At 41.2% G+C, this 50,436-nt stretch carries 43 protein-coding genes, 5 tRNA genes and 1 rRNA gene (1 of these 49 cut by a window edge); 13 read left to right on the top strand and 36 right to left on the bottom strand.

All coding sequences use genetic code 11. The features are described 5' to 3' along the window. The 5 genes from T344_RS0103930 to dapF all read right to left on the bottom strand — a co-directional run. Positions 1-120, bottom strand: a 16S ribosomal RNA gene (locus T344_RS0103930); the annotation flags it as partial. A gap of 520 nt (positions 121-640) precedes the next feature. Further along, on the bottom strand, positions 641-1,246 hold the full coding sequence (locus T344_RS0103925) for a uracil-DNA glycosylase (protein ID WP_027627626.1): 606 nt from the start codon (positions 1,244-1,246) through the stop codon (positions 641-643). A 2-nt stretch (positions 1,247-1,248) separates the two neighbouring features. Next, a complete protein-coding gene (locus tag T344_RS0103920) occupies positions 1,249-1,818 on the bottom strand; it encodes a uracil-DNA glycosylase (protein ID WP_027627625.1) in 570 nt (189 codons plus the stop codon). A gap of 221 nt (positions 1,819-2,039) precedes the next feature. Continuing rightward, on the bottom strand, positions 2,040-3,272 hold the full coding sequence (locus T344_RS0103915; RefSeq protein ID WP_027627624.1) for an LL-diaminopimelate aminotransferase: 1,233 nt from the start codon (positions 3,270-3,272) through the stop codon (positions 2,040-2,042). A gap of 24 nt (positions 3,273-3,296) precedes the next feature. After that, a complete protein-coding gene (dapF, locus tag T344_RS0103910) occupies positions 3,297-4,130 on the bottom strand; it encodes a diaminopimelate epimerase (protein WP_027627623.1) in 834 nt (277 codons plus the stop codon). A gap of 367 nt (positions 4,131-4,497) precedes the next feature. Here dapF and T344_RS0103905 point away from each other — a divergent pair, with 367 nt between their 5' ends. Continuing rightward, positions 4,498-6,489 carry a phospholipid carrier-dependent glycosyltransferase gene (locus T344_RS0103905; protein WP_027627622.1) on the top strand — a complete coding sequence of 664 codons (1,992 nt, stop codon included), beginning with the start codon at positions 4,498-4,500 and terminating at the stop codon, positions 6,487-6,489. A 167-nt stretch (positions 6,490-6,656) separates the two neighbouring features. Here T344_RS0103905 and T344_RS0103900 read toward each other — a convergent pair whose 3' ends face one another. The 12 genes from T344_RS0103900 to T344_RS0103825 form a co-directional block, all read right to left on the bottom strand. Next, complete coding sequence (locus T344_RS0103900) at positions 6,657-8,858, bottom strand: glycoside hydrolase family protein (RefSeq protein ID WP_027627621.1); 2,202 nt, start codon at positions 8,856-8,858, stop codon at positions 6,657-6,659. A 211-nt stretch (positions 8,859-9,069) separates the two neighbouring features. Continuing rightward, a tRNA-Tyr gene (locus tag T344_RS0103895) sits at positions 9,070-9,154 on the bottom strand. A 3-nt stretch (positions 9,155-9,157) separates the two neighbouring features. After that, positions 9,158-9,233, bottom strand: a tRNA-Thr gene (locus tag T344_RS0103890). 31 nt (positions 9,234-9,264) lie between these two features. After that, positions 9,265-9,341, bottom strand: a tRNA-Asp gene (locus T344_RS0103885). A 15-nt stretch (positions 9,342-9,356) separates the two neighbouring features. Beyond that, positions 9,357-9,431 (bottom strand) — tRNA-Glu (locus T344_RS0103880). Between the two features lie 460 nt (positions 9,432-9,891). Next, positions 9,892-10,191 (bottom strand): CD3324 family protein, encoded by a 300-nt coding sequence (locus T344_RS0103870; RefSeq protein WP_027627619.1) that lies wholly within the window; start codon positions 10,189-10,191, stop codon positions 9,892-9,894. Positions 10,192-10,641: 450 nt separating this feature from the next. Beyond that, positions 10,642-10,717: transfer RNA gene (locus T344_RS0103860), tRNA-Lys, on the bottom strand. Between the two features lie 368 nt (positions 10,718-11,085). Beyond that, positions 11,086-11,439: a helix-turn-helix domain-containing protein gene (locus tag T344_RS0103850; protein WP_027627617.1), complete on the bottom strand. Its 354-nt coding sequence runs from the start codon at positions 11,437-11,439 to the stop codon at positions 11,086-11,088. A gap of 447 nt (positions 11,440-11,886) precedes the next feature. Continuing rightward, positions 11,887-13,158: an adenylosuccinate synthase gene (locus T344_RS0103840; RefSeq protein WP_027627616.1), complete on the bottom strand. Its 1,272-nt coding sequence runs from the start codon at positions 13,156-13,158 to the stop codon at positions 11,887-11,889. 534 nt (positions 13,159-13,692) lie between these two features. Continuing rightward, positions 13,693-13,896 carry a DUF1858 domain-containing protein gene (locus T344_RS0103835; protein ID WP_004626148.1) on the bottom strand — a complete coding sequence of 68 codons (204 nt, stop codon included), beginning with the start codon at positions 13,894-13,896 and terminating at the stop codon, positions 13,693-13,695. Positions 13,897-14,003: 107 nt separating this feature from the next. Further along, positions 14,004-14,558 (bottom strand): Fe-S-containing hydro-lyase, encoded by a 555-nt coding sequence (locus tag T344_RS0103830; protein WP_027627615.1) that lies wholly within the window; start codon positions 14,556-14,558, stop codon positions 14,004-14,006. An 87-nt stretch (positions 14,559-14,645) separates the two neighbouring features. After that, on the bottom strand, positions 14,646-15,488 hold the full coding sequence (locus T344_RS0103825) for a fumarate hydratase (protein WP_027627614.1): 843 nt from the start codon (positions 15,486-15,488) through the stop codon (positions 14,646-14,648). A 230-nt stretch (positions 15,489-15,718) separates the two neighbouring features. Between T344_RS0103825 and T344_RS0103820 the strand changes: the two genes are divergently transcribed. After that, positions 15,719-16,102 carry a universal stress protein gene (locus T344_RS0103820; protein ID WP_004626001.1) on the top strand — a complete coding sequence of 128 codons (384 nt, stop codon included), beginning with the start codon at positions 15,719-15,721 and terminating at the stop codon, positions 16,100-16,102. 124 nt (positions 16,103-16,226) lie between these two features. Next, a complete protein-coding gene (locus T344_RS0103815; RefSeq protein WP_027627613.1) occupies positions 16,227-16,502 on the top strand; it encodes an HU family DNA-binding protein in 276 nt (91 codons plus the stop codon). A gap of 142 nt (positions 16,503-16,644) precedes the next feature. On the opposite strand, the gene T344_RS0103810 is transcribed toward T344_RS0103815, so the two are convergent. The 5 genes from T344_RS0103810 to T344_RS0103790 form a co-directional block, all read right to left on the bottom strand. Then, positions 16,645-17,394, bottom strand: coding sequence for a response regulator (locus tag T344_RS0103810; RefSeq protein WP_027627612.1), 750 nt, complete (start codon positions 17,392-17,394; stop codon positions 16,645-16,647). Positions 17,395-17,421: 27 nt separating this feature from the next. Further along, positions 17,422-17,952: a shikimate kinase gene (locus T344_RS0103805; RefSeq protein ID WP_027627611.1), complete on the bottom strand. Its 531-nt coding sequence runs from the start codon at positions 17,950-17,952 to the stop codon at positions 17,422-17,424. After that, on the bottom strand, positions 17,949-19,127 hold the full coding sequence (aroC, locus tag T344_RS0103800; RefSeq protein WP_027627610.1) for a chorismate synthase: 1,179 nt from the start codon (positions 19,125-19,127) through the stop codon (positions 17,949-17,951). Before aroC ends, T344_RS0103805 begins: the two co-directional genes overlap by 4 nt. 63 nt (positions 19,128-19,190) lie before the next feature. Next, complete coding sequence (gene aroA, locus T344_RS0103795) at positions 19,191-20,465, bottom strand: 3-phosphoshikimate 1-carboxyvinyltransferase (RefSeq protein WP_027627609.1); 1,275 nt, start codon at positions 20,463-20,465, stop codon at positions 19,191-19,193. Between the two features lie 160 nt (positions 20,466-20,625). Next, positions 20,626-21,777, bottom strand: a complete 1,152-nt coding sequence (locus tag T344_RS0103790; protein ID WP_027627608.1) for a THUMP domain-containing class I SAM-dependent RNA methyltransferase — start codon at positions 21,775-21,777, stop codon at positions 20,626-20,628. Positions 21,778-22,385: 608 nt separating this feature from the next. On the opposite strand from T344_RS0103790, the gene gdhA reads away from it, so the two are divergent. Then, positions 22,386-23,723: an NADP-specific glutamate dehydrogenase gene (gene gdhA / locus T344_RS0103785; protein WP_004625952.1), complete on the top strand. Its 1,338-nt coding sequence runs from the start codon at positions 22,386-22,388 to the stop codon at positions 23,721-23,723. An 87-nt stretch (positions 23,724-23,810) separates the two neighbouring features. Here the strand turns inward: gdhA and T344_RS0103780 are convergent, their stop codons facing one another. The 6 genes from T344_RS0103780 to T344_RS0103755 form a co-directional block, all read right to left on the bottom strand. Beyond that, a complete protein-coding gene (locus T344_RS0103780; RefSeq protein ID WP_004625983.1) occupies positions 23,811-24,668 on the bottom strand; it encodes a YitT family protein in 858 nt (285 codons plus the stop codon). A 31-nt stretch (positions 24,669-24,699) separates the two neighbouring features. Continuing rightward, positions 24,700-25,068, bottom strand: a complete 369-nt coding sequence (locus T344_RS0103775; protein WP_027627607.1) for a hypothetical protein — start codon at positions 25,066-25,068, stop codon at positions 24,700-24,702. A gap of 69 nt (positions 25,069-25,137) precedes the next feature. Further along, the gene (locus T344_RS0103770) at positions 25,138-25,809 is read right to left on the bottom strand and encodes an RluA family pseudouridine synthase (RefSeq protein ID WP_004625945.1); all 672 of its coding nucleotides are present in this window, start codon (positions 25,807-25,809) and stop codon (positions 25,138-25,140) included. Continuing rightward, positions 25,806-26,669, bottom strand: coding sequence for a class I SAM-dependent methyltransferase (locus tag T344_RS0103765; RefSeq protein WP_027627606.1), 864 nt, complete (start codon positions 26,667-26,669; stop codon positions 25,806-25,808). The genes T344_RS0103770 and T344_RS0103765 overlap by 4 nt, the downstream gene beginning before the upstream one ends. Before the next feature lie 20 nt (positions 26,670-26,689). Then, positions 26,690-27,322, bottom strand: a complete 633-nt coding sequence (locus T344_RS0103760; protein ID WP_027627605.1) for an HAD hydrolase-like protein — start codon at positions 27,320-27,322, stop codon at positions 26,690-26,692. Between the two features lie 46 nt (positions 27,323-27,368). Continuing rightward, positions 27,369-28,031, bottom strand: coding sequence for a beta/alpha barrel domain-containing protein (locus tag T344_RS0103755; protein WP_004625933.1), 663 nt, complete (start codon positions 28,029-28,031; stop codon positions 27,369-27,371). A 209-nt stretch (positions 28,032-28,240) separates the two neighbouring features. On the opposite strand from T344_RS0103755, the gene speB reads away from it, so the two are divergent. Together speB and T344_RS0103745 are read left to right on the top strand one after the other, a co-directional pair. After that, a complete protein-coding gene (gene speB / locus T344_RS0103750) occupies positions 28,241-29,098 on the top strand; it encodes an agmatinase (RefSeq protein ID WP_027627604.1) in 858 nt (285 codons plus the stop codon). Between the two features lie 263 nt (positions 29,099-29,361). Continuing rightward, positions 29,362-32,538, top strand: coding sequence for a DEAD/DEAH box helicase (locus T344_RS0103745; protein ID WP_027627603.1), 3,177 nt, complete (start codon positions 29,362-29,364; stop codon positions 32,536-32,538). Positions 32,539-32,614: 76 nt separating this feature from the next. On the opposite strand, the gene T344_RS27500 is transcribed toward T344_RS0103745, so the two are convergent. From T344_RS27500 to glnA, 3 genes are read right to left on the bottom strand one after another with little or no spacing between them, the layout of a single operon-like run. Further along, positions 32,615-33,652 (bottom strand): ATP-binding protein, encoded by a 1,038-nt coding sequence (locus T344_RS27500; protein ID WP_340140756.1) that lies wholly within the window; start codon positions 33,650-33,652, stop codon positions 32,615-32,617. A gap of 41 nt (positions 33,653-33,693) precedes the next feature. Beyond that, on the bottom strand, positions 33,694-34,263 hold the full coding sequence (locus T344_RS0103735; RefSeq protein ID WP_027627602.1) for an ANTAR domain-containing response regulator: 570 nt from the start codon (positions 34,261-34,263) through the stop codon (positions 33,694-33,696). Between the two features lie 53 nt (positions 34,264-34,316). Next, complete coding sequence (glnA, locus tag T344_RS0103730; RefSeq protein ID WP_004625942.1) at positions 34,317-35,642, bottom strand: type I glutamate--ammonia ligase; 1,326 nt, start codon at positions 35,640-35,642, stop codon at positions 34,317-34,319. Positions 35,643-36,241: 599 nt separating this feature from the next. Here glnA and gatC point away from each other — a divergent pair. The 7 genes from gatC to T344_RS0103695 all read left to right on the top strand — a co-directional run bounded on the left by gatC (position 36,242) and on the right by T344_RS0103695 (position 46,689). Then, complete coding sequence (gene gatC, locus T344_RS0103725; protein WP_004625956.1) at positions 36,242-36,529, top strand: Asp-tRNA(Asn)/Glu-tRNA(Gln) amidotransferase subunit GatC; 288 nt, start codon at positions 36,242-36,244, stop codon at positions 36,527-36,529. A gap of 9 nt (positions 36,530-36,538) precedes the next feature. Then, positions 36,539-38,008 (top strand): Asp-tRNA(Asn)/Glu-tRNA(Gln) amidotransferase subunit GatA, encoded by a 1,470-nt coding sequence (gatA, locus tag T344_RS0103720; RefSeq protein WP_027627601.1) that lies wholly within the window; start codon positions 36,539-36,541, stop codon positions 38,006-38,008. Positions 38,009-38,120: 112 nt separating this feature from the next. After that, positions 38,121-39,560, top strand: coding sequence for an Asp-tRNA(Asn)/Glu-tRNA(Gln) amidotransferase subunit GatB (gatB, locus tag T344_RS0103715; protein ID WP_027627600.1), 1,440 nt, complete (start codon positions 38,121-38,123; stop codon positions 39,558-39,560). Positions 39,561-39,692: 132 nt separating this feature from the next. Then, a complete protein-coding gene (locus tag T344_RS0103710; RefSeq protein ID WP_027627599.1) occupies positions 39,693-41,786 on the top strand; it encodes a glutamine synthetase III family protein in 2,094 nt (697 codons plus the stop codon). A 179-nt stretch (positions 41,787-41,965) separates the two neighbouring features. Then, positions 41,966-43,501 carry a methyl-accepting chemotaxis protein gene (locus T344_RS0103705; protein WP_027627598.1) on the top strand — a complete coding sequence of 512 codons (1,536 nt, stop codon included), beginning with the start codon at positions 41,966-41,968 and terminating at the stop codon, positions 43,499-43,501. A gap of 198 nt (positions 43,502-43,699) precedes the next feature. Continuing rightward, positions 43,700-45,529: an asparagine synthase (glutamine-hydrolyzing) gene (asnB, locus tag T344_RS0103700; protein WP_027627597.1), complete on the top strand. Its 1,830-nt coding sequence runs from the start codon at positions 43,700-43,702 to the stop codon at positions 45,527-45,529. Positions 45,530-45,813: 284 nt separating this feature from the next. Then, positions 45,814-46,689, top strand: coding sequence for a C40 family peptidase (locus T344_RS0103695; RefSeq protein WP_027627596.1), 876 nt, complete (start codon positions 45,814-45,816; stop codon positions 46,687-46,689). A 118-nt stretch (positions 46,690-46,807) separates the two neighbouring features. Here the strand turns inward: T344_RS0103695 and T344_RS0103690 are convergent, their stop codons facing one another. From T344_RS0103690 to T344_RS0103670, 5 genes are all read right to left on the bottom strand, one after another. Then, positions 46,808-47,374, bottom strand: a complete 567-nt coding sequence (locus T344_RS0103690) for a hypothetical protein (protein ID WP_027627595.1) — start codon at positions 47,372-47,374, stop codon at positions 46,808-46,810. A gap of 176 nt (positions 47,375-47,550) precedes the next feature. Beyond that, a complete protein-coding gene (gene dhaL / locus T344_RS0103685) occupies positions 47,551-48,189 on the bottom strand; it encodes a dihydroxyacetone kinase subunit DhaL (protein ID WP_027627594.1) in 639 nt (212 codons plus the stop codon). Positions 48,190-48,211: 22 nt separating this feature from the next. Continuing rightward, positions 48,212-49,213 carry a dihydroxyacetone kinase subunit DhaK gene (locus T344_RS0103680; RefSeq protein ID WP_027627593.1) on the bottom strand — a complete coding sequence of 334 codons (1,002 nt, stop codon included), beginning with the start codon at positions 49,211-49,213 and terminating at the stop codon, positions 48,212-48,214. Positions 49,214-49,250: 37 nt separating this feature from the next. Next, positions 49,251-49,706 carry a ribose 5-phosphate isomerase B gene (gene rpiB, locus T344_RS0103675; RefSeq protein WP_027627592.1) on the bottom strand — a complete coding sequence of 152 codons (456 nt, stop codon included), beginning with the start codon at positions 49,704-49,706 and terminating at the stop codon, positions 49,251-49,253. Positions 49,707-49,762: 56 nt separating this feature from the next. Beyond that, on the bottom strand, positions 49,763-50,436 hold the final stretch of the coding sequence (locus T344_RS0103670; protein ID WP_027627591.1) for a methyl-accepting chemotaxis protein. 1,033 nt of this gene lie beyond the right edge of the window; the window shows 674 of its 1,707 coding nt (coding positions 1,034-1,707); its start codon lies beyond the right edge, outside the window; the stop codon is at positions 49,763-49,765.

Genomic DNA, 50,436 nt, shown 5'->3' with positions numbered 1-50,436 from the left:
TTACTCACCCGTCCGCCGCTAAGACGACCCAAAGTAAACTTCAGATCATCTCCGCTCGACTTGCATGTGTTAGGCACGCCGCCAGCGTTCGTCCTGAGCCAGGATCAAACTCTCAAATTAAAATTTATATGTTTCGCAGAAAATCTGCTGCACAATTAACTTATTTGACAAGCTTGACTGCTGAATTTTATTCAGCATGCTCATTTAAAATTGCTGACTTTTTTTCTAGTTCTTGTTTCCAAAAACCAGGTTGTAAAGTTCGCAAGTTACTCAATTTGAAATCGCTATGCGATTTCGGAATTTTTCGAGTTCCTTTACATTACATTTGCATGTATTTGTCACTGTTTACTTTTCAAAGTCCATCTGGAAAGTGACTTTCCGGCATAAAATCGATATGCTGTATATTTGTCAAATTCCGGCACTCAGCAGTGCTGAGCGACTTTTATATATTACCACACTGACGCTTTTGTGTCAACACTTTTTGTAGATTTTTGTTTGTCACAATTTACTATTTAAAGTATTGTTTTGTTCCTGTCCGCGACAGCTTAGTTATAATAGCATGCCTATTATATCTTGTCAATATTATTTAATAAAAAATTATATTTTATTAAGTCAATTTATTCCATACCCTCAGATCAAATTAATTACTTGCATCCAATGAAGATAAAACCTCTTTTAACATCAATACATCATTATTATATGTATCCTTTAGGCTTCTGTTATATATGATACTTGCAGGATGATACAGAGGGAACAGCCGGTACGCCTTTTCACCGATATTACAGGTATGGATGCTCCCATGCATTTCACCAATCGAGGCATTGAAATCATCTGTGACAGCTTTTAAGGGGACGTTGCCCAAGGTTACAATTATCTTGGGGCACAACAGTGCAATTTCCTGGTGAAGCCAGTGTTGATTATTAACTATATCCTCCCTGGTTGCAGGACGGTTAATTACCCTTTTTGTTTTTTCATTTATCTTCCCAAGCCTGTACTTGATAACATTTGTTATAAACACTGATTCACGGGTTATCCCTATCAGGTCCATAAATTCTTTCAGATTTTTCCCCGCCGCTCCTACAAAAGGCTTTCCCTGTGATACCTCGTCTTTTCCCGGAGCTTCCCCTATTATTATCATAGGACCTGTCAAGCAGCCGTCACCAAGCACTATCTGTTCATTTTCAAAGGTTTTTGAATATTTATTATATAGCCCGTCAAGTTCCATTCTGATTTTGTTTGTTGTCATGTCTAATTTTCCTTTATTCCGGTTATTGTATGTAATTTGTTCCTCACTTCCCTGATATCCCTGAAAAGCAGGGTTTTCTTGCTCTGATCCCTGAGCAGCGCCGCGGGATGAAAAGTCGGCATGATCCAATAACCCTTGCGTTCAATCCACTGTCCCCTGATTTGTGTTATCCTAATATCCCTTGCAATAACATACTTTGCTGCAGTGCTGCCAAGACATACTAATATTTGAGGCCTGACCAGCGCAACCTGATTTCTGAGGTAGGGAAGACATTTTTCAGCCTCCTCATCACTTGGAACACGATTGTTGGGAGGCCTGCACTTAACAACATTTGCGATATAATATTCATCCGGCTTCAACATCAGTGCTTCAAGCAAAGTGTCCAGAAGCTGGCCTGCCGCTCCCACAAAAGGAAGCCCCTGCCTGTCCTCCTGTTCACCGGGTCCTTCCCCGACAAACATTACGGGGGCGTTTACATTTCCCCTGCCGACAACTATATTAGTCCTGGTCCTGCCGAGTTCACAGGCCTGACAATTACTGCAGGCTGAATTCAACTGTTCCCAATCCAACATACCTTTCCGCTCACCCCTTCGTTTTGAAAAACCTTCATATCACTTTTTGGGCCGACTAATCCTAGTCGGCCCAAATATCAAATCTATGCAAAATTAATCTTCTATTATATAGCAACCAACTTTTATTGCTATGGCTTTATCAATATTACAGCTGTAATTACATTATACCAGTAATATAATTATTAATATAATTAGTAATATATTAATAAAATATATCAAAACTATAGTTTAAGTCTTGTCTTAAATCTTTCAACAGCCGCCTGGGTATTCTCCCTGTTTCCAAAAGCAGTGAGTCTGAAATAACCCTGCCCGCTTGGCCCAAAGCCTACTCCCGGAGTTCCGACAATATTGGCTTCACTTAAAAGCTTGTCAAAAAACTCCCATGAATCCATCCCCTTTGGCGTCTTCATCCAGATGTAAGGAGCGTTAACGCCTCCGAATACGGTTATGCCCACACTCTCAAGACCGCTCTTTATTATAGAAGCATTTGTCAGATAGTATGCTATGGTCTCCCTGACCTGTTTTTGGCCTTCTTCGGTATATACAGCCTCTGCCCCGCGCTGCACTATATACGATACACCGTTGAACTTGGTTGCCTGTCTTCTGTACCACAATCTGTTCAGTCCGATCTCACTGCCGTCTGCCGCAGCTGCTTTCAACTCTTTCGGGATAACTACATAAGCGCATCTTGTTCCTGTAAAACCTGCAGTTTTTGAAAAACTCCTGAACTCAATGGCAACTTCTTTTGCCCCTTCGATTTCATAAATGCTGTGAGGAACATCGTCCTGTGTTATAAAAGCCTCATAGGCAGAATCAAATAAAATTATGGATTTATTTTTTGCCGCATAATCTACCCAAACCTTTAGCTGATCCTTTGTCAAAGTTGTACCTGTGGGATTATTGGGCAAACACAAGTAGATAAGATCAACTCTTTCTTTCGGCAACTCAGGAATAAAACCATTTGCTGATGTACAGGGAAGATACGTGACATTTGTCCATTTGCCGTCCACATATTCACCCGTCCTGCCGGCCATTACATTGCTGTCAACATATACGGGATAAACAGGGTCGGTAACAGCTATTCTGCAATTGGTTCCAAAAAGCTCCTGGATATTGGCCGTATCGCTTTTGGCCCCGTCACTGACAAAAACCTCATCAGTACCAATTGTAATGCCTCTTTTTTTGTAATCAAACTCAATGATACTGTTGATAAGGAAATCATATCCCTCATATTCAGGATATCCTTTAAAGGTCTCTACCCTGGACATATCGTCAACAGCTTTATGCATTGCCTGAATACAAGCCATCGGGAGCGGACGTGTAACATCTCCTATCCCAAGCCTGATAATATCGGCAGAAGGATTTTCACTTTTAAAGGTATTAACTCTTTTACCGATTTCAGCAAATAAATAATTGCCCGGTAGTTTTAAATGATTTTCATTTACAAATGCCATATATTAAATCCTCTCTATTATATATTAAATATTTATTTCACCATCAAACACCTTAACGGCCGGTCCTGTCATATATACATGATTGTCTTTTTCCGACCATTCTATAAACAAATCCCCTCCAAGCAGTTTGACTGCAGCAGCTCTTTCGGATACATTGTTTAAAACCGACGCAACCAGAACAGCACAGGCCCCGGTACCGCAGGCCAGGGTTTCCCCTGCTCCTCTTTCCCAGACCCTCATCTTGAGAGTGTTTCTATCTATTATTTGAACAAATTCCGCATTGACCTTTCTGGGAAATAATTTGTTTGTTTCCATCTTGGGTCCTATCTGAGACAGCGGAAAATCAGCTACATTATCAATATAGGAAACCGCATGAGGGTTTCCCATGGAAACAGCAGTTACTTTAAATTCATAATTATCTATACTGACCGGCTCTGAAATAAATCTGTCCTTGGCAGAATCAACAGGAATATCTTCAGGTACCAGTATGGGTTCCCCCATATCAACTCTGACAAGAACAACCTCTCCGTTCTCAATTGTCAGGGTTAATACCTTGATACCTGCCAGGGTTTCTATATTGACAACCTTCTTATCTGTCAGACCGTTGTCATATACATACTTTCCTACACACCGTATGGCATTTCCGCACATTTCCGATTCAGACCCGTCCGAGTTAAACATTCTCATCCTGAAATCAGCCTTTTGTGAAGGAAGTATAAGCACCAAACCATCGGAACCTATTCCGAAATGCCTGTCACTTACTTTTTTCGCAATATCGGATGGACCGTCCAGTGCTTCACGGGTACAGTCCACATATATATAATCATTTCCCAAACCTTGCATTTTAGTAAATTTCATTTTATACAGCCCCTTTCAGTTTACAAAGTTTATAAAGCTGATAAAACGGCGGCATGTTTATGTGTATTACCTTTTATCCAACTAAACTAATAAACTTGCTAACTTTTTCATATTATAGCATAGCACTGCCGGAGCCGCAAGGCGATATGCGGCACAATAATCCTCCTTAACCGCTGTTAAAGAAAAAAAATCCGGTGCCTTTTCAGCCTTTTTTGCAGTCGGATGTTTAAAATCGGGGCAAATAGGCTTAACCAGGTGTAATCCGGTCAATAATATGATATGGTTATTATTTACATTATCAATTGTATTGTAAATAATACTATATTATAATTATTGTAAAACTTTTCAGCAGGTATGGAGGATAACTTTGAAGGACTTTTTTATTAATATTTACAAACATGTTTCAGATTTCTTTATTAATATAAAAATGCCGGGATTTGCCACAATGATGCTGGGTGTCACCTGCATATCACTGTTGACAATAGGTATATGGTTTTTTATAAGAATCAGGAGTATTAAAAGCGGCACATTGATCCTGTCTGAAAGCGATCTGCTGGATACCGAGCAGGAATCAAAGCCCTTATTTAAGCTTACAAAAAAAGACATAATAATTATGCTGGCAATGACTATTTTTTATGCCCTTCCTGCCCTCTATAACCTTGGCTCTTTTAGTGTACCTGAGACCAGCTGGGCACCTTCTGCCAAGGACGACGGTTTTATTGTGGATTTGGGCAAAAGGGTCGAAGTATCAAAGGTAATGATATATCAGGGTTATAACCATGAAAAGTATGACAATGTCAAGTATGATATCCTGTATCTTAACGATTTTGATAATTATATGAGCTCCGAAGCTATTGACAAAACCGGTTTTTACTCCTGGAAAGTCTCAGCAAAAGAGTTTAAGACAAGTAAAATCAAATTTATGCCGAACGGCCCGGGAGCGGCCTTAAATGAGATCGCTGTGTTTGAGAAGGGTTCGACCATACCTTTAAGCATTAAAAGTATTACTTCTTCAAATTCCGGCTCAAATACGCCTGCAATAGAAAGCCCCGATCATAAGCCTTACAAATTGTCAAATCTTATTGATGAACAGGATAAAGTTGATTTTTATACTTTATCAAATACCAATACATATTTTGATGAAGTTTTCTACCCCAGGACAGCGCTTGATTTTATTTATGAAATTATACCTTTTGAAAGAACTCATCCTCCTTTGGGTAAATACTTTGTGATGATTGGAATGCTCATTTTCGGAGTGAATCCCTTTGGCTGGAGAATTGTCGGTACGCTGTTCGGCGTTGCAATGATACCTGTTATGTATCTTTTTGGTTTAAAGCTATTCAAAAAACGTTTCTTCGCTTTTTGCACCGCATTCCTTATGATGTTTGATTTTATGCATTTTGTTCAGACAAGGATTTCTACTATAGATGTATATGTTACTTTCTTTGTTATACTGATGTATTATTTCATATATGATTATTTTATCAGAAAGCCCTATAAGATTGGTTTGAAAAAATCACTGGTTCCGCTGTTTCTATGCGGTCTGATTCTTGGCATAGGTGCAGCTACAAAATGGATTGCAATGTACGGCGCAGTTGGCCTGATGTTGATTTTCATTATTGCAAAGCTCGATGAAATAGCCTGCTATGCTGCATATAGGCAGTATGGCTTATCCTCCGATTTATTTAATAAATTCTGGAGCAGGTACTTTGTAAAAACAGCCCTGGCATGCGTCCTTTTCTTTTTAATTATTCCGGGTATAATTTATTTTGCCTCCTATACATCTATAATGCTGGTTCCTGGTAATGGTGTGAAGGAGTTCATAAATAACCAGACTTATATGTATAACTTTCATAATGATCTGGATATCAAGCACTCCTATTCATCTCCCTGGTGGGCATGGCCTATTATGGTCAAACCCATATGGTTTTACGGGTCTAAAGCCCTGGCGGCCGAGAATCTTACTTCCAGTATAATATGCATGGGCAATCCTCTTATCTGGTGGTTTAGTATTCCTGCACTTATTACAGGAATTGTCCTGGCAATCAAAAGGAAGGACCGGTACATGATTGTTCCGATTTTCGGAGCTTTGTTCCAGTACATTCCCTGGATGGTAGTTCGCAGAATGGCCTTTATTTATCATTATTTCTCCGTTATGCCGTTCCTGATCATTATAATGGTTTACCTGATTAAAATCTTTTACGGGCACGGCAGGACAGCCAGAAAGCTCGTGTACATCTATCTCATACTGACCGCATTTATGTTTATAATGTTCTATCCGATACTTTCGGGAGTCATCGTGCCAAAATGGTATGCAAGCCTTCTCCAGTGGTTTCCGGGCTGGAGTTTCAGATATTGATCAAATGCACAGGTTTGCCTGGAAGACAAACGCAAATGAAGTCTTTCAAGCAAACGTTTAATAATTTAATGCGTTGTGCCAGTTAATTTAAACAATTACAAAAATTGTATCGTAACCAGTTGATTGGATTAAATCCATCTGTAAAGCAAAACAAAAGCAGCTTCACACTATTTTACAATTGCCATGATGCCCACCCCGCCCACGACAGCAGTTTTTCCTCCGGAGGATGCCGTCAGGTAATTATTCGGGGGCAATCCCTGCAATGTCTTCCAGTCCTTAAAGTTATTGGTGTAAAAAACTTTTCCCCCCAGGACAAAGAAGGTGTCTCCAATAACAAATGCCCGGTTATTGTCCCTGGCATCAAACGCATTTAATCCTGATTTGAAGAGATTGGGATCAGGTTCCGAAAGCGGAAACTTAAAGCTCTCAAATTTTTTAAAATCTTTGGTCAATGTAATTTTGTTGTCTCCGGTATTATTTGAAACAATCGCATAGTATTCCTTGTATTCTACAATGTTTGATACCGACTTGACAGGCAGAGCCACCTTTTTAAAATTTACCAGATCCCCGGATATATAAAGCATGTCATTAACTTTTTCAGCATACATGGATCTGCTGGAAAATAACCATTTTCCATTGATGCATACCGGTTTATTGAACCAGATTCCCTTTTCCCGGACATTTAGAACAGTATTAAAATTGATAAAGTCCTCCGCCGAAGCAACTATGGCAGTATCGGCGGACTGGTCGGCATAGACAAGAAGAGCCTTGTTTCCAGAAACAGTAATCACCGCGCCGTTCAGGCTGGAATTTGTATTTTCAATTCCTGATACATTTATCTTTCTTGCATCCCAATTCATTAAATCATTACTTATCCAGGCATACAATTCCCAACCATTCCCCCACTTAAGGCCATAAAGGATGTAGGTTCCGCCTGAGAACTCAATGCTCTGGAGTTCAACCTCCTGTGAAAACGGGTCTTTCCTGCTTCCGAAGTCCGCCTTTACTTCCCACTTTTCACCATCCCCGGAAGATAAGACTCTCTGTCTTGAGACGGCGATATATCTGCTCCCGTCAAACAAAGAAAAGACATATGACTCATTTTGTGCGCCAATGTTGCTCTTCCAATTGATCAGGTCTTTGGATACCGATGTTCCGCCGCTGGATAAAAAGTATCCTGAGGAATATATTGCTTCACCCGCAACATTCAACTGTGTAATATCGCCATTATAGCCGAGGCTTTCCCATCTCTTTCCGTCACTGCTTTGAGCAATGGCTATTTCACCCTGTCCGTTTGTTTTTGTACCGATAGCACAGTACTGTCCATTTCCATACCCCGCAAACTGCCAATTCACCTCAGAGTCCTCTTTGCTCCATTTGATGCCGTCAGGAGACGTCCCCAGAGTCTTATAACCGATTCCGAAGAATATTCCGTTACAGTAGGTTATTTTGCTGAAGCCTCCGGCTCCCGTATTAAATTCGATATTACATTTCGTGAATTTTTTACCGTCGGTGGTTATGTACATGGAGGTGGGATATTTTGCTCCGGAACCTCCCCCTAATGCACCAGAGTCGCTCAAGTAGGCAGACTCTGCATTGGAGCCGTAAACAATAAGCCTGTCTTTGCCCTGCACAATATTCGACATACATAAATCTGAGGTTGCGCCCACCTTCCACGTTTTTAAATCAGAAGAAGTGAGGATTATACCCTCAAGTTCATAGGGGGTGTGAGGTACATATCCCGAAACCACATAGCTTCCATTAAAGTATGTCATATTAATGGGCCAAAAAAAGGCTTCATCATTCATTAAATGATTTGAGTCCAGAGTCTCGGGTGCATATTTTTTAACCAGCGCCTTATCGGGAAATATAAGCTTGGTATAAGTCTTGAAATCCTTGGTCTTAAACATGCAATACTCCGATATATTGTTTCTTCCTGTTAGAAAAAATTCTCCATTGGTTTCACAAATAGTAAAAAATCTAAAATAATCAATTGTTTTCTCCGACCAATGAATGCCGTCTTTTGACTGCATTACAAGTGCGGCTCTTTTATCATCCAGTTCCCCAACTGCAATGAACTCATCGTTACTGACAATAATATCCCTCAGAACAATATCCTTTTCATTTGTTATAAACCTCCACGAAGCAGCTGAAAGATTATCGCAAACTGCTATTGCACCTGAATTGTTTATTGCTGCAGCAACGCCTTTTGAGTTCACCACCGTCTTTAATCCATTAAAGCCGGTAAGCCCGCTGATTGGAGCCGCCTCAAATTCACCGGCTTTTGAAAAAACCGTCATTGTATTGAATGAAAATGACTGTAAAACGAGCATTATTACTATAAAAGCCGATAATACTTTCTTTTTCATCGCAGAATTCCTCCCGATTTTCAAAATATGAATTACAAATTATGATTAACTTGAAGATATAATTTATAGGATGCCTGATCTTATACTGTCACTTTCAATATTAATCCAGTACAGACAGGCTTTCAAGAAGAATTTGCCATATGCCGGCAGTTTATTGTGAAAAAGTAAAAAACCCTGCGCACAGCGTTAATCGCGAATGCACAAGGCTTTGTGGTGGAGGGAGATGGATTCGAACCATCGAAGCTACAAGCAACAGATTTACAGTCTGCCCCCTTTGGCCACTCGGGAACCCCTCCATATGGAGCTGGCGGACGGAATTGAACCCCCGACCTGCTGATTACAAGTCAGCTGCTCTACCTGCTGAGCTACACCAGCACATATAGACTTCATTATTATAAATTTAAAATGGCGACCCGGAACGGGCTCGAACCGTCGACCTCCAGCGTGACAGGCTGGCATTCTAACCAACTGAACTACCGGGCCATTTTAAAATTACAATGGTGACCCATAGGGGACTCGAACCCCTGTTATCGCCGTGAAAGGGCGGTGTCTTAACCACTTGACCAATGGGCCGTACTCATTATCAGCGGCAGTCTTGCCGACCGACAAAGACTATTTTAACGGGGGATGTAGAAAAAGTCAAGCTATTTTTTTATCTTTTTTTCAAATATTATTTTTCAATGGCAAAACTCCTGAAAATGCCAGGTCTCATCCAGGCCCAATCAGCAAATTACAGGTTTGAATTTTTCTCCGTGTTGTACAAGTATAATATCCTTCAAATTAACAAGACTTATACCTTTGTAACGGTAATTCCATTATTTCACCGTCTTATGCTGGCATCGCTTGCATACCATAAGCTTGCCTCCGTCACATTTAAGAATTTCATACAGAATCTTTTTTAATGACATTGTTTTTGTTTCCTTTCGTTACCTCTATTGACAATGTACAATACGTTTTTGAGTGTTGTACATTGTCAATAGAGGGTATAATTATTTAAGTAAACTATAACCGCCTTAAAGCTCCCATATCAATTTTACAAACGGCTATGAATCGATTTCGAGCAGAGGCCCTTTTCCATTCTTATGATTCTTCTGATGCTCTGTTCGGAAAGATAATATTTACTTATAAGTGAATTTATTGGAACTCCTTTTATATACTCTGCATAAATCTGCCGATTCCGTTCTTTTAAACTGTTTCTGGCACCGCTCTTTTCACCCCAGGCTCTTTGCTGACCGTCTTTGCGGGGTATATATATAAATTCGCCGTCTATGAATTCCTGAATAATCGTAATTACCTCTTTGGGTAGTACATTCTGTGCCTTTAAATACTTCATTTCTTTGCTCCTCCATAAATATCATACTGTGAAGCAAAGACCACAAGCCCTTATTTAAACAAAAAACTGCCGCAGGAATTATGCCTGCTGCAGTGTCATATTGTTAAATCATTTTATGAGCCTGATATAATAAAATAACTTAATATTCTGTGAAATGAAATATCCCGGTTAGCAATCAGATAAATTACGGACGGTTAGCTATCTTATGAAATCAGGTGCCGGCAGAGCATCACTGATATAAGTTTTTGTGGTCTTTACGTTTGAATTGATTGTCTGCATCGTTTTCATAAGATCTCCTCCTAAAATTTATTGTGAACAGCACTTGTAAATAATACCATAAGAAGCCTTTTATTTCAATCTAGAAAACAAATATAATCATTCTTGATATATTTGAATTATTACAACAAAAAAGCACGTATTTCAGTTTTAGAAATACATGCTTTTTTGTTGTGGTGACCCATCGCAGATTCGAACTGCGGACACCTTGATTAAAAGTCAAGTGCTCTGCCAACTGAGCTAATGGGTCATTGTTCTGTTACATGACATTTGATTTGTCGGCAACAGTAGTCATTATAGCAGGCACGGAAAAGCTTGTCAACATGCTTGCTATAATTTTTTTTAACTTGGAAATGCTTGCCTTTTGCCTTATGCTGTATAAATTAGAAGGGGTGGCTAAATTATGACATAAAAAAAGAGAGAGATTTTTCATCCCCTCACACATACTTTCAAACTGCTTTCTTTCCATTTGCATCATATTTGCCTTACTTGGAAAGGGCAAATTCCTTAAGTTCCCCATCGGTTCATATGACTGCAGAGGGCTTTATAATGGCACTCATAATAAGTGCATTACCTATTGGAGACTTTTTACTTTAAAAGTAAGAAAAGCCCGACATTTCACTTGTCAGGCCTTCCCATTAATTTAAACAGAGCATTTAATATAATTAACACCAATTTTTGTTCTTTCTTGCTCAAGGTAGTAAGCTTATTCATTATTAGTGAAAGGTCCTTGTTATCATTTTCCTCTGCTGGTGGCAGTATGTATTTAAATAAATCTTCAAAAGTTATTCCAAGGGCATAAATCACCTTTTCTATCACAGCAAGGGAGGGATTTCTTTCTCCTCTTTCCAATCTCCCCAGATGAGATTGATCAATACCTGCTCTGTATGCTACTTCTTCTTGTGTAAGCCCTTGCTCTAACCTTATCAGCTTTATTCTATCCCCAACAATTTTACTAATATTATCACTCAATTTTTCACCCCCACCAAAAAATATATTATTATGCTTGTGGATAAATAGGAAGGACTATCAGTCATATTTCTATATATTTTATGACTATTTGCTTGACACAAATGTAAAAATTTTCTATACTATAGATATGGAACATGGGAGAAAACTTGTAGAAATATGGATAATATACACTAATCGTGACAGGTAAAATGGGGAAGATGGTGAATATGAACATGTGGCTTGGATTATGGTCTTTTACAGCTGACCCAAAGCAAAATATACTAAATTTTGCACTATTACTTTTAATCTTAAGTGCTGCAATAACAGCTGATCATTTTGCAGAAAGAAAAAACAGAAAAAGAAGATAGGCATTTAGCTAACCACGTTTTCATATATCAGGGTACAACAAAAACTGCTATGAAACAGCCTTTTGCAGATGTTTCATAACAGTTTCCATAACAAAGTCATTTATTTGACTATTACATGTTCCCTGTCTTTTCCTACACCGATAAGCCCGATTTTAACACCAACCAGCTCTTCAATCCTCTTAAGATATTTTTGAGCGTTTGCAGGCAGTTTATCAAAGCTTTTGACATTGGAGATATCTTCATTCCAGGGCTCAAAAACCTCATAAACCGGTTCACATTTCGCAAGCTCATTAAGGCTGGCAGGGAAGTAATTGATTATTTGCCCGTTATACCTATAACCAGTGCAGAGCTTGATTTCCCTGAGCTTGCCTATGGTATCCACGTGATTGATTGCAAGTGCTGTCAAACCATTTATTTTGGCAGCATACTTGATCATAACCGTATCGAGCCAGCCGCACCTTCTGGGACGGCCTGTTGTTGTTCCGTATTCCCAGCCAAGTTCCCTGATGGTATCGCCGACTTCATTGTTTTGCTCTGTTGGGAATGGCCCGGCTCCGACTCTCGAGGTGTAAGCCTTGAGGACTCCGTAAACTTCATTGATGTAAACAGGACCCAGGCCTGAACCCGTACACACTCCTCCGGCAATGGGATTTGACGAGGTAACATAAGGGTAAGTACCGAAATCAATATCCAGGAAATTTGCCTGAGCTCCTTCAAATAATATATTTTTACCGTTGTCTACAGCCTCTGCAAGGATTTTTGTAGTATCAGTAATGTATTTTTTAAGCTGTTCGGCATAGACCAAATACTCCTGTATTATGGCATCTGCCTCATACGGCTTTCCGCCGTACACTCTTTCAATTATGAGGTTCTTCAGCTCAAGGTTGGCTTTGACCTTCTTTATAAATTCCTCTTTATCAATGAGGTCACACATTCTTATGCCTGAGCGTTCGATCTTATCTGCATAACAAGGTCCGATACCTCTTTTTGTAGTACCAATGCTTTCGCTGCCTCTGAAATTTTCCTGCAGCTCATCAAGTCCAATGTGATAAGGCATGATTAAATGGGCTCTGTCGCTTATTAAAAGGTGATCTGTGGTAACTCCCCTTTCGTTCAGGTCTTTCATTTCCTTGAGTAACACAGCCGGATCTACCACCACTCCATTGCCTATAATGCAGGTCTTGCTTGTATGAAGTATACCCGATGGTATAAGGTGCAATGCGTAATTAGCTCCATTGGTCACAATGGTATGACCGGCATTGTTGCCGCCCGAAAACCTGACAATAATATCCGACTGTTCAGCCAGCATATCAATGTACTTGCCTTTTCCCTCGTCACCCCACTGAGTTCCTACTACTACTCTTACTGCCATAGATGCTCCTCCTGTCTATCGAATACAAGTACTGTTCCAGCTATAACTGCTAATGCCGCAATAGTTTGATAAAAGTACTTAGCCGTTATTTGGTAATTTACTGAATCAACCTATTAAATTATAACTTAGTAAGTGGTATTATTCAACTAAAACCGCAATATCTCGGCGTGAGGTCGGTGATTTTTGAGCGAGAGAATTTGGCTTGCGACAAGGCAAAGACATGCAGTAAGGCTTTGTGCCTTGCAAGCGGCTTCAACACAGCCGCAGGGCAAATTAACCACTCAAAAACGTATTGTACATTGTCAATAGAGGGTATAAACCATTTAACAAAACTAATTCTGCAGGGATTAGGTAATCGGAAATTCAACAGTCAATTTGAAATTCGAACCCCTGTACCATCTTTCATCACATAGGTCAACAGAAAATTATAGCATTTACACGGAAAGAAAGGCTTAAGTCAGGATATCCCCGTCTAAGCCCCTTTAAAATGATCAATTAATATGATTTTCAACCTGTTTTAACCTGTATTGAAAATTACTTTCCTTCAAAAAAGTTGTTGAGATCCTCAATAAGCTTGTCAGCATCTATTCCATGAATTGCGCAGGCATCCTCAATACTTTCCCCTGAAGAAGAAGGACAGCCCAGACAATGCATTCCGGCATTAAGAAAAATCGGCACGGTACCTCTATCCATATTTAAAACATCAGCTATAATCATATCTTTTGTTACTTTAGCCATTATAGTAAACCTCCTTGATTAATATTAAGCATTTTAGCGAGTGCATAAAACTATTATACACTAACGTATTTTAAAAATATACAAAAAATATATTGAAAAGTTCGGTTTTACTTGATCTTTCTATATTTCGCCTTTCCGGTCTCATATAAATTGCTGCCATTGCAGTCTATTATTACCGTCAATGGCAGACTTTCAACCTCCAGCCTTCTGACAGCCTCAGCACCCAGCTCGGGGAAAGCAATGATTTCCTGGCTTTTAATACACTCAGCCATCAGTGCTCCCGCTCCGCCTATTGCTCCAAAGTATACGGCACCGAACTGTTTCATTGCGGATATTACATTTTCTCCTCTCAGTCCCTTGCCTATCATTCCTGTTTGTCCAAGCTCTATCAGAGTCGGAGCATATGCATCCATTCTGTAACTGGTGGTTGGTCCTGCAGAACCGATTACTTCCCCCTCCCTTGAAGGGCATGGTCCCACATAATAAATTGTCTGGTTTTTGATATCAAAAGGTAATGGTTTGTTTTCCTTCAATAATTCAATCATCTTTTTATGTGCCGCATCTCTGGCAGTATAAATTGTTCCGCTGAGTGAAACTGTGTCCCCCGCATTAAAAGATTTAACAGTCTCTCTGTCAAAAGGAGCAGCTATATTGTGGTGCATATTGTATCCCCCTGTTCCTCCCGTCCGGAAGCCGGCCGGGAAAATTCTATCCGAAGTATAATGAAGCCCTATCCTGAAAGTCCCCGATTATAATGAAACCTCTGCATGCCGTGTTACATGGCAGTTTATGTTTACAGCAACCGGCAATCCGGCTATGTGCGTCGGATAAGTCTCAACATTCACCGCAAGAGCGGTATTGGTACCGCCAAGTCCGGCCGGCCCGATACCGAGAGTGTTTATTTTCTCAAGCATTTCGGCTTCCAGCTTTCTTACATATTCAATACCGCTTCTTTTGTCAATGGGCCTTAACAGGGCTCTCTTGGCCAGCAGGGATGCCTTTTCCATAGTTCCTCCTATTCCAACCCCAACAACAATGGGGGGACATGGATTTGGTCCCGCTTTATCCACCGTTTCCAGAATAAAGTCTTTTACTCCCTCTATACCGTCGGAGGGCTTGAGCATTTTTAAAGCGCTCATATTCTCACTTCCAAAACCCTTGGGTGCAAGCTCAAGCTTAAATACATCCCCCGGTACAATATCATAATGGATAACAGCAGGTGTATTGTCCCCGGTATTGATCCTCTCAATAGGATCTCCGACCACCGATTTTCTCAGGTAACCCTCTTTATACCCTCTTCTGACACCTTCATTAATGGCATCTGCCAGGGAACCGCCTGAAATATGCACCTCCTGGCCCATAGTAACAAATACCACAGCCATTCCGGTATCCTGGCATATTGCAACCTTTTTTTCAGCAGCCAGTGCGGCATTTAAAAGCAATTTTTCAAGCACTTCGGTGCCTATTGGAGATTGCTCGGCAGACAATCCCTTTTCCATTGCCTGTCTTATGTCCTTATTCAGGTAATAATTTGCATCCATACACAAATTTTTAACAGCTTCTATTATTTTATCAACTTCTATATCCCTCATCAATTCCTCCGTCAGTTGATCATCAATTGATCCTTAAGAATTAAAATGCCGTAAATCAGACAGTATAATGGGTGAAAAAAGATTATTCCCGCTGATATTATAATTATACATACAATTCAAGCAACAAAACAACCTTAAAATATTCATAAATTGTTCAAAAGGTTTGGGGAATATTCAAAGACAAAACAATAATATTCTAGTATAATTATATTGAGGAAGGAGGTTATTTATTGAATCCATCTGTACGTAACATATTAGTATGCGTCACTCAGCAGAAAACCTGTGAAAGGCTGATTAAAAAGGCTTTGGAGTTTTCAAATGCCGGCGATTCGATATATATAATTCACGTAGCAAAAGACAATTGGAGCTTTCTGGACAATGACAGGGAAGGTGAAGCTCTTGAATACCTTTTTGGTATAGCCAAATCCGTCGGTGCCAATCTCACTGTTCTTAGATCGGACGATATTGTCGATACAATTGTTGAATATGCCCGTGAGAATAAAATTGATATTTTGGTTATGGGTGATTCCAAAGGAGACCATAGTGAAAACTATTTTTATAAATCATTGAAATTAAGTTTAGATCACGTTGAAATACACGTTGTACCTAATTAAAACGTAAATTGATAAAAAGTTTCCTATTTTGCTGGTACAAATTAACTATTTTGCCTTCAAAGGCTTGACTTTAGCCAACTTTCATTATAAAATAATGTCGAATTCCATTTTTAGGAGGTTGTATATGAATAAGTCAGATTTAATCAACTCAATTGCATCAAAATCAGGTTTAAACAAGAAAAACAGTGAAGCTGCTTTGAATGCATTTATTTCTTCAGTTGAGGATACTCTCAAGGCTGGCGACAAAGTTACTTTGGTTGGTTTCGGAACCTTCGAAGTAAGAGAAAGAGCTGCTAGAAAGGGTAGAAACCCACAGACTAAGAAAGAAATTACTATTCCTGCATCAAAAGCTCCAGTATTCAAAGCTGGTAAGGTTTTGAAGGATAACGTTAACGCTTAAGTTAACGCTTAATATGGCCAATGCACCCGTATGGGTACACTACATAAAAGCCCTGAATCAACTTCAGGGCTTTTTGTATTGCATTTTTTTATTATGAAAGCTTACTTACCGTGCTTATTGTGAATTTTTTTATATATTGTTATTAATTGTTGATCCGTATTTTTTCTATCAGTTGACAAATCACCTGGGAATTTGTTGGCTTCTTTTGCTTATCCTCTTCGGATAGGACATTTTCTATACAGTTTCTGATAGCTCTCTCAACCTTTTGTATTGTAACATTGTTCTTTACAGCTATTTCCCTGTATATGCCCTTTGGAAGAGAACCACTCTGGCAGTAGCTGTCAAAAGCGCGGGTAACAATATCCCTTATGTATGCATAACCCGTCATATGGGCCTTCAGTCCATATTCCCGCATATATTTGGTTGCCAGCACTTTCAGCTCATCATCATATCTGTTTTTGGGATTTTGACCAAAAGTAGGAGTATAATTTTTCATAGTGTATTGTTTGATATTGGAATCCATATAGAGCTGCTTGATTCTCAAAGTCAGGACATTCTCGTCAAAAGGTTTGATTATGTAATAGTTCGCACCCAGATTCATTGCCCTGGAAACATAATTTTCATGACTCACAGCGGAATAAACTATGTAAACAGGTGTATTCCCCGCACTGTTGGCTTTGGCATGCTCAAGTACACCGATACCGTCCAATTTAGGCATTATAATATCCAGCAATACCACATCAGGTTTTTCCCTGTCAATCAGTTCAATTGCTTCGATACCGTCTTTGGCTATTTTCAGCATTTCAAATTCCTGGCACTCACTCAACTTTTCATATAATGCCTTTGCAGTTAATAAATTATCATCCACTATCAAAACCCTTATTTTACTCATTGTTTCTCTTTAACCCTTTTCATTAATTTATGGCTGAATAAACACATCAGCTGAATTTTCAAAAAATCCGATTATTTTCCGGCATATAACATCTGGTTCACTGCCGTCACACTCGATAACCCTGTCCGCATATTTGTTATACAAAGGTATCCGTTCATTGTATAAGTCTTTTAAGGTACCACCCGTTCTGACCAATTTTCTTGAGGCATCCATCCTGTCTTCAATAACCTGATAACTCGTGTTCAAAAATATAATTTCCCCTGTTTTTTTTAAATGACTCATTGCAATATCGCTGTGAACCAAACCACCTCCCGTGGAAATTACGCAATTGCCGGAGCGGATATCCAATACCACCTCGTCCTGAACCCGGATAAAATATTCCCGGCCATACTCTTCTACCAGCTGTTTCGGTGTTTTGCCGGTTTTATGGGTTACCAGCACATCGGTGTCGATAAAGCCGTATCCCAACATTTCACTCAACAGCTCTCCCACTGTGGTTTTGCCTGTTCCCGGCATACCTATGAGAATAATATTCCGGTCACTTTTATTGTTCCTCATAGGCCATCCCACCTGGAATCCATTTCTGTAATGCTTCTCATGCCTGACGACATTATGATGCTGTCAACCAGAGCTATCCTTACCATGGCTTCACAAATGGAATAAACTCTCGGTACCAGCGACGGATCGCTTCTGGATGCAAACTTGTGTGTTACAGGCTCAAGTGTCCGGACATTTACTGTAAGCTGATCCTGCAAAATGGTTGGAGTCGGCTTGACAGCCACACGGATGCGGATTTCCTCACCGTTGGATATTCCTCCAAGCATACCGCCGGCCCTGTTGGTTTTGAATCTTATTCTGCCCGTTTCCTTGTCGTAATAAGGGGTGTCATTCATTTCCGAACCCTTTTTGGAGGCCACTCCGAAACCTTCACCTATTTCTACACCCTTGACTCCTCCGACAGACATTAAGCCATGAGCAATAGTTGCACTAAGCTTGTCAAAAACAGGCTCTCCCAATCCTGCTGGAACTCCTTTGGCAATGATTTCAATCACGCCGCCGCAGGAATCGCCTTCCCTGATTACCTGTAACAAGTCTTCTATCATTAGTTTGGCAGCTTCAGGGTCAGGGCAGTTTATTTCATTTGTCCTGTAATTCTGTTTGGCCTGCTCATAAGTAAACGGGCCCGCTTTAATGCCGTGTGATTCGACGGTATATGCCATAACATCTATACCCATCCGGTCCAATACCTGCTTTGCAACTGCTCCTCCTGCCACTCTTGCGGCTGTTTCGCGGGCCGACGCTCTGCCGGCGCCAAGATAGTCGGCATGTTCGCCATACTTCTTGAAATAGGTATATGCTGCCTGCCCCGGTCTCAGGAGGTCCCTGTTGCCTCTGTGCTGCTCAATATGCCTGTCGCCTATGTCACTGCTTGGAATAAGCATGGCCACAGGGGCGCCGGTTGTGGTGTCATCCTGCATGACTCCCGAAAAAATATATACCTTATCGGCTTCCGTTCTGGGCGTTTGCAGCTTTGACTGCCCGGGCCTCCGCTTTTCCAGTTCCTCCTGTATGATTTCAGATGTTATTTTTATCCCGGCCGGGACACCATCCACTATGACTACCAGTCCACCCCAGAGTTCGGGAGGAACATTTTCGCTTTTTCTGAAAGCCCCTGAGTAAGATTCTCCGCTCGTTGTTACACGAAATACCCGTCCAAATGAATTACCAACCATTGCTGCCTCCATATATATAAAAAATTTATTATCGGTTAAATCATCACTTAACTATAATTGCACTTACTCCTCACAAAGCCGGATATCACCACCGCAATTTTTTATGCAGTCAACAAAACCAGGGAATGTAACATTCATCGCCTCGGCAGTTTCAATCACTGTTTCCCCTGCGGCCTTCAAACCTGCAACCGCAAGTGCCATGACCACCCTGTGGTCGTCATGTCCGTTCACCCTGCAGCCCTTCAGGCTGCTTTCCCGTATTATCAGCCCATCGGGCAACTCCTCAATGCCGGCACCCATTTTTGTGAGTTCCCTGCACATAACATTTATTCTATCGGTTTCCTTCAGTCTTGCCTGCGGAACATTGACAAGCCGTGTTTCCCCCTGTGCAAAACAACCTGCTACGGCCATGGCCGGCAAAGCATCGGGTATGGAGTTCATATCAATGGTTCTCCCCGTCAAATTTTGTCCTTTAACAGTCACACTGTTGGAATCGAAGGAAACCTTTGCACCCATATCTTCCAATATTGAAAGCACCAGCTTGTCACCCTGGGGATCTGTCATATCAAGGTTTGTAAGCCTGAATTCCTGTCCGGTTATTGCAGCCAATACCATAAAGAAGGTTGCCGAAGAGAAATCTCCCGGAATGGTACATTCAAATTGTGGGTATTTCTGCTGTCCCTGTATAATAAATTCCTTCATATTATTATGTTTGTACTTTATACCGAATTTATCAAGCCACCATAGAGTTATTTCAACATATGGCACTTCGTTGAGTCTTGTTACCTCTATATGCGTATCGTTTTCCAGAAGAGGAGCACTAAGCAGAATTGATGATAAGTATTGCGATGTAACAGCGTCTAGTGTTGTAAATCCACCTTTAGCCCTTCCTTTTACTACTACGGGAGCGGACTCATTTCCCCGTGTTGTGTAGGCCTCTCCGCCAAGATTATTAATAGCCTTGACCAGGGGCCCTATTTGTCTTTTTCGTATCTGATAATCACCTGTAAAAACAGTATACCCCGCAACAAGTGCAGCCGTCATCAGTCCCAGTCTTAAGCTGGTCCCCGAATTTCCAACATCTATTATGTCCTCGGGAACCTGGGGACTGCCGCCCATCCCGCCTACCGTATAACAGTTTCCATCAAATTCATACGATGCTCCAAAGGCTTTACACAAATTAACAGCCGAGACGGAATCGCTGGAAATCAACGGATTCCTGATAATACTCCGCCCCTCTGCAAGCCCTGCAAAAAACATCGACCTTATAGTATGAGATTTTGAGCCTGGAATATTAACTATTCCCGAAACCTCAGAAGGTTTTACTTTTAATATCATTTTTTCCACCTACCATATTACCTATTTTTTCAAAAAATTTCAATCCTTTTAATAAGACCAAATAAGACTATTTAATAAGACCATGCTGCAATATGCTACCAATACTATGTTATTATAACAGCAGGGTTTCGTCAATTTTTTTGCCTGTTTTATCCAAAAATCAGTTATCGCTGACTGTGATTTTTGGAGGTGGAGGTCCGAAATATTGAAAATAATTACAAAGCAGTTTTCCGTTATATAGTTTTCTTTTTTTATCGGCTCTCCTTCCAAAGAGCTTTTCAAACTCAAGGTTGGAGGTAATAACATAATATGACCATGAGTCCAGTCTGTTAAAAACCGTCCCCATCTCCCTGTAGAGCTTGTCGACATAGTCCTTTTCCCCCAAACGTTCTCCGTATGGCGGGTTACATATTATTATACCGTATTTATATCTGGAACTGATATCTGAAACCGGCAGCCTCTGAAGATGTATGGCATCCTCGACCCCAGCCTTTTTTGCGTGGTACCGGGCCAGGCTCATGGCTTCCTCATCTATATCCGAACCATGGATTCTAAGCTCCCTGTCCTCCACCATTAAATCATAAGCCTCATCTCTTGCCTGATCCCAAAATCCAGAGTCAATAATATTCCAGTTTTCGGCGTCAAATTCCCTTCCCAGACCGGGGGCGATATTCTTTCCAATAAGGGCCGCCTCTATGGGAATTGTACCGCTTCCGCAGAAAGGATCCAGCAAAACCCTGTCCTTATTCCAATGACTTATCAGTATCATGGCACTTGCCAGGGTCTCCTTCAAAGGTGCTCCGCCCACAAGTTTCCTATAGCCTCTTTTGTGCAGTCCGGCTCCGCTTGTATCAATTGTAAGAGTGGCAATATCTTTTAAAAGGGCGACCTCAATTCTATACCTGGGCCCGGTTTCCTCAAACCATTCACATTTGTGACGCAGTTTGAGCTTCTCCACTATGGCCTTTTTTACAATTGCCTGGCAGTCAGGAACGCTAAAAAGCTTGGAATCAATAGACTTTCCCTCTACAGGAAACTCTGCGTCGGCCGGTATGATTTCATCCCAGGGCAAAGCTTTTGTCTGTTCAAAAAGTTCTTCAAAGCTCAAGGCTTTAAATTCCCCCAGCTTTAAAAGCACCCTGTCGGCTGTTCTCAGCCAGAGATTGGACCTGCAAATGGCCATTTCATCTCCGCCGAAAGTAACCTTTCCGTTTTCCACCTTCTGGTCAAAGTAGCCCAGTTTTTTCAATTCTCTGGCTGTTACAGCCTCAATACCAAAAGCTGATGTTGCTATCAGTTCAAATTTACTCATTAATTTGCCTTTCAAATATATATTATAGGATCAATAGCCGATTATCATGTCCATTATCCGGTCATATCATGTCTATTATTTGGATAAGTACTACTATTATAACCTTGTAAACGGTTTATAACAACAAGTTATTGCCAATATGGCAAATAAAAACGTGACCGGCTAATGTACCAACATGTACTGAAATATTTTGGGAATAAAAAACATACTCATTTGAAGTGATTAACAAATATGTAAAATATAAATGACGCTGTAAAATTAATAGCTTGCAATTATTTTAAATATGTAATTCAATATGCTATCTTGCTAAATCAATTCTAAAAACGTTAAAACAATCCATATTACGGCAACTCAGAAGATTTATTTATGTTTTTTATTGTAAATTTAAAAAAATAAATGAAAGTTTTTATATTTCTGCTTGCAATTATTATGATGTAATAGTATAATTTAAAAGAAATTAAAAGTAAATATTGGCGTACAACGGGGTATGCTAAGGCTGTTCCAACAGCACCGGTAGAGTTTTATCAGGTTTAAAGTGTTTTTATATGACCCTTACGCCAAAATATTAATTGACTTAATTATATTTTAGTTGCAGGAGGGTTTTTTTAATGGGAAGTTTACAAAAAATTATGGATCAGGTTGTTAAAAGAAATCCCGGTGAACCGGAATTTCATCAGGCAGTCGCAGAAGTGCTTGAATCTCTCGAAGTAGTTGCCGAAAAGCATCCTGAATGGGTTAAAGCCGGAGTATTCGACAGAATAGTCGAACCGGAAAGACAGATCATTTTCAGAGTACCCTGGGTTGATGATAACGGCAATGTACATGTTAACCGCGGTTTCAGAATTCAGTTCAATAGTGCGATCGGTCCTTATAAGGGCGGATTGAGACTTCATCCTTCAGTTAATGCAAGTATCCTTAAGTTTCTCGGTTTCGAACAGATATTCAAGAATTCCCTGACAGGTCTTCCAATAGGAGGCGGCAAGGGCGGCAGTGATTTTGATCCCAAAGGCAAGTCGGACAATGAGGTTATGAGGTTCTGCCAGAGTTTTATGACAGAGTTGTCAAAGCATATCGGTGCCGATACCGATGTTCCCGCAGGTGACATCGGAACAGGGGCAAGAGAAATCGGCTATATGTATGGCCAATACAAGAGACTTAGAAACGAGTATACCGGAGTTTTGACAGGAAAAGGGCTCACCTGGGGAGGCAGCCTTGTTAGAACCGAGGCAACAGGTTACGGTTTGTGCTACTTTATGGATGAAGCACTGAAAGCTAAGGGCAAATCCTTCAAAGGCACTACAGTTGTAGTTTCAGGTTCCGGAAATGTTGCCATATACGCAACTGAAAAAGTTCACCAGCTGGGTGGAAAAGTTGTGGCATTAAGCGACTCAAACGGATATATATATGATCCCGAAGGTATCAAGCTGGATACCGTAAAACAGTTGAAAGAAGTTGAAAGAAAGCGTATCAGTGAGTATGTCAATATACATAAAAATGCCATTTATACCGAAGGCTGCTCCGGTATCTGGAGTATTAAATGTGATATAGCTCTCCCCTGTGCGACTCAAAATGAAATTGACGGCAAATCTGCCGAATTATTGGTTAAAAATGGCTGCTATGCAGTTGGGGAAGGTGCAAATATGCCTTCAACACCCGAGGCAGTTCATATATACTTGAATAACAAGATTATTTACGGTCCTGCAAAGGCTGCAAATGCAGGCGGTGTTGCAACATCAGCTCTCGAAATGAGCCAGAACAGCATGCGCTATTCCTGGACTTTCGAAGAAGTCGATGCTAAATTGAAAGACATTATGGTAAATATCTACAGGAATGCAAGCGCTGCAGCAAAGGAATACGGCATGGAGGACAACCTCGTAGCCGGTGCAAACATTGCAGGTTTCTTAAAAGTAGCCACCGCAATGTATGCTCATGGAATTGCGTACTAAGTAACACCCTTATATTTTTAACGCCAACACCGATTTAATTATGGTGTTGGCGTCTTTTTACTCTATACCAATAATATATTTAAAAAACTAGTGTATTGCTCGTTTTTTGTGCTTTCCACCCATTACATCCGAAACATCGTTTATTGTAACAAATGCATCCTCGTCTTTATCATATATGATTGATTTCAGTTTTGATATCTCCAAACGGGTGATAACTGAATAGAGAATAGTTTTGTCGTTCCCCGAAAAACCGCCTTTCCCGTCTATAAAGGTTACTCCCCTGCCCAAACGTGCTGTGATAGCCTCTGCAATCTCATCAGCTTTATCTGAAATTATGAAAGCCGCCTTTGCTTCGTCAAGGCCTTCTATTGTAATATCAATTACCTTGTAGGCTATAAAGTAAGCTATAAGCGAATACATAGCCCTATCCCAGCCGAATACCAGTCCTGCACTGCTTAAAATGAATACATTGAAGAGCATAACCATTTCGCCTACCGAGAAAGCTGTTTTTTTGTTGATAATTATTGCAACCATTTCGGTTCCGTCAAGGGACCCGCCTGATCGGATAATTATTCCCACACCAACTCCAAGTATTATCCCTCCAAAAACAGTAGCCAGCAAAACATCGCTTGTAAGACCGGGTATAGGATGAAATACATGCACCCATACCGATAGGGATACTATTGAAAAGAGTGAAGATAAAACAAAGGTTTTGCCTATTTGCTTATATCCGAGAAATAAAAAAGGTAAATTCAGGACAAATATAAACAAACTCAGAGGCAGTTTTGATAAGTAACTTGTGATTATTGATATGCCTACTATTCCGCCATCAATAATGTTATTGGGGATCAGAAATATTTCCAATCCTATTGCTGCTAATATTGACCCTATAAAAAGAAAAATATATCTGCTTATCTCTCTTTTGACCTGGTTCTTTCTAGTCATACTTCCACCTCACTATTCTACATATTTAAAATCACGAACAGTGTAAGTAATTATTCTTATAATTACTGCAGTTAAAATAGTGAGGGATAGCTTGCCTTATATATTTTCTAAAATCAATGAGCTCATTGATATTTGAATAATTTCCCGGCTGAAAATCCTTATAAAATCTGTGACTTACATTCAAATTAATCTGTCGGCTCTGAGCTGTCTTTCCAGGAATTTTTAGATTTCCTCTTGTTACATAAAAAACTTTATTGCCAATAGATTTTACTTTTACAAGGCTATGACTATTCTTTTGCTTTTGTCCAGAGTCAATATTAAAGTTGATACCGATAAATATTATTTGTGAAAATATACATAAAATTATCAGTATTCCAATAATATTTTTCCTTTTGACCATTTAAACCTCCTTTCGAACTTAATATAATATAATTATAACACACTCATATAATCATATTGTATATATTTATTATTCAAAAATGAGCCATGGCTCTGTTTTTGGAGTATCACAGCTAAAAGAAAGCATTTCTTTTTTGGTGGGATGTTCAAAATTTACCTGGTGAGCCCATAAGGCTATTTGCTGTCCCGGCTTGTTCACCCTGGAACCATAGCGCTGGTCTCCATAAAGCACATAGCCTGCATGTGACAGCTGTACCCTTATCTGATGGGGTCTTCCGGTATGCAGTTTGATTCTCAGAAGGCTCAAGCCTCCGGCCGACTTTAATACTTCATAGTCCAATACGGCTTCCTTTGCCCCGCTCGTGCCCTCTTTCACCACCGACACCATATTTGCCGCTTCATTCTTAATAAGAAAATCTTTCAGGGTATCTTCAGTTTTTTCGGGTGTTCCTCTTACGACGGCAAGATAAGTTTTTTTGAAGGTTCTGGTCCTGATTTGATCCGACAGCCTTGCTGCTGCCTTTGAGGTTCTGGCAAAAACCATGATTCCGCCAACGGGCCTGTCAAGCCTGTGAACAAGCCCAAGGTACACTTCCCCGGGCTTATTATACGTTTCTTTTACATATTGCTTCAATGCCGTAAGCAAATCCAAATCCCCGGTATTATCAGCCTGAACAGGAATATTGACCGGCTTTTCCACAACAAGCAGATGATTATCTTCATATATTATAGAAGGTCTCACCGATTCTCCCACCTTCCGTATATTCCGCACGGAAGTACCAATCCGGACTGACTTACAGGAAGTCCGACCTCTCCGCAGCTATGATTACCCTTGAACCGGCTTCCTACTGTCTGCTTCAGAATATTGCTCAAAACGGTTGGAGAAAAGCCGGTTGTATATGAATTTATAAGGAAAAAAAGCGGATTATCCGAAAGCAGCCCCATGCACTGTTCAACAAAACCGTAGAGTGAATCCTCTATTTTCCATATCTCCCCATTGGGACCTCTGCCATAAGAGGGCGGATCCATAATAATGCCATCATATTTTTTGCCTCTTCTGATTTCCCTCTGGACAAATTTCATACAGTCGTCAGTAATAAATCTCACAGGTTTATCGGCCAACCCGGACAGAGCCACGTTTTCCTTTGCCCAGTTAACCATTCCCTTTGCCGCATCCACATGGCATACCTCAGCACCTGCATAAGCCGCCGCAACAGTGGCCCCTCCGGTGTATGCAAACAGGTTCAGTACCTTTACGGGACGATTTGCTTTCTGTATATTGTTTATCATCCATTTCCAATTGACGGCTTGTTCGGGGAAAAGGCCGGTATGCTTGAAGCCTGTGGGTTCAATGTAGAATTTTAAATTTTCAAAGCCGATGGTCCATCTTTTGGGAAGCTTTTTTTTATATTCCCATTGTCCGCCTCCGCTCTGACTTCTGTGATAGTGGGCGTCGGCACGTTCCCATGCCTTTTTATTTTTTACAGGCCATATGATTTGGGGATCAGGTCTCCTCAATATGACATCTCCCCATCTTTCAAGTTTTTCTCCATCACCTGTCTCTATAAGCTCATAATCTTTCCATTCATCTGCCAGTAACATCTTTTCCTCCATGACATAAGTTATTTGATTGCTGCAACGATCTCGACAATTTCATCAGGTTTTAGAACGATATAGTCAGGTTTTGCCCTCTTGAGCAGTTCCAGCGAATCAAATCCCCACAAAACCGAAATCACTTTTATTCCGATCTTTCTGCAAGCTTCAACATCCCGCTGTTCATCCCCTACATATATTACCTCGTCTTTTTCCACCCCAAGCTTTGAAATCAGCCTTCCTATTGTTACATGTTTTGCAAACAGACCTTTGGAGGATTGGATATTATCAAACATTCCCAGATTATTACATTTTAAAAACGCTTCAATATTATGGACTGAGTTGGATGATACAATGCTCAAGCCATAACCCGCTGAGTGAAGCTTCTCCAGCATTTCCCCCACACCTTCTATAGGACTGACTTCTTCGGCATAGGAGTGAAAGTTGTTCAAAAGCTCCACACCCATTTTGGGAAGCTTGAACACCGGAATTTTCAGTTCTTTAATCCTTTTCTTCATGGGGAGCTTCAACAGCTCTTTGATTCTCTCCTGACTCACAGGCTGATAACCGTATTTCTCAGCCATTTCATTTCCTATTCTTATAAAGGTTTGCAGCGAATCAACCAAGGTCCCATCAAGATCAAATATTACCTGTTTTATCATTTTTCCCCCAAAATCCTTTGCAGCTGGTAGTCTGTAACATCCAAACTTATAATTCTTCCCTGTATTTGTTCATCAGATGTTTAAACAATTCAGCACTTGACGGCGGAGTATATGTAATGGTATTTGCTCCGGCTTCTATTGTTTCCAAAATACTCTCGCTTGTGGGTCCCCCTGTTGCAATAATGGGAACCTGCGGAAATTTTTTGCGGATTGCCCGGACAACCTCCGGCGTCCTGGCCGCACACGAGACATTCAAAATTTCGGCACCTGCGTCCAATCTGGCCTGTATATCGGTATTTTCAGAGGTTACCGTCACCACAATCGGAATATCTATTTTTGAATACAGGGCTTTTATCAATTCGTTTTTTGTAGGTGCATTTACCACAACTCCAATGGCCCCCTGAAATTCGGCATCCATCGCAATATTTATCACCCGTTTTCCGGTAGTGGTGCCGCCTCCTACTCCACAGAAGACAGGAATATCCGATGCGCTGATTATTGAATGCGTTATTACAGGCTGCGGTGTAAACGGGTATACTGCAATTACCGCGTTTGCATTGCAATTTTTTATAATGGCCACATCTGTTGTAAACATAAGCGATTTGATATTCTTCCCAAAAATATTTATCCCGCTTACGCGGTTAATTACCTCGGGAATCTTAACCATATGCTTTCTCAGCGTTCCTTCGATTTCAGGCACAAATGTCATATTTCCTCCTTGTACTTCCGGAATTCTTTGACAGGAAAATAATTTCTTCTGCTATGTTTACCTTTTCATCGGGATTGTATACTTTTAACATATTATAGTATACTAAATTTTTTGGAAGTCGTACAGAAATAATAACTATTGTAATTTGGAGTATTAATGGTAAAATATATTTCATTCCAGATTTAAACTAAAAGGCAGGTTATAATGATATGAATAATAATATTTTATCTACTAAATTTCTTGGATGTGACAGTGATTTTTCATCTGCTGAGATTGTCATATTCGGAGCACCCTATGACGGTACTACCACCTTCAGACCCGGAACAAGATTTGCACCTTCTGCCATGAGAATTGATTCCATAGGGATAGAAACCTACAGTCCATATTTTGACGCCGATATAACGGATTTTACAGTCAATGATTTCGGAGATCTTGATTTACCTTTCGGTTCACCAAAGAAAGCTTTATCCATGATATCCGAAACTGCAGAATATATTTTCTCCAATAATAAAAAACCCTTGATGATCGGAGGGGAACACCTGGTTTCGCTTCCCGCAATCCAACAGGCAGTGAAAAAATACCCCGGTTTAAAAATCATACACTTTGACGCTCATACCGATCTGCGTCAAGACTACCTGGGAGAGGCCCTGTCCCACTCTTCGGTGATCAGGCGTGTCTGGGATATCCTCGGCGACAACAGCATATGGCAGTTTGGTATCCGGAGCGGTACACGCGAGGAATTCTACTGGTCCAGTGAGGGCCATACCTCCATGTGCCTGCACAATTTTGATACCCTTGGTACCGCTGTCGAAGAAATCGGCGGTTCACCGGTATATCTCACAATAGATCTGGATGTGCTGGACCCTTCAAACTTTCCAGGAACAGGCACGCCCGAGGCAGGCGGCGTCAGCTTTGCACAGTTGATAGCTGCTTTAAAAACCGTGTCAAAGCTCAACATAATAGGAGCGGATATTGTGGAGCTGTCACCGCACTACGATCACAGCGGCGCTTCAACCGCACTGGCCTGCAAGGTGCTCAGGGAAGTCCTGCTTGCAATGTCCATATAAGACGCTCCAAATTTAGAAATTTCTTTGAGATAGTACGCCAAATACAGCCAGTGCTTCGGTTTGCTGCCCTGTTTCACAGCAATAATCCTGATAGGCTTTATAAAGGTGTGTAACGGAGGTTCCCCACACACCTTTTGGATAAATAAAAGAAACGAAGGAAAATACTTTCGTTTCTTTTATTAACAAACAATATTAGGTTATGTTAGAATATTCTGTATAAAAAGAATATTAGCGACAATAAAATATAAGCGGAGATAACAGTAATGCTTGAAATTCAAAATATATTAAAGTATTGGCATAAGATTGAGCATTTCAGTCCATATGAGCCTGATGAAATAAACAGTGAAAACTTTCGACGGATAGCAATACTAAACGATTTATGTCTGCCATGGAATGAAGAAGTGGACTATGAACGCGTTTACACTGTATATCTGGGCGTTTTCAGGATGGATGTGACAACTGAAATCATTGAAACCAAATTTGGTAAGGATAAAAAGCCGGAAGACAATCCTAACTTCAGCTGTATATGTACTTTTAAACTGAATAATAACATTGAATACTGCCCCAATTCTTTTAGAATTTCGGCTCTGCCCTGGGCTGTCGGAAAAATCATTCATGATCAGTGGAGTGATGAATGGCAGGAGGATTTTAAAAAGTTTGAAGATCCGATCATTGCCCAAATCGCCTGTCCTGATGGAGAAATGGATTACGAAACTTTTGAAGGCATAAAAAAGAGCATTGCTGACAAATTGGGATGGGATGTACCATTTTGCGATGCCTGGCTATATATTGATGAGAGAAAAATAAAAAGGGATGCCAATGGTCAGAAATTTGAAGTTCCTGTAGAAGAAGTTCTTGAAACCCTGGAGTCTAAGGATTCTGCCGAGGCTGAAGAAGTTGAAGAGGAAGAACCCTTCGATTTGGATGAAGAATTGGCAAAGAAAAATGAGCTTTTGAACAGCTTCTATGCACGTGATATTGAAAAACTCATAGGAGAAGTGAAAGCCGGAAATTTTGGAAAAGGGTTTTCCAATTTTATTTTGGGTAATCCGGAGAAAAAAGAAATAGACATTGAAAATGATGTTTCTAGAATAAAGGAAGTACTCTCTCCAAGAAATTATCCTCTCGGCAGGTGGCCCAGCAACAACAGCCTCAGCTTAATGCAGCAGGTGGCTGTCAACCTTTCGAGAAGTCAGGTTGCAGATGAACTTGGACTATTTAGCGTAAACGGGCCTCCCGGTACAGGGAAAACCACCCTTCTCAGAGATGTTATTGCATCAATTATCGTTGACCGTGCATGTAAACTGTCAAAATTAAAACATCCTGATGATGCTTTTATAAAAGGGGAACTTGTTAAGCTCCCGGGCTATGAATTTCTGAGAATCCATCACTTAAAGGAAGAATTCCGCGACTATGGGATAATTATCGCAAGCAATAATAACGGTGCTGTTCAGAATATAACCCAGGAACTTCCGGTGGAGAAAGCCATTCCTCAAAAATACAACCAGGAAAAGTACCATTATTTTTCAAAACAAGCGAACTACGCCTTTGAAAAAAAGATAAGAAAAAAATGCTGGGCTTTTATTTCGGCAGTATTGGGTAACACAAAGAATTGTAATGATTTCTCAAATGGATTCTGGGATGTGTTTGACAAAAGCGAAAAGAATAAATCCATGAGAAAGCTTTTACAAGATAAGAAGCTTAAAGTACTTTCGTGGGAAAAGGCTGTACAGAATTTTAATGAAAAACTCGGTAAGACGGTGGCAGAAAGGGATAGGCTTGAGAGCTATAATGAGAATCTTAAGCTAAAGGAAATCATAGACATTGAAATCCGGGAACTGAAACAGCAGCAAACCAAAAGTGGGATGGATTTAAGAGAGGCTTCCGAAAATGAATTAACCATCAAAAAACGTATAGAAATAGTTGAAACCCAGCTTGAGAAACTTTCTGCAGAGGTTGGAATTTATAAATCAAGGGTTAAATGGTATCATAAATGCCTTCCGTTTCTTCCAAAGTCTAAAAAACTGTTTGCCGATGTGGAAGAGGCTGAAAACAGGCAGACACAAAAGCTCAGGTTATTCTCGGAGTTGAATGAAGAATTAATAGTTGCCGAGGATATCCGAAGGAAGCATGAAAAAGCTTATAAAGGTATCGTTGAGGCTATTGAAAGCAGTCATGCCAGACTAAAACGTGTTGAAGAGGTTCTTGACGAGGCGAAAAAACTATTGGGAGTAAATTTCCCTGATGCTGATTATTGGCGTGATTTTGAGAATAATCAGAACGCACAGATTAATTGTCCATGGACCTATAATGAATTTAATGAACTCAGGGAACAGCTGTTTTTAGAGGCAATGCAGCTGCATAAGGCTTTTGCCCTGAACTCGGAAGCAATAAGAACCCATAACATGAATCTGTTTTATAATCTCTTGAAAAGAAAGCTGTCTCACGAAGACGAAAAAGCTTATGCAAGCGAGCTGTTCCAGAGCTTTTTCCTTCTTGTACCTGTTATTTCTACAACCTTTGCTTCCATTTCAAGGCTGTTGAAACATATCGGACGGGAAGAAATTGCATGGTTAATGATTGACGAAGCTGGGCAGGGTACTCCCCAATCTGCGGCAGGTGCTATCTGGAGGGCAAAAAGAACTTTAATTATAGGCGACCCTCTACAAATAGAACCTGTTGTTACAACCCCAAACTGTGTATTGAAGCGGTTCAGCGAATTATACTCCGTACCTTTGAAATTTACGGATAAGGAACTGTCCATTCAGGTATTGGGTGATAAGGTTAATCCCTATGGAACAAAAAGAGGCAGCCTATGGGTTGGCTGTCCGCTTAGGGTACATAGAAGATGTATTTCTCCGATGTTTGAAATCGCCAACACCATAGCTTATAGACAAAAAATGATTTGTGCCACCAGACCGGAGACAGAAGACTTCATAATTCCTAAAAGCCAATGGCTGAATATTGGAGGTAAATCGGACAAGCCACACTATGTTGAAAAGCAAGGGAAATTAGTATATAAAATTGTATTAAAAGCGTTCCTGGAATCGAATAGCGACTTTCCAAGCATATATGTAATCACACCCTTTGTTACTGTAAAAAATGAACTGCTGAAACTGTTTTACGAGAATCTGTCAGGGGATTTGGAAAGCAAAGCGATATATATTAACAAAAACCGGCTTTATTATTGGATCCGGTCAAGTATTGGAACCGTTCACACCTTCCAGGGAAAAGAAACTAAAATGGTTATCTTATGTCTGGGCGTAGATTCGGATTTGAAAGGCTGCGGTGCAATACAGTGGGCTTCAAGAAAACCGAATCTGCTGAATGTTGCAGCGACAAGAGCCATGTATAGGTTGTTGATTGTGGGAGATGCAGCCTTATGGAAGGATGAAGAGAATTTTAAGGTTGCATATGAAATGTTAAATCAAGAGGTGTAGGGTAGTGAGTATAAAAGGTGTCTTTTGGCTCGTTTTTCTTGATTGTGACCATAAATATCTTCTCCTAAAATAGAATTTATTTTATCTGGCTTAATAACATAGGTATCGCATACAGAGGCATGTTAACAAGCCAATCTTCCTTTTTGTAGTCACTCATGGAAGCCCGTATGGAAACTGCGGGAGAAAACATTTCCTTATAGGTTTTCAAGCTTTTCGCCTTAAGGTTGGTTTCAGCTTTTACCTCTATGGGGACAATTGCATTTACATTATCTATTACAAAGTCGATTTCCGAATTACCCCGGTTATTGGCCCAATAATAGGTGTCTATCTCTCTTAAGCCTTTTAGCTGTTGGAGTACATACTGTTCAGTCAATGCTCCTTTGAATTCTTCAAAAAGCGCATTTCCCTTGAGCAAAGTCTGAGGATTCAGCCTGGACATGCACGATAATAGCCCTACATCAACCATAAACAGTTTAAAAGCCTTTAAGTCCTCATATGCTTTAAGAGGCAGGGCGGGCTTTGAAATTCGTGAGACCTTGGTTACAAGGCCGCAGTCAATCAGCCATTGCATGGCAAGCTCATATTCCCTTGCTCTTGCCCCTTCTTTGACAAGGCCATATACAAATTTCTTATTTTCTTTTGCAAGCTGTACCGGAATACTGTTCCATAGCAAACGGATACGGGGGACAGCCTCATTTGGAGCGTGTTTTGAAAAATCCTGCTCATATGCGTCAAGTATTCTTTTTTGTATTTCACGAACCTTGTTGAAGTCGTTGTCCAGGGAGAAGTGAAAAACCACCTCCGGCATACCGCCAACGAAATAATAGTGCTTCAAGGCATCAATATATTTTGTCTTAAAGCTTGTTATCATGGCAAAATCACCTTTTTGCAGGAGCTCTACAAACTGTTCCTTTCCCGTAGCCATAAGAAACTCGGTGAAGTTAAGCGGATAAAGGTCTAAAAATTCCACCTTGCCAACAGGGAAGGAAGTCCCGGGATGAAGAGCAACGCCAAGCAGGCTTCCGGCCGCCACAATATTGTATTCAGGGGCATTTTCATTAAAATATTTTAATGATTTTAAAGCGTTTGGTACTTCTTGAACTTCATCAAATATAATTTGACTCTATAAATAATGTTTTATATATTTACTGTATATTAATAACTTGACAGTATCTCTTCCGCAACTTTAACCTGAGATACTCTCGTATCCATTGCCCGTTTCTGAATATACCTGTGGGCCTGCGGTTCAGACATATTCATTTTTTCCACCAGCAGCCATTTGGCTTTCTCGATGACCTTTCTGTCATTGATCCGCTTTTCCAGATCATCATTTTGAAGCTTCAGACCTCTCAGTGATTTACGGGAATTGGCGGCAAATTTGGCCGTTTGCAGTAATATTGTCTTGTTTATAGGCTTTGGAAGTATAAGTGCACCAACTTTTTCAAGTTTATACTGCATTTCTCCCAGATGCTCGTGCTTGGCCAGAAGGATTATGCCGGCATCTGTTTTATCGGCTATATCCAAAACAAGTTCAATGCCTAATTCATCCTGTAAAGGCGAATTTATCAATATTAATTCTGGTTCGAACATATCAAGCTTGCGTCTGGCCTCATTTGCAGATAAAGAGTATTCCGCCGCCGAATATCCCTGTTGCAGCATGAGGGTTCGTAGCTCTTTTATCACATCAGGCCTGCTGCACACAATCAGAATCCCTCCTGCTCCCACCGGCAATCACCTCCATCTGAGCGGGAAAAGCTTAAAACAGTTGCGATTCCCCATTAATATGCCGAAAGATAGCGGTCAATCTCCCAGGAATGCACAATACTGTTATATGAAGCCCACTCTGCTTCCTTTGCTGAAATATATTTTGTGAAAATATGCTCGCCTAAAACATCCTTTATATAAGGATCTTTTTTCATTTCTTCCAGAGCAAACAGCAGATTTGACGGAAGTCTTTGAATACCCAGCTCTTTTTCCCTGTCAGGTGCAAGATTATAGGTATTGATATCAACCGGCGCAGGTATCACCAGGTTTTTCTGCAGACCGTCCAACCCGGCTTCCAGCAATAATGCCAGTGTAAGATACGGATTGCAGGACGGGTCGGGACTTCTCAATTCGATTCTTGTAGCCTCTCCCTTGGGTGCAGGAATTCTCATCAGCAAACTTCTGTTCATATGTGACCATGCAATGTGAACAGGTGCTTCAAAGCCGGGCACAAATCTCTTGTAGGAATTTACCAGCGGATTGGCTACGGCTGTTATACCCTTTGCATGCTGGAGTATTCCGGCTCCGAACATTTTTGCCACCTCGGATATATCCATGCTGTTTTCACCTGCATTGAACAGATTTTTTCCGTTCTGCGAAAGAGACATATTGATATGCATACCCGAACCGTACGAATTATAGATGGGCTTTGGCATGAATGTGGCATGCAAGCCGTTTCTCTGTGCTACGATTTTAACAACCATTTTGAATGTCATTATCCTGTCGGCAGCTGTCATGACATCACTGTATTTGAAATCAATTTCATGCTGCCCTGCCGCATTCTCATGATGTGAAGCTTCTATTTCAAAGCCCATATCCTCAAGTACCATGCAAATCTCTCTTCTGCAGTTCTCACCCAGGTCGGAGGGAGCCAGATCACAATAACCGGCTGCATCATGGGTTTTGTTTGTAGGCCTTCCTTCAGCATCAGTGTGGAACAGGAAAAATTCACACTCGGGGCCGATATTAAATGTATAGCCAAGCTGTTTTGCCTTTGCTTCCGACCTTTTCAAAATATACCTGGGATCCCCCGGGAATTGTGAGCCGTCATAATTTTTGATATCGCAGATGAAGCGTGCAACCTTACCGTGCTGCGGTCTCCATGGCATAAGCTGAAATGTGTCCGGATCTGGTAACAGCAGCATATCGGACTGTTCCACCTCTGAAAAGCCTGCAATAGCGGAGGCATCAAACATAACCCCTTCCTCAAGGGCTCTTTCAAGCTGCTGATCGGTTATTGCAATGTTCTTCATATTACCGAAAATATCTGCAAATTGAAGCCTGATAAACTTAACATCATTCTGTTCCACAAACTTTAACAGATCATTTTTTGAAGCCATTTTCCCACCTCTCCTTTACAGTTAAATTTATTTATATTTTACATATTTATATTTTTTTTGTATATAAACAGTTTAATATATGTTAATCAGCGGATATTCATTATTATTTGCAGTGTTTATACTGTTATTAGATATAGCAGCTGTAGTACAGCAAAAATAAAAAAAGCGAAACTCATAATTTAATATCAAACATTATGAGAAACGCCTTTGTTTCCGCCGTTATTAATTTTATTCAACAAAATAATTTTACTAATTAATTTCAATTCAGTCAAGTATTTTTTTGCAATTTCAGCACCTATCATCCTGCAAAAATTATTTCATCAACTTTCCAGAAAATATTTAAAATCTCAAATTATATCTGTTGTACCTACATATATGTCTATTTTTAACCGCTTATCCCGCTTAAAAATCTTTAATAAAAATTATTGATTTTTTGCAGGATATATATTATAATTATTGTAAATTGATAATAACTTACAGCAAAGGCGCTGTGTCGGTCAAAAATTCATTTTTGATTGGTACAGCTTTTTTTAATTTTTTGGTATAATACTAATATTATGCAATCCGGCACAGTAAAAAACAATTATTTGGAGGGTCCTATGACTGATACAAATGACTACATTAAATATATAGCAGGTTTGGCCAAACTCTCACTGGATGATGAAGAGATGCAGTCATTGGCCGAAGACATGCAGGATATAATCGGTTTAATGGATACAATAAAAGATCTGGATACCGAAAGTATCGGTGCAACCGAGCATATATCCAGAGTAACCAATAACATGAGAGAAGACCGGGCAGGCAATCCCTTTGATACTGAAAAAATTCTTTCCAATTCCAAACATGCTATGGAGAATTGCTTTTCCATACCAAAGATGATTGAATAGGAGGCTATAATGGAAATTACCAGGTTGACCATAAAAGAAGCCCGCACCCTTCTGGATTCAAAGAAAATAAGTGCTGTTGAGCTTACTGATATATATATGAATAGAATAAAAACTCTTGACGGCAAAGTTGATTCTTATTTGTCTGTATGTGAAGAAACAGCCTTGCTGCAGGCCGCGGAAGCCCAGAAGAAAATTGACGGCGGGAATGGCGGTATGTTATGCGGTATTCCTTTAAGTATTAAAGATAATATTTGTATAGAAGGTACTAAAACCACCTGCGCTTCAAAAATGCTTGAGGATTTCATACCACCATATACGGCTACGGCAGTAAACAAGCTTCATTCCCAAAACGCAGTAATACTTGGAAAGGTTAATCTTGATGAATTCGCCATGGGCGGTTCAACCGAGAATTCCGCTTTTAAGAAAACAAAAAATCCCTTCGATCTGACAAGAGTTCCCGGCGGTTCCTCGGGAGGATCGGCGGCATCGGTTTCAGCCTCACTGGCATTGGGATCTCTTGGTTCCGACACCGGCGGTTCTGTCAGACAGCCCTCGGCATTTTGCGGTGTAGTCGGTATGAAGCCTACATACGGCCTTGTATCAAGATACGGGCTGGTGGCCTTCGCCTCCTCTCTCGACCAGATTGGGCCCATAGGCAAAACCGTTGAGGATTGTGCCATATTATTGGATGGGATTTGCGGTCAGGATCCCAGGGACGGAACCTCTTTAAATTATAAGCCGGAGGCTCCATATGCTGCCTCTGTGGCAGGCGGTATTAAAGGCTATAGAATCGGACTTCCCAAAGAGTATATAACCGAAGGTTTGAACAGTGAGGTCAGAGCTGCTTTGTATAAATCTGTTGAAACTCTGGAAAAGCTCGGTGCAAAGGTTGAGGAGTTTTCCATGCCAAGTCTGAAGCATGCCGTCCCGGCTTATTACCTGATGTCATCCGCCGAAGCAAGTTCAAACCTGTCAAGATATGACGGTGTCAAGTACGGATACAGGGCGGAAAACTGCCGGTCTTACAACGAGATGATAGGCAGGTCCCGGGCCGAGGGTTTCGGCCGTGAAGTCAAGAGAAGGATTTTACTTGGAACCTATGCCCTTGCTTCGGGTTATTATGACGCCTACTACAAAAAAGCTCTGAAGCTCAGGACTTTAATAAGCCAGGGTTTTGATGAGGCCTTTGCAAAATATGATGTGGTATTGCACCCCACTACTCCCGAAACAGCCTTCAAGCTTGGGCAAAACACAGATGACCCTCTAAGCATGTATTTGGCTGATATATATACTGTCTCTGCAAATATTGCAGGTCTTCCGTCAATATCGCTTCCATGCGGATATGATTCAAATGGACTTCCCATAGGCTTGTCCTTCACTGGAAAGCCTCTTGGAGAGCGCGAAATATTCAGAGCCGCTGCAGCTTTTGAGGCAGATTTTGCCCCGGAGTTCAGAGTGCCCGTATTGATAGGAGGTTAGCTTTGAAAGCGCACATGGCCAATTAACCTCCTTTATTCGCCACATTGCGATAAAGGATAATTACTTGCATAACATTTTGTGGCCACAAATGTGGCTCATGGAGGTTAATATAATGAAATACATTCCAACCATAGGTTTAGAAATACATGCGGAGTTATCCACCAAATCAAAAATATTCTGTGACTGCCCCGTAAGTTTTGGCGGAGAGCCCAATACAAGATGCTGTCCGGTGTGCACCGGCCTGCCGGGCACCTTGCCTGTTTTAAACAAAACAGCTGTTGAATATACGGTCAAAGCGGGGCTGGCCCTGAATTGTGAAATAAATGAATTTTCAAAGCTGGACAGAAAAAATTATTTTTATCCCGATTTGCCAAAGGCATATCAGATTTCACAGTTTGACCTGCCCATATGCAAAAACGGAGGAATTACTATCAATACTCCCGAGGGTAAGAAATTTATCCGCATAGAGAGGATACACCTTGAAGAAGACGCCGGAAAGCTCCTGCACGACAGTTATGACAACTACAGTCTGGCAGATTACAACCGCTGCGGCGTACCGCTTATAGAAATAGTCACAAAACCTGATCTCTCCTCCTCCGAAGAGGCCAGGGAGTTTGTCGAGAAAGTCCGCCTCATGCTGCTCTACTCCGGCGTTTCAGACTGCCGGATGGAGGAAGGTTCACTTAGAGCAGACGTAAACGTCTCAATCAGGCCTCAAGGGGCAGAAGAACTTGGAACAAGAACAGAGATGAAGAACATCAACTCAATCAGAGGTATAGCAAGATCAATAGATGCCGAAATAGAAAGGCAGTCCGAGCTTCTGGACGAAGGTAAGAAAATCACACAGGAAACCAGAAGATGGGATGATAACAAGGGTGAAAGCAAATCCATGAGGAGCAAGGAAGATGCCCATGATTACAGATACTTCCCCGAACCGGATGTGGTACCCATATCCTTTACAAAGGAAGAGATCGAAGCTTTCCGCAAGGCCTTGCCCGAGCTCCCCGATAAAAGACTTGCCAAATACACCGGTGAATTCGGCCTGAGTGAAGTTGATGCCAACTTGCTTCTGACCTCGGTCAGCCTTTCGGATTTCTTTGAGAGTGCTGCCAACGAGTGCGGAAACCCCAAAGCAGCTTCAAACTTTATAACAGTTGAAGTATTAAGGCAATTGAATGATACCGGACTTTCCGCAGAGGATATCCCTTTTGGAGGTGAAGTATTGGGCCGCCTGCTAAAGCTGGTTGAAAACGGGGAAATTACCGCGGCCAATGCCAAAAAGGTTCTGGCTGAAATGTTTGAAGGCGGTAAGAACCCTGAGGACATAATAGCTGAAAAAGGCTACAAGGTTATCAATGATACCGGTGAAGTTGAAAATACAGTTAAAGAGATACTTGCCGGCAATGAAAAGGCTGTTGCCGAGTATCTGGCAGGCAAGGAAAAAACCTTTGGGTTCCTGATGGGACAGTGCTCCAGAGCATTGGCCGGAAGAGGAAATCCAAAGGTAGTGCAGGAAGTCCTGAGAAGTGAATTAAACAAATTGAAGGGATAATACGACAACAATTAAATTTATCAGTGAAACAAAGGCGTTTCGCTCCTTTTTTAAATAAGGGAGTGGAATGCCTTTTTTTATAAGTTCAAAAACAAATAATTAAAATTAATTTTATTAAGGGGGTTACTTAGTATGGCAAATGTAACAGAAATTTTTGGAAGCAGTGTATTTAATGACACGGTAATGCATGAGCGCCTTCCAAAGGCAACTTATAAATCCTTGAAAAAAACTATTGATCTTGGTTTGGCTCTTGATGAATCGGTTGCCGACGTAGTTGCAAGTGTAATGAAGGATTGGGCGATAGAAAAAGGTGCCACCCACTTTACCCACTGGTTCCACCCAATGACCGGCATCACTGCCGAAAAACATGATGCATTTATTTCTCCCACCGCAGACGGAAAAGTAATATTGGAATTTTCGGGCAAGGAACTCATCAAGGGTGAACCCGATGCATCCTCCTTCCCGTCAGGAGGTCTCAGAGCCACCTATGAGGCAAGAGGATATACAGCCTGGGACTGTACCTCACCTGCATTCGTAAAAGACGGCACACTCTATATTCCAACTGCCTTCTGCTCATATACGGGAGAAATCCTTGACAAGAAGACTCCATTGCTCCGTTCAATGGAAGCTCTCAACAAACAGGCATTAAGGATATTAAAAGTTCTTGGCAACACTTCTGCAACAAGGGTGACAACAACCGTCGGCCCTGAGCAGGAATACTTCCTCGTTGACAGAGAGCTGTTCAAACAGCGTAAGGATTTGATCTTCACAGGAAGAACCCTGTTCGGTGTCAAACCTCCAAAGGGTCAGGAATTGGAAGACCATTACTTTGGCAATATCAAGGAAAGGGTTTCCGCGTATATGAAGGACCTTGACACCGAACTCTGGAAACTTGGTATTTCTGCCAAGACCGAACACAACGAGGTTGCTCCTGCCCAGCACGAATTGGCACCAATATTCAACACATCAAACGTAGCTACCGATCACAATCAGCTTACAATGGAACTGATGCAGAAGGTCGCATTAAGACATGGTCTTGCATGCCTGCTGCATGAAAAGCCATTTGCCGGTGTCAACGGTTCGGGTAAGCACAACAACTGGTCGATGTCAACCAACGACGGACAGAACCTCCTGGAACCGGGTTCAACACCGCATGACAATGTTCAGTTCCTTATCTTCCTGACTGCCGTGATCAGAGCAGTGGATGAATATCAGGATTTGCTGCGCCTGTCTGTAGCCACGGCCGGAAACGACCACAGGCTCGGTGCCAACGAAGCTCCGCCTGCCATTGTTTCAATATTCCTCGGAGACCAGCTAACTGACATTATCAACCAGCTTGAAAACGGAAAGGCAAAGGGAAAAATCTACAACAATATCCTGGAGACAGGCGTTGCAAGCCTGCCCAAGCTTCCAAAGGATACAACAGACCGCAACAGAACTTCACCCTTTGCATTCACCGGAAACAAATTCGAATTCAGAATGCTTGGTTCTTCTGCTTCAATTGCAGGTGCCAACTTTGTTCTCAACACAATAGTTGCTGAAATTCTGCAAAAGTTTGCCGATCAGCTGGAAACTGCAGACGATTTAAATGCCGCCATTGCAACCCTGCTTTCAGAAACCGTTAAAAACCACAAGAGAATCATATTCAACGGAAACGGCTATTCGGAAGAGTGGGTCGTTGAAGCCGAAAGCAGAGGCCTGCTCAATATGAAGTCAACTGTTGAGTGTATTCCTACCTTTATCAATGACAAGAATGTCGCAGTGTTTGTCAGACATGGCGTGTTAAGCAAATCGGAAATCGAATCCAGATATGAAATACTCCTTGAGAACTACGTTAAGACAATCAATATTGAAGCATTGACCATGGTCAACATGGCCAAGACTGAGATATTGCCTGCCGCCTTCAGGTTCAGCAGGGAACTGTCGGACACCATCAATTCGGTTAAGGCAACCGGAATGTCTGTTGAGGTTTCAGCCCAGTCTTCGGTATTGAAGGAACTTTCACCGGTTCTCAGTTCCTTTGCTTCAAACCTGACTGCATTAAAGAAGACACTTGAAAAAGCAAATGCTGAAACCGGCAGCGCATTAAAGCAGGCAGAAGCCTTCAGCAAGACTGTCATTCCTGCAATGGAAGCCTTAAGAACTGACGCCGACAAACTTGAAGCTATTCTGCCCAGAGACATGTATCCATTCCCTACCTATGCGGATCTTCTCTTTAATGTTTGATTAATCCAAATCCAGAAGGCAATGGTGCACAGGCGCTCTCTCGCCGCCGGCAAAAGCCGGCCCGCACTGTTGCCTTTAATTGAATGATAAATTACCGAAAAAATTAATGGCATGAGTCAAATAAATCTCCAGTTTCGGAATGGGAGATTTATTTGACTCATGCCGGAATTGGAGATACGATGAAAAACATTTCATACCTGGTTGCTTCAGGTGCACTTCTCACATGCTCCACTGTTCTTGCGGCAGTATCGGGATGGAATCTCCTAATATTGGCAATGAATATGGTCTTATTTATGGGGTATTTTGTTTTTATCCGACATTTATTGACAAGCAGCAGCAGGCAATACACTGATAATATTAAAAAACTTAAAGATGAGCTAAGAAAATTCAACTCTGAAGTGCAGGTTACTTCAAGTCAGATATCCTCAGTATCCGAAAGCATTGCTGTAACCAGTGATGAGAATAATGAATTCGCAAAGTATGTATATGACAAAGTAAGAGAGATGGCTGATAATAATGAAAAAGTAAATTCCAGCATTACCAACACCCTCTCTGAAGTCAGAAGCATTATGGAGCTCCTGAATAACGCAGATGGCATAACCCTTGATATGCTGAATAAGAGTTTGATTTCCAAAGACACGGTAAAGCTGAGTCTTGAAGAAATATTGCAGATAGTTCAAACAATTAACGGCATACATGAATCCTCCGATAAGACCCTGACAAATATGGAACAGCTTCAAAAAACCTCAAAAGAAATAGTACATATCCTTGAAACAGTCGGCAATATCTCAAAACAAACCCAGCTCCTGGCACTTAATGCCACAATAGAATCGGCACGTGCAGGTGAGCATGGAAAAGGTTTTACAGTGGTTGCCTCTGAAATTCACAAGCTTGCGGAGGATACCAACAAATCTGTGGGAGATATCAATTCACTGATTAAGGCCATCCAAACCGAAGTGGGAAATGTGTATGGGGACGTAAAAGAAAATGCCCTGCGCGTGGATGCCGGAATATCCGTCACTAAAAAAATTGAAGGAAATCTTGAGAGAATCGACTCTTCCTTTAACGATGTTTTCGGAATGATGGATCAGATAAGCCGGTTTTCCAAACAGGAGGTTCAAATCGCTCAAAATGTGGGAGACCAGATCAAAGAGGTTGAGGAAGTCATGCTGCAGACATCAAAATCAGTCGATGCTGTTTGTACCTCGGTTCAGCAGCAGAAGCAAAATATGGAGGACATCTCCTCACTGGGCACCCGCCTGAATGAAGCCTCCTCCTCCCTTGCAAAGCTCTTTTCCAGCGAAGCTGCAGTTGAAACTGAGGTTATGGAGAAGCCTGGCAGCGAAGCAATGGATAAAGCTAAAAATTCTCTTTCCATCATAAAGGACGAGCTTTGTTCCAGAGCCGAAATAGTCAATTCCAAAGACAGCAACACTCATGAAGCTGTTTTAAGCAGTTTTATGAAAAAATACAGTTTTGTTGAGGCGGCCTGGACCAATGACCGCAAAGGCAGATTTATCTGTTCCATACCCGAAGCCGGTATAGCAAACGCAAATGTGAGAGAATGGTTTAAGCATGGTATTGAGGGTGAGGATTTCATTTCACAGGTATACATTTCCGCTATAACAAGAAATCCATGTGTTACCGTTTCGGCACCAATCAGGAATACTGCCGGTGAAATCGCCGGCGTAGTGGGAATTGATATAATCATCTGAAAATTTTCACGATTTATGCACTAATCGCCTCCAAACTTCATATACTGAATAAAGTAAAAAGTATGCTGCAATACGTTTCTAAAATTCATACTTTTTACCCGACCAAAGGGACAATGACGTCTGGTCGGTTAATTTTTTTATTAATTGACTTAAAATACTTCTTGTCCTTTTATTTATTTGACTTTGGAGGAATATTTTATGTGTTCGATTCTTGGTATAATTAACTTTAAAGATTCTGCTTCAGGCGTAACCCAGACGGTTTTGAATGAAATGAGAAAAACCACCGTTCATAGAGGGCCGGATCAAAATGGCTTCTTCCGCAGTGAAAATGTATGTTTCGCGCATAACAGGCTGGCTGTAATTGATGTTGAAAACGGCCTTCAGCCAATGACTGCGGTTTTTGAGGGGAAAAGCTATACCATTGTCTATAACGGTGAAATATATAATGCGGATGAACTGCGGAAGGAGCTTTCATCTTCCGGTGTAAAGTTCAGCACGCACTGTGATACCGAAGTTGTGCTGTATTCGTACATAATCTGGGGCCGCGGATGTTCGGAGAAGCTTAACGGCATATATGCCTTTGCAGTTTATGATGATGCAAACAAAAGGGTTTACCTCTCCAGGGACAGGATGGGAGTGAAACCTTTTTTCTATACCCGGCTGGGTAATACTTTTATTTTTTCTTCCGAGGTCAAGGCCATTTTAAAGCATCCGCAGATAAGAGCCGAGCTGGACAGTGAAGGAATATGGCAAATGCTTTACCTGTCCCCCATGAGACCTTCCAATAACGGCATATTTAAAAATATATATGAAATTTCTCCCGGATACCATGGTACTTTTGATACCGATGGTCTCAGCCTCAGCAGGTATTGGTCTCTTGAGGCCTATGAAATGCGGGACGACGAAGACACCATCCTTGAAAAAACCCGGTTCTATTTGACAGATGCCATTAAGAGACAGCTTGTTTCGGATGTGCCTTTATGTACCTTCCTGTCAGGCGGGCTGGATTCCTCCATTGTAACTTCCGTTGCAAAAACGGATAAAAAAAACGGGGAAACCCTCTCCACCTACTCTTTCGAGTATGAAGGCAACCAGCAGCATTTCGAGGCCACAAGCTTCCAGCCCGAAAGTGACGATGCCTATGCTGCATGGCTTGCGGCATACCTGAAAACAGACCACACTATACTTACCGTAACCCAGCAGGAGATTGCCACTCTGTTGTATGATGCCGTAAAATACAGGGATTATCCCGGCATGGCTGATATTGATTCTTCACTGCTCTATTACTGCCGTGAAGTTAAAAAAAGACATACTGTTGCTCTGAGCGGGGAATGTGCCGATGAAATCTTCGGCGGTTATCCTTGGTTCTATAAAACCGAAATGCTGCACAGGGACTTTTTCCCGTGGATACACGATCCTGAATCTAAAGTGTTCCTGTTTCACCCGGATTTCGCCAAACCCAGGGAAGGTTTCGAATTTGTAAAGCAGATGTATCTGGACACTAAAAATGCCTGCCCGCTGGCCCCAAACGAATCCGAGGAAATGAAAAGCAGCAGGATAGCTACCTGGCTGTCTGTCAACTGGTTTATGACAAGTCTTTTGGAACGCAAGGACAGGATGTCGATGGCCAGCGGCCTTGAGGTCAGGGTACCCTTTTCCGACCATAGAATTCTGGAATACGTATATAATGTACCCTGGAGCATCAAGTTCAAAAATAAGGTCGAGAAATCCTTACTGAGGAATTCAATGGCTGAATACCTGCCTGATAAGATTCTTAACCGAAAGAAGAGCCCCTATCCCAAAACCCATAATCCTGAATACGAGAAAATCGTGACCCGCATATTTGAACAGGTGCTGGCCGACTCCAATTCGGTGCTGCGGGATATTCTTCACCAGGATGCTCTTACACTGCTCCGCACAGGCAGCAATGTAACCTGGTTCGGACAGCTCATGGGCCGTCCGCAGCTCATAGCCTGGCTGCTGCAGCTGAATTACTGGTTCGGAGAGTATAATGTGAAGATAGTGTAAGGACAACTTCAATAAATGGGCAGCTCCATTAAAAGTGTATGCCTTCTTTCCCTTATAATATTGATTCCAACTTTTTTTCTGATGTATTATTTTTAAAAATATTTAAAAGTAATACATCATTCTATTTTATTCCATTTATTTACATTAGTTGTTAATCATGAATTTTATACTCCTGATATATTGAAAGAGTAATTGAATTCAGTTGCATGGGATGGGGATAAATTCTGTGCAAACTGCGATCCCATTCATTTGTTTTTTCAATATTAATCATTAGGAGGACTACTATGGGAAAGATTGAAACTGCAACACAATGGATGATTGATTTGGCAAATGATAACAGCCACGGATATGACCAGACATACAGATGGGGAGAGCGTGGTGATTATGACTGCTCTTCTGCAATCATAACCGCCTGGCAGACTGCCGGCGTACCGGTAAAAACCAATGGTGCAACTTATACCGGTAATATGAAGAGTGTTTTTCTTAACACCGGTTTTTCCAATGTAATATCATCGATAGTACTATCAAGCGGTTCCGGCCTGGTACGTGGTGATGTATTGCTGAATTCATCCTCACATACTGCAATGTTTATTGGCAACGGTCAAATCGTTCATGCAAGCCAAAATGAAAATGGCGGGGCAACCGGAGGACAACCAGGGGATCAAACAGGAAAAGAAGTTTGCATCAGAAGTTATTATAACAGCCCCTGGGACTGTATCCTGAGATATAACGAAAGCGGTACTCCCCCCGGAGGTGTTAACACAATTATACAGGCCGGACAAGTTCAAGCAAACAAGTTCACCGGTTCCAGCATCGCTACCGATGGCGTAAGAGGAGCTGAAACCAAAAAAGCAGGCATTAAGGTTTTACAAACAGCTATGAATTTAGATTATAATGCAGGTCTTGTTGTGGATGGAATCTGGGGTACTGCATCAAAAAATGCTCTTGGAAGTCATTACGTTACCAAGGGAGAAACCCAATACATGGTTACCGCAGCCGAAATTCTTGTAATGTTGTGGGGATATAATCCAAATGGTGTAGAGTATCCGGGAACCTTCGGTTCGGGACTGACAACAGCAATAAATTCATTTAAAAGTGCCAATGGCTTACCTGCAAACGGAATATGCGACAGTACCACATTTATTGCACTTATCAGCTAATAAATACAAAATGGGTCCAAAATAAGTTTTATATGTAGAACACTTTAAAAACTCCTTTTTGGTTGAGAATTGCAGCTTTAACCAAAAAGGAGTCTTTTTAATGAGTGCATTATCTATTTTAGCCGAATTCATGCCCAGGTATTCCATTATTGACATAGGTCCTGCCTTCCAATGGCTCGAAGCCCGATATCTCTATGTCGGTTACAATGGGTTCTGCATTATGTTTATTTGGGAAGGTGAAGTCAAGAGTATACTTTTTTCCGTAAAAAGCCGCTTTCATGCCATCGTCTGTAAAAACTGCCGTATTGGTAAGGAAAATAACCTTTTTATTTTTTTCTCCCTCCGGCATATTCACTTCATAAACAGTGAAATCAAAGGAAGTATCGGTTATATTGGATATTTCAACCTCACAATAACTTTTTAAAACATTATCTCCGAAACGCCTGTCATCAAAATAAATGCCGTCAGATAATTTAACTTTTCCAACTACTTTATCTTTATTTTGAGGGGCTTTGTTTTCATCCTCCACAGCTTGTTCCTTATCCTTTTCTTTTTTTTCATCAACGCTGCCTTGCCCGGCAGTAGCAGTAGTCGATGCAGCTTTACTTTCGTTTTTATTACCGCTGCAGCCAACAAAAATGAAAATAACACTTAAACATATTAACAAGAGAGAAATCTTTTTCATAAATAAATCCTTTAATATAAAAATTCTAATTTAAAAATTAGCACACTTTTCCAATATTTACAATATAATTTTTTAATAATCGGTCCTGAATATTTTTCCCCCTTATTTAAAAGGCGGCTGCAAAACCAAAATAAGTTTTGCAGCCGCCCCTATTAAAAAAACATTACGAAAGAATTTTACAACAATGCTGCAATAGCATCCGCCATTGACTGCAAAATAAGATTGCATGAAGTGGCTCCCGCATCGAGAACCCCCCTTGATCTCTCTCCCAGTCTGGCAGCTCTTCCTATTTTGGCCACCATATCCTTTGTGGATTCCTTTCCCTTTTCGGCCTCAACTTTCATATCCTGCAGTGCCGCCTTGAAGTCTTTTCCTTGGGCCAAAGCCGCCTTATATGCGTCAATAGCCGGAACCAGAGTATCCATGAGAGTTTTATCGCCGACTTTTGCTTTATCAAAAGCCTGCATGCCTTTGAGCGCCCCCTCCAGTGCGGCTCCAAAAGCTTCCCTGTCTATATCTTCAACCTCCTTGAAACCTTTTGAAAACTCGGTGAAGAAAGTTCCGTACAGGGGACCCATCGAACCGCCGATTTCAAGTATAAGTGTTTTACCAAGTACATTAAAGCCTTCTGACAGGCTTACTTCTTTGCCGCCCAATCTGTTTTTGGTGAGGGTAAAACCCTTGTTCATATTAACCCCATGGTCCCCGTCACCTATCAATCCGTCAACCTCACTTAAATAAACCCAATTATCTATAATTGTATTTATGACGTTATATACTACTGAAGATGCGCCTGAATTTTTAAAGCTGCTCATAGTTGAACTCCTTTCAAAAGATTTATTTAAACTGCTTCATTCCAACTGTGTCCACTTCTTCGTCCACAAGTTCCTTGAGCTCCTCATCAACTTTCATCAATGTGACTGTAGCTCCCATCATTTCAAGTGAGGTAAAGTAATTTCCCACATAAGACCTGTGCACTTTGATTCCTTTTTCGGCAAGTATTGCTTCCACCTTATTGTAAAGTATATAAAGCTCCATTACAGGAGTAGCCCCAAGACCCGAAACAAGAGCAACAACTTCATCCCCTTCGACAAAGGGATAATCCGGAAGAATAACGTCAAGCATCATCTGAGCCATTTCATCGGCTGATTTGAGCTCGGAAACCTTTATTCCGGGTTCACCGTGATGCCCGATACCTACTTCCATGGTACCCGGCTCTATTTTAAAGTTCGAATGTCCCACCGCCGGTATGGTGCAGGAGGTAAGTCCAATGCCAACACTTCTTGTATTGTCTATGGCTTTCTGTGCTGCCGCTATAACTTCATCAAGGGTGCCTCCCCTTGCAGCCTTGGCTCCCCCAACCTTCCACATTAATATTTCTCCGGCTACACCGCGTCTTTTTTCCCTTTCGGACTTGGGCGCAGAGGCGACGTCATCGTTTGCAACAACGGTTTTAACTGCTATACCTTCTTCTTCGGCAAAAGTTGTAGCCATCCTGACATTCATATTGTCTCCGGCATAGTTCCCGTAAAGACAAGCTACACCCTTCCCTGAGTCGGCCTCTCTCATTGCATCCAGGAATGCTTTGGCGGTAGGCGATGCAAATATCTCTCCCACTGCAACGGCATCAACCATGTTCCTTCCGCAGTAACCTATGAATGCCGGTTTGTGCCCCGAACCTCCTCCGGTAACAATACCGACTTTACCGGGAACAGGAGCATTTTTATACTTGATTGTTCTTGGATTGTCGGTTTTTACAACTATGTCTGTATGGGTTTTGAGGAAACCTTCCAGCATATCTTCTACACAATTGAATGGATCATTGATAATTCTCTGCATATAAAACCTCTCCCCTCTTTTTCTTTTATAATGTTTATCAGCAGCTTTTCAAGTATTCACTTTCATATTCGGATATTTTGTTGACTTTCGCTTCCGAACCGCCGCCTTCGAATTCGCATTTGAGCCATAAATTAACCAAAAGCTTTCCAAGCTCTATCCCTATTACGCGTGCCCCAAGAGTCATGATCTGTGCGTTATTGCTCTTTCTGGAACGTTCAGCCGAGAAAGGATCATGGCAAACAGCCGCTCTTATTCCGGGAACCTTATTGGCGGCAATTGCCATTCCGATTCCCGTACCGCAGATCAAAATACCTCTTTCATGTTTTCCTTCAGCTATTGACCTTGCAACTGCAACAGCAATATCAGGATATAAAACCGGATCGGTATTATAAACTCCGAAGTCTTCAAATTCCATACCTTTTTCTGTTAAAAGGCCTTTTATTACTTCCTTGAATTGAAATCCTGCTTCATCACATCCTATTGCTATGGACATCTGCTTCACTCCTCTATTAAATGGTTTGAATATTTATTTTAAGCGTTTCGTTAAATTTATATTTTAAATTTATTGACCAGCATACTGAGACCTTCTGCCAGTTCGGCCTGTGCCTGTGCGGATTTTGCAACCTGTTCAAGTGCTATAGCCGTTTCATTCACATTATTTGAAATGTTTTCGGAATATGAATGAGATTGTTGTGCGGTACCCGACACATTCTGTATTACCAAACCTACCTGATTTAAAGTTTCCATCATTGTTTGGGCCGATGTAACAATTTCCTCCGACATTTTATGAACGGATTTTGCATCCTGCTCATAATTTTCACCCGTTTCAATCAGTAATTGATAATTTTTCATCACATTGTTTTCTATATATCCCAGGATTTCCTGTGTATTATCGGATAAATTGACAAACGAGGATTTTACTTTATTTATTACCCTGTTGATGTGTTCGGCAGCCCAGGTGGATTCTTCGGCCAGTTTGCGGATTTCTTCGGCTACGACGGCAAAGCCTTTGCCCTTCTCTCCCGCTCTTGCAGCCTCGATAGTCGCATTTAAGGCAAGCAGATTGGTTTGTGAAGCAATCTGCCTGATTGTATCGGTCATCTGCACAACTTCCTCCACTACTTTTCCCTCTTCGATTGCGTGGACGACTTTCGTATGTTTTTCAACATACAGTTCTTTTGCAACCTCTATTGCCGCTGAACCTTGTTCCTTAATATTCTCCG

This window comes from Ruminiclostridium cellobioparum DSM 1351 = ATCC 15832, from assembly GCF_000621505.1.
Classification (GTDB): Bacteria; Bacillota; Clostridia; order Acetivibrionales; family DSM-1351; genus Ruminiclostridium; species Ruminiclostridium cellobioparum.
This window is presented reverse-complemented; position numbering and strand designations above follow the sequence as displayed.

Excerpts from the sequence above, each read along its gene's own strand:
- T344_RS0103790 (WP_027627608.1), bottom strand. The coding sequence starts at position 21,777 with ATGAGTAAATTTGAACTGATAGCAACATCAGCTTTTGGTATTGAGGCT.
- speB (WP_027627604.1), top strand. The coding sequence starts at position 28,241 with ATGAATAATAATATTTTATCTACTAAATTTCTTGGATGTGACAGTGAT.
- glnA (WP_004625942.1), bottom strand. The coding sequence starts at position 35,642 with ATGGCTTCAAAAAATGATCTGTTAAAGTTTGTGGAACAGAATGATGTT.
- aroA (WP_027627609.1), bottom strand. The coding sequence starts at position 20,465 with ATGATATTAAAAGTAAAACCTTCTGAGGTTTCGGGAATAGTTAATATT.
- rpiB (WP_027627592.1), bottom strand. The coding sequence starts at position 49,706 with ATGTCCATAGCAATAGGATGTGATGAAGCAGGATTTCAATTCAAGGAA.
- T344_RS0103775 (WP_027627607.1), bottom strand. The coding sequence starts at position 25,068 with ATGGTCAAAAGGAAAAATATTATTGGAATACTGATAATTTTATGTATA.
- T344_RS0103925 (WP_027627626.1), bottom strand. The coding sequence starts at position 1,246 with ATGACAACAAACAAAATCAGAATGGAACTTGACGGGCTATATAATAAA.
- T344_RS0103780 (WP_004625983.1), bottom strand. The coding sequence starts at position 24,668 with ATGACTAGAAAGAACCAGGTCAAAAGAGAGATAAGCAGATATATTTTT.
- T344_RS0103825 (WP_027627614.1), bottom strand. The coding sequence starts at position 15,488 with ATGAGGGATATAGAAGTTGATAAAATAATAGAAGCTGTTAAAAATTTG.
- T344_RS0103840 (WP_027627616.1), bottom strand. The coding sequence starts at position 13,158 with ATGGCAGTAAGAGTAGTAGTAGGAACTCAGTGGGGTGACGAGGGAAAA.
- T344_RS0103900 (WP_027627621.1), bottom strand. The coding sequence starts at position 8,858 with ATGAAAAAGAAAGTATTATCGGCTTTTATAGTAATAATGCTCGTTTTA.
- T344_RS0103830 (WP_027627615.1), bottom strand. The coding sequence starts at position 14,558 with ATGCACCACAATATAGCTGCTCCTTTTGACAGAGAGACTGTTAAATCT.
- T344_RS0103815 (WP_027627613.1), top strand. The coding sequence starts at position 16,227 with ATGAATAAGTCAGATTTAATCAACTCAATTGCATCAAAATCAGGTTTA.
- T344_RS0103695 (WP_027627596.1), top strand. The coding sequence starts at position 45,814 with ATGGGAAAGATTGAAACTGCAACACAATGGATGATTGATTTGGCAAAT.
- T344_RS0103805 (WP_027627611.1), bottom strand. The coding sequence starts at position 17,952 with ATGAGGAACAATAAAAGTGACCGGAATATTATTCTCATAGGTATGCCG.
- T344_RS0103705 (WP_027627598.1), top strand. The coding sequence starts at position 41,966 with ATGAAAAACATTTCATACCTGGTTGCTTCAGGTGCACTTCTCACATGC.
- T344_RS0103765 (WP_027627606.1), bottom strand. The coding sequence starts at position 26,669 with ATGTTACTGGCAGATGAATGGAAAGATTATGAGCTTATAGAGACAGGT.
- dapF (WP_027627623.1), bottom strand. The coding sequence starts at position 4,130 with ATGAAATTTACTAAAATGCAAGGTTTGGGAAATGATTATATATATGTG.
- asnB (WP_027627597.1), top strand. The coding sequence starts at position 43,700 with ATGTGTTCGATTCTTGGTATAATTAACTTTAAAGATTCTGCTTCAGGC.
- gatC (WP_004625956.1), top strand. The coding sequence starts at position 36,242 with ATGACTGATACAAATGACTACATTAAATATATAGCAGGTTTGGCCAAA.
- aroC (WP_027627610.1), bottom strand. The coding sequence starts at position 19,127 with ATGGTTGGTAATTCATTTGGACGGGTATTTCGTGTAACAACGAGCGGA.
- T344_RS0103915 (WP_027627624.1), bottom strand. The coding sequence starts at position 3,272 with ATGGCATTTGTAAATGAAAATCATTTAAAACTACCGGGCAATTATTTA.
- gdhA (WP_004625952.1), top strand. The coding sequence starts at position 22,386 with ATGGGAAGTTTACAAAAAATTATGGATCAGGTTGTTAAAAGAAATCCC.
- T344_RS0103680 (WP_027627593.1), bottom strand. The coding sequence starts at position 49,213 with ATGCAGAGAATTATCAATGATCCATTCAATTGTGTAGAAGATATGCTG.
- T344_RS0103710 (WP_027627599.1), top strand. The coding sequence starts at position 39,693 with ATGGCAAATGTAACAGAAATTTTTGGAAGCAGTGTATTTAATGACACG.
- T344_RS0103920 (WP_027627625.1), bottom strand. The coding sequence starts at position 1,818 with ATGTTGGATTGGGAACAGTTGAATTCAGCCTGCAGTAATTGTCAGGCC.
- T344_RS0103870 (WP_027627619.1), bottom strand. The coding sequence starts at position 10,191 with ATGAAGTATTTAAAGGCACAGAATGTACTACCCAAAGAGGTAATTACG.
- T344_RS0103810 (WP_027627612.1), bottom strand. The coding sequence starts at position 17,394 with ATGAGTAAAATAAGGGTTTTGATAGTGGATGATAATTTATTAACTGCA.
- T344_RS0103760 (WP_027627605.1), bottom strand. The coding sequence starts at position 27,322 with ATGATAAAACAGGTAATATTTGATCTTGATGGGACCTTGGTTGATTCG.
- T344_RS0103745 (WP_027627603.1), top strand. The coding sequence starts at position 29,362 with ATGCTTGAAATTCAAAATATATTAAAGTATTGGCATAAGATTGAGCAT.
- gatB (WP_027627600.1), top strand. The coding sequence starts at position 38,121 with ATGAAATACATTCCAACCATAGGTTTAGAAATACATGCGGAGTTATCC.
- T344_RS0103755 (WP_004625933.1), bottom strand. The coding sequence starts at position 28,031 with ATGACATTTGTGCCTGAAATCGAAGGAACGCTGAGAAAGCATATGGTT.
- T344_RS0103835 (WP_004626148.1), bottom strand. The coding sequence starts at position 13,896 with ATGGCTAAAGTAACAAAAGATATGATTATAGCTGATGTTTTAAATATG.
- gatA (WP_027627601.1), top strand. The coding sequence starts at position 36,539 with ATGGAAATTACCAGGTTGACCATAAAAGAAGCCCGCACCCTTCTGGAT.
- T344_RS0103690 (WP_027627595.1), bottom strand. The coding sequence starts at position 47,374 with ATGAAAAAGATTTCTCTCTTGTTAATATGTTTAAGTGTTATTTTCATT.
- dhaL (WP_027627594.1), bottom strand. The coding sequence starts at position 48,189 with ATGAGCAGCTTTAAAAATTCAGGCGCATCTTCAGTAGTATATAACGTC.